This is a genomic window from Izhakiella capsodis (assembly GCF_900115045.1).
GTDB lineage: Bacteria > Pseudomonadota > Gammaproteobacteria > Enterobacterales > Enterobacteriaceae > Izhakiella > Izhakiella capsodis.
Genome location: NZ_FOVC01000012.1, coordinates 1 through 57,671, shown reverse-complemented (window position 1 = coordinate 57,671; position 57,671 = coordinate 1). Strand labels below are relative to the sequence as shown.

The following is a 57,671-nucleotide window of genomic DNA, read 5'->3' as shown; positions in this document are numbered from 1 at the left end:
AACATCGCCAGCGTGCCAACGGCCGACAGCAGCTTCATTAACAACGGCGCAAAAGCCAGCAGCATGCCACCCACGCCCTGCATCAGCGCACTGGTGCGCTGATTAAGCCACAGTCCTAAATCGTCAAGCTTAACGATGGCTGCCACGATGCCATACACGCCGACGGTCACCGCTAGCGCAATCAGCGACAGCACAACAACCTGATTGAGCAGCGGTGCGTCTGAAACCACGCCCAGTGTTATGGCAACGATCTCAGCTGAAAGGATAAAATCGGTGCGCACCGCCCCTTTTATCTTGCGTTTTTCATAAGCCTTAGCGTCCTGTGTGGCCTCCTTTGCCAGTCGCTGCTGGCGCTGGTGCGCCGTTTCAGCCTGGCTGGCATGTAACAAGCTGTGCAGCACTTTTTCTGCCCCCTCATAACAGAGATAAGCACCGCCGAGCATCAGCAGCGGCGTGATCCCCCAGGGTGCGAAGGCACTGATCAGCAGCGCCAGCGGCACCAGAATAACCTTATTCCAAAATGACCCTTTAAATACGCCCCAGACTACGGGTAGCTCACGGTTGGCTTTAACGCCGGTAACCTGCTGGGCATTCAGTGACAGATCGTCACCCAATACTCCGGCAGTTTTTTTTGCAGCGACTTTGCCCATCAGTGAAATATCATCAAGTAAAGTAGCAATGTCATCGAGTAATGTCAGTAAGCTGCTTGCGGCCACAAATTATCCTTTTTAGTTGTCATTCTGATGGCAACAGGGGCAAAACCCGACGCCAACGGCGGTTATATCGGCAATACCGTCACATTCCCACTCCACCCTTACCGGCAGATCCGCGCCGGCCTCATGATGAATGTATTTACTGACCGGGCTTTCCGTCATGCCGCCAATCTCTTCTGTTGCAATCAGTTGATCCCCAACGTAAATACGGACCGTCGCCGTGGTTTTAATCATGCGATCCTGATGCAGTTTATAGAGACGTTTAACCGTGAGTTTTACGCTGCTCATCGCCCTACCCAGAGTTATTGTATTAAGCACGCATGCTGTAAGGACTGCGCTATACTACCTGGCTAATCCTGGGCCTTATTGCTAAGATGAATACCGCCAGGATCGATCTCGCTATTACGCCCTGCGGCGCATAACCACTCTTCAAGACGCATCAGTAACGCCCGATCGCTTAGCTTTTGCCGTCCGCGCAATGCGCATTCCCAGACGACCAACACCCGCCAGCCAAGTTTGCTTAACGCCAGATGATCACGCCGATCGCGCATGACATTGGCATCAATTTTTTTCAGCCAGAATTCGCGACGTGTCGCGGGCACTCTGAACAGCGGGCATGGATGTTTATGCCAGAAACAGCCGTTGGTAAAGATAACGGCTTCGAACTGCGACAGTACAAAGTCAGGACGGCCCGGAAGAGAAGCATCCTGCACGCTAAAATCAATACCCAGCTCGCCAAGCAAGACGGCAATGCGCCGCTCTATCGCCGTATCGCGGGTGCCAATGGCGCGCATATTTTTACTGCGTATCTCAGCCGAATGCACATCCGCCATCACTGTCTCCCGTTCGTTTATTCAATTTTACGGCGCTGGCTGACTGCCTGTTCGATCCAGGGCAGCAACATCTCTGCTACTGCGCTAAATACCGGCACCACGACTGAATTACCAAATTGGCGATAGGCCTGGGTATCTGAAACCGGGATGCGAAAAACCTCGCCGCCCGGCTGCTCAAACCCCATCAGGCGGGCACATTCACGTGGTGTCAGCCGACGAGGACGCCGCTGCAGGTTTGCCGCATGATTAAAATCCTGCTCGCCCAATGCTTTATCCCAGCCCCGATCAATTAATATTTCCGACCCGTCTTTGTAATAACGTGCCGACAGCGTACGTACTACAACGGTTTCAGTCTGCGGGTCCACCAGGCCATATCCGAAGCCATTGCCCTTTGCCTGATGCTTACGAGCATAATTATAGAGGTACTTCCACAAGGTCGGCGTCAAAATGTATTTTTCATCCGGCGCGCTATCGAGCAGCTCGCAAAGCAGGGGGCGGCGTTCAGGATAGCTGGCGTTAATATTTTTCAGACTAAACGGCGGCAGTTGCAGGTCCCGCCGCATGCCGACCAGTACGATACGCTCGCGGTGCTGCGGCAAAAAGTGTTTAGCATCAATAATTTTTGGATCGGCACTGCCCAGCGATTGTGCATCAGCTACGTCATAGCCGAGCTCGTCGAGGGTTGACATAATGATACGGAATGTCTTGCCCTTATCGTGACTTTTGAGATTTTTTACGTTCTCCAGCACAAAAATTGCCGGTTTTTTTGCAGCGATAATGCGCGCAACGTCGAAAAATAATGTTCCTTGCGCCTCGCATTCAAAACCATGCGCGCGCCCCAGGGCATTCTTCTTTGAAACGCCAGCCAGAGAAAATGGCTGACAAGGAAAACCGGCCAGCAACACGTCATGATCCGGGATCTGACGATCTATGTGCGCATAGGCCTGTTGCTCATCAATCTCAGTATTACCGGAGAGGGTGATGTCGCGGATATCCTGATTAAACTGATGCTGTTTTTCATCACAATACCAGTTGGCCTTATAGGTACGTATCGCGTGTTTATTCCATTCACTGGTAAACACGCATTGCCCGCCGATCGACTCGAAACCACAACGAATCCCCCCGATACCGGCGAACAGATCGATAAAACGAAAACGATAGTCAGGATGGCAGGCCGGAGGCGAAGGCAACATGGCACTCAGCCGCGCGACTTCAGCCTCAGTCAGTAAACGGGAGGGTTTGCCCTTCAGCCAGCGATTGAGTGTTTCACGCGTCCAATCTTCATGAGCCAGCAGACTGAGCTGACTGGCAATGGTTTTCTGATCGTAAATTTCCAGTACGCGGGAGAGTAGCGCCAGATCCTCAGCGCGTTTGTGAAGCATCTGCTCACGCCCCTGACCGGCACGCGCGGTGTTCTGCGGATCGAATTGATTCATCATTTATCCTGACGGTAAAAACGAGCGACAGTTTATCACCAGACTGACCCGGTTCCAGATCCCTGATACTTGTTGTCGGCAAAAAGTGCATTACAATACTGGCTTAATCCCACTCTCAGGTGTCTGATTATGACAACCCATCGCGAAATACTGACGCTGCCCGCAGGCGCCGACAAGCTACTGCTCCATACCTGCTGCGCCCCTTGTTCTGGCGAAGTAATGGAGGCGTTGCTGGCGTCAGGCATTGATTACACCCTCTATTTCTATAACCCCAACATTCATCCGCAAAAAGAGTACCTGCTGCGCAAAGAAGAAAATATTCGCTTTGCCTCGCAGCATGGGGTGCCCTTTGTTGACGCCGATTATGACACTGATAACTGGTTTGAACGCGCGCGTGGCATGGAGCACGAGCCAGAGCGTGGCGTGCGCTGTACCATGTGCTTTGATATGCGTTTCGAACGTACCGCACTCTACGCTTATGAACACGGTTTTTCAGTTATCAGCAGTTCACTCGGCATTTCGCGCTGGAAAAATATGCAACAGATCAATGATTGCGGTGCCCGTGCCGTTGCGCCCTATGCGGACATGATCTACTGGGATTATAACTGGCGCAAAAAGGGTGGCTCGGCGCGAATGATTGAGATCAGCAGGCGCGAACGCTTTTATCAACAGGAATACTGTGGTTGCGTCTATTCACTACGCGATACTAACCTGCACCGTAAAGCCAAGGGACGAGCACTGATTTCCCTTGGCGTGCAGTACTATGGTGATGAGGAAAACTGATTTGTTGATGATGATTGGATGCCGGGTGAGCCCCGGCGGTTAACAGAACCCATGGGGAACGCTATCCGTCGTCTGATAATGTGCCTCTGAGTGTTATTTTTATTTTTAATCTCCACCTTCGACAATCAATGCAGCCATACAAATTAGCAGAGCAGCGTCGAAGGCTCTGACACGCTATCCGCAGACAACCGGTTAATATCACTCATCCAGCGCGAAACGTTGCATCACTGCCTTGTCGATACCACAATAATTGCCGTGCAATTCGGCACTGAGTTACGCCATCCAGATTACCAGGAAACGGGCGCTGCAGGTGGCCATACGCCGTCCCTCCTCGGTCTGCATCGTCCCCGGTAAACCTAACAGCTTGGTCTGGAAATGGTCCAGCGCCCATTCAAAATCGTTGAGAGTCCGCTCAGTGGCAAAGGGATCCTCTGAATCGAACAGCACACTGCCGAGCAAGCCAGACACGTAAAAAGTACGCGCCAGATCATTGGCGCCAAGCGACTCAAGCCGATCAGCATCCTGCACGATTTTAGCTTCAAGAGTTTCAGACCGGATGTCGGCGCTAAAGCTGTGCGCCAGCACGCAGTGACCGACCGATTCAATTTTGTCTGATGGGAAATCCGGAAAATGCGCAGGCAGTTCACATCGCGTCCGTTCGGCTGCGTAACACGACGCAAGGTAACGTTGTGGGTAATTTTTTCGCCAAATTCACCCGATCGTGAAAATAGCAGCCTGCCAGTACCACTGGTTCATGGCAGGTATATTTGCATAATCCGCCTCACCGTTTGCCAGACGCGGCGAAGATGATCAATATCGTGCGCGTAATCCTCTTTCTGCCCGCAGACTTTAAACCACGTTTCAAAACGTTGCTGCCAGCCAATCCAAGACATGGGCGTCCTCCCGTTAAGCAGAGAAAGAAATATTAACGCGTGACAGTACGATCTCAGAGATCTCGCGCCCAACGTTAAAACGATTCACGCCTGGCTGGCTCATCCGGTTATGTATCGGGCATTTCCCAGTGTACTTCGTACATGAATCATCGCTGAACGCGTGCTAAATCGTAATAAATATCTCGTTTTCATTCTTCTGTCTTTCATCAATTCATGGCTATCGCATTACTTAACAGTCTGAAACGGTAGCAGTTATCACAATCAATTGAATTATAAGATTTTAAATGAGTTATAGCCGTAAGCGCTGGAAGGTTAATCATCAGGTATCAGGGATAACGTTAAAAAACAGGAAAGCCGTAGGAGGGGATCGAGCACTAAAAAAATATAGCGTCTGGTTATTTCCCAGTCGATTGAATAAAAAGGTATTTTTTGCTGTTGACAGCCTCCTCGACTGCCATTAGTATCTCCCGCAGTAAACGATTCCTCTGTAGTTCAGTCGGTAGAACGGCGGACTGTTAATCCGTATGTCACTGGTTCGAGTCCAGTCAGAGGAGCCAAACTCAGGTCAATGGAGTTCCATCAAACTCCATTACCGCTCAGCAAGCCCTTGATATTCACGCATTTACCCTCATATATATTCTACCTAACTCAATTCGATTCTACCCAAATCAAGTCATTGATGGGGGCCACTTATGGGGCTCTTCCAGTTCAATGATTTTTGAGGCCCCCATATGTCTCTGAACGCCAGACAGGTCGAGACCTGCAAACCCAAAGAGAAGGAATACAAACTCTCTGACGAGCGCGGTCTGTATCTTCTCGTTAAACCTAATGGTTCGCGCTACTGGCGGATGAAATACCGTTTCGGTGGCAAAGAGAAAATGCTCGCTCTGGGTGTCTACCCCGATGTTTCTCTGGCTGATGCTCGTAGTCGGCGGGATGAAGCCAGGAAGGTGTTAGCTGAAGGCTCTGACCCGGCTGAAAAGAAAAGACTGAACAAGCTGACACGTAAAATCTCCAGCGAAAATACTTTCCATGCCCTTGCTCTTGAATGTCATCAGCATAAAACCCGTACCTGGGCAAAGGCCACGTCGGAGTGGGTGATGGAAGGGCTAGTAAAAGATATTTTCCCCACCATTGGTAAACGCCCTATCACTGACATTCTCCCCCTCGAAATGCTTGATGTATTTCGGTGTATCGAAAAACGTGGAGCATTGGTGAAATTGGGTAAACTACGTCGATATTGCAGTCAGGTATTTATCTAGGCCATTGCCACTGGTCGGGCAACATCTAACCCCGTAGCTAACCTAGCCAGTATCCTCTCAACACCCAAACCGGAACACTTCCCCCATCTTGCGCAATCTGATCTCCCTGATTTCATTTGTAAACTACAAGAATACGGCAGTCCGGTTACCCGATCAGCAACATTACTTCTGTTGTTAACCGGGGTTCGCACCATTGAATTAAGAGGCGCTGAATGGCCGGAGTTTGATTTTGATAATGCGCTCTGGACTATTCCAAAAGAGCGTATGAAAAAACGTCGTCAACATCTTGTGCCGTTATCTCAACAGGTTATTGCCATTTTACGTGAGCTTCAGATCCTAACCGGACAGTTTTCTTTAGTCTTTCCTGGAAGGAATGACGTTAATAAACCGATTAGTGAGGCGACTATTAATAAGGTCCTGAAAATTCTTGGTTATAAAGGCAAGGCAACGGGCCACGGCTTTCGGCACACAATGAGTACTATTTTGCATGAGCAGGGTTTTAATACTGCGTGGATAGAGATGCAATTGGCCCATGTGGATAAATATAGTATTCGCGGTACATACAACCACGCTCAGTATCTGGAGAATCGCAGCGAAATGATGCAATGGTACGCTGACCACATTGATAGCTTGTTAAGTTACAGTGGACAATAAAGTGACATAATTCCTGGACGCCCAGCCCTCAAGGCCGGGCGTCTTTCCTCCAGTATCAAATACCCCAAATTATTCACTTCTGAAAGTGAATACCCGCCCGCACACGTTTAACAAAGCTCTATTTTATTATTTTTGAAAAAGGCATGTACGATATGCCGCCAACCGCCTATGACGCTAAAGGAGCGTGAAAGTGTTTGTATCATCTGAAGACAAACTGGCAATGGCAAGTTACCCACATCGCTCTGACTGGATATCCAGGGAAAGATCACGAAGTTATTATCTAAAAAATATAGTTAAAGAGTATTTAAAGTCAAGCATGCAATTAAAGTCAGAACAAAATTCGAGTGCATATTAACCCAGAGAAAGATTACGAAACCCCGCAGCCCGCAAGGACTGACGCCAAGTACTTCCTGTCCATCGCTGCTCTGCGCATCTTTCTACTCAGTCCTGCCTTAAAATCTTTATTCTGCGATAAGATATTTACTGCTATATGTCTTATCCCTGAAAATAATTCCGTAGCATCTCCTCTTCTTATTCGATAATTATCTTCATTCATCGCTACATCTAAACGCCAGTGCAATTTATTCTCCACACCCCAATGTTTTCGTATCGCTGAAGCAAATTTCTCTGCTGATATATTTGATGAACTAATATAATAACGGACAGACATTTTAGGTTCTTTCTTATTTCCTGTTATTTCTGAGCGGAAGTTAACAACCATTCCTATCTTTTTTAAATCTTTCCTGGCAAAGGTGAAATAAATCAGTTCATCCGGGATATCGCTGACAATATGCAATCGGGTTTCCTGTCTTCCATGACTTTTTTCTTCCGTCACAAAACTTTCAAACTCTGGATCATTTATACATTTAACCGGAAAAGTCTCTTTCAGTGCTCGATATAATTTACCTTGATTTCCTTTTACCACCAGCAAATAATCACCTTCCTGCTGGCAGATCTTTTCATCGAAATTTTTTTGGCATACCATCGCATCTGTTATGATAATTTTACCTTTTAAATCAAGCATGTTTAACAACTCAGGCATCGCTGTTATTTCATTGCTTTTCTCTGCCGTTTTTAACTGTCCCAGAACAACACCGCTCATCGTCGAAAATACGCTGACGACATGTATCGCTCCGCGTCGTCTACTTTTATCATAAGATCTACGCAGCGTTTTTCCATCGTTCGCAGTAACGTCTTCATCGACTGTATGACATTCTTTCATCCAGTTAATAAAATATTCATGGAATTTATTCGGACTTATATTACTCACGACTCTGGCTATCGTGTCATGTACGGGAGTACCATTTTCAAAATCACCATAGAGTTTTAAAAAAATGACCAGAACCCTCAATATCTTCCCATCCCTCTGCACCTGATGTGGCCGCACAAATAGTGATAAGAAGAAGATCTGATAATTTATATTCTATTTTCCAAGACTGTCAACAATCAGGGATAATAGTAATATGTTTCATTAAATCTTCAAGATTCATTACGCCAATTCCATTTATTTTTAAATTAAGAAGACTTGAACATATTTAATTAAATAAGATACCCTTATAAACCACTATTTTAATAATACACTTTCCGTAATCTTTCTCTGGACATTGATGAACTCCTGTCTGAGGATGCCCCTGCTAGCAACTATAGCCAACAGGTTTTGTGATGTGGTCACATGTTAACTCAGGATTGAACCGCGTGGGTAGTGATCGGTGCGATAGGTCACACTTTTGCACTTCCTCAGACATCAGTAAGCCGCAATATGATGGTTTTACAATCACTTATTTATCAGTTGTTGATAAAGTTCAATATAGCTTTCCGCCATTCGTTCCGAAGTGAACAACGCCAGGAATCGTTTAGTGGCATTCTCGCCATATCGCTGTGCCAACTCAGGATCTTGCCACAGCGTCGTCATCGCCGCACACAGTGCTTGCGGATCGGACGGCGGCACCACAACGCCAGTTTCCCGGTCAATGTTGATGTAGGTCGTTCCTGTACCAATTTCACTCGATATCAGTGGCTTACCATACATTGCACCTTCGAGCAGGGTAATACCAAAAGCTTCAGAACGCAGATGTGACGGGAATACCACGCTATAGCAAAGCTCGAGCAACGCCGCTTTATCTGCGTCCTCAAGTGCACCCAGGAAATAAATATTTTTCAACCCCAGATCCTGCGCTTGCTGCTTGAGTTCTGCTTCAATAGGGCCAGCGCCAATAATGACCAACGGAAAATCGGTGTGCTGGATGGCCTCCAGCAAAATATGCAGCCCTTTGTAATAACGAAATGCCCCGACAAACAGGAAGAACCGATCGCCGACTTGCTGACGCCAGCGTTCAAGGTGAGCTTCATCAGCAACCGGATAAGACTTTTTATCCAGCCCATAAGGAATGACTTTCACTTTAGGCAGGTATTTTTGCAGTATCGGACTAGTTTTCACATAGTTTGGCGAAGCCGCGACAATGCAATCGACCGAGCTCAAAAACTTGTTCATTAACGGCGAGTATATTTTCAACGCGAGCTTTTGCTTAACAATATCAGAATGATAGCTTACTACCGTTGGTTTTTTTACACCGGAAATAAAGTGTACTAAATCCATAAATGGATAAGGAAAATGATAATGAATAATGTCCGCCTGAGCTGCAAGGGCTTTAAATTTGCTTATTGCACTGACTGAGAACGGCGTGGATGCCACCTCAAAGTTGGTTGCTGCGTAATAGGCTGGATGTATTCCCACATGAGCATTGTCAATGTCACCGCGGGTGCTCAATGATAAGGTCGTCGACTCAATCTGATGGCATATACCGGCTTCACTTAATTGAAAAATGACCTGTTCTATGCCACCAAAAGAATCTGGATAATATGTTTTATAAAAATGCAGAACTTTCAACATGAAAAATATCAAACCTGCTGATAGGCGAGAATGGTTTCTTGCGTACAACGTTGCCAAGAAAACTGTTTTGCCCGTATTAAACCCTTTATCTTGGCCTCTTCGCGCCAGATCTCGTCTTCTATGCTTTTTTGAATCAGCTCAGTGAGCGTTTCAACATCCTTCGCCGCACACATCAAGGCACTATCGCCGACCACTTCGGGTAGTGAGGCGCTGTCCGAGCATACAACCGGCACCTCGGACGCCATAGCTTCCAGCACCGGTAGCCCGAACCCTTCATACAGCGACGGGAACAGGAAACTGCGAGCACCGGCAAACAGGAAAGGCAAATCGGCTGATTTAGTATACCCAAGATAACGTAGCCACCCTGCCTTCTCGCCACTTTCAAAACGTTGATGCAATTCTTCGCTTCTCCAACCCTTAAACCCGCTGATAACCAGCGGGACATCAAGACGCAAAGCCAAAGGTAAACGTTCGTAGGCATCCAGAAGCGTTTCTATATTTTTGCGCGGTTCGATAGAACCAGTGAATAAACAGTACTGGTTCGTTTTTAGTCCGAGAGGGGCTAAAACACGTGAGATCTCTCCAGGTTTACGGGGATAAAACTCCCCACTACTGGCCAACTGAGCAGCATAAACACGGCTTAACGGAAGGCCGAAGTATTCGGCTAACTCGTGACGTGTAAATTCAGAGTCCGTGATTAAAATCTTTGCTCGCTTAATCGTCAACAACAATTCTTTTTGCATGAAACGAACGCGTTCTGGCGGATGGCACTGCGGTAAAGTGAATACCGAATTATCGTGGAAAGTCACCACGCAGCGCTCAACATTGGGCGGCAAATAAAAATTTGGACCATGATAGATCGCATCAGAGTGTTTTCTTAACGTATACGTTTTTAACCAGGGAGCGGTCAAGCGATAGAGTTCTGAAGCCCCGCGACTTTTCTGTATCTGGCGACGCAGTCCCTGAGTTGATGAAACCGTTTCTTTTGCAGTAGGGATCTGCTGACTTAGATGGCGCCCTTTAAGAAATAAAAGCTCATATATCTCTGAGCTTTCTTTCAAGCAGTTGGCTAACTCATAGGTATATCGGCCAATACCGGTTAAAGGATATCTGATCGGGTCGGTGCCCAGTATAACTTTCATTCTCAGTCTCAGTTTTCCAACATCCAGCGTAGTGTCTCCTCCAGAGGGGGTGTATCCCATTCACCGATAATAGTTCGCAATTTAGATGCATCCCCACACAGGCTTTTTACTTCATTCGGGCGAACGAAAGCAGGATTCACTCGTATCTCTAAGGAGTGTCCGGAAATTTTTTCACACAGCGCAACAGCTTCACGTAAGGAATATGTTCTACCGGAGCAAACGTTAATAGTTTCCCCAACAGGGCGGGCCTGGAGCAATGCAACATAGGCTTTAATTAAAGCGCGAACATCGGTGAAATCACGCCAAACGTCGATATTTCCCAATTCGATGATTGCAGCCTTCTCTTTGTAGTGCTTCACAATCTTCGGCAATAAGAAATTCTCAGTTTGGCCAACGCCAGTATAATTAAAGGGTCTGGTGATAAATATCGGTAATTTATCCACCCATAATTTGGCCATGTACTCCATAGCCAACTTACTGACTGCATAATCATTGGCCGGATTTGCTGGTGTGCATTCGTCCAGTTTACCTTCAACGCTGTTACCATAAATGTTGGCGCTACTGGACATCAAAACAGCATCCAGCGGTCTACCGCAGTCATAAAGCGCCTGCAGTAAATTACGCGTTCCTATAACGTTGACGTCATAAAATGCACTTGCATCACCGTGTCCAACAAAGGCGATAGCAGCCAGATGAACCACAACATCAGGTTTAACCTGTGCAATCGCCTCCGCCAGCTCCTCTGCATTCAGCAGGTTAACCTGCAGATGATCCTCTTGAGTTGAGGGCAATGACCCCAATCCAAACACTCGATATCCGGCAGCGGATAATTCCGCTGCCACATAGCGCCCGGTAAACCCATTAATGCCCGTGATTAAGGCACGTTTGCCGGCGCCAGACATCAGAATGAGAACCCGTTCTGATTACGACGAATGTCTTGTTCAACCATCATCTGGCATAACTGTTCCAGCGTGGTTTTTGGCTCCCAACCTAAAATTTCTTTAGCGCGTTCAGGGTTACCGATCAACAGTTCAACCTCGGAAGGGCGATAGAATTTAGGATTAACGCGAACCAATGTTTTACCTGTGGCAACATCGATACCCACTTCTTGCTCATCCTTACCTTCAAAGCGCAGAGTAAAGCCCGCAGCCTTAAAGGCCATGGAGACGAAGTCACGTACGGTTTCTGTACGGTTGGTAGCCAGCACGAAAGTGTCAGGTTGCTCTGCCTGGAGCATCCGCCACATCCCTTCCACATATTCCTTGGCAAAGCCCCAGTCACGTTTCGCGTCCATGTTACCCAGTTCAAGCACATCCAGTTGGCCCAATTTGATTTTGGCAACCGAGTCTGTAATTTTACGGGTAACAAACTCACGGCCACGCAAAGGTGACTCGTGGTTGAACAAAATACCGCTGGAAGCGAAAATACCGTAGCTTTCACGATAGTTAATTGTCATCCAGTGAGCATACAACTTAGCTACGCCGTAAGGGCTACGTGGGTAAAATGGAGTATCTTCTTTTTGCGGTACCGCTTGCACCAAGCCAAACATTTCAGAGGTTGAAGCCTGATAGAAACGAATCTTTGGATTAACAATACGGATCGCTTCCAGCAGGTTTACCGGCCCAAGGCCAGTGATCTCAGCAGTGGTAATCGGCTGCTCGAAAGAAACACCAACAAAACTCTGCGCTGCCAGATTATACACTTCAGTCGCGCCGGTTTGCTGCAGCAGACGAATGCTGGCGGAAAGATCGGTCAAATCGTATTCAACCAAATTCAGATTTGGGTGCTTGTCAATGCCCAACTCTTCGATACGCCAGAAATTGACAGAACTGGTACGACGATAGGTTCCATGAACCTCATAGCCTTTTTCTAACAAAAGCTCTGCAAGATAAGCACCGTCCTGGCCAGTGATGCCAGTAATGACTGCAATTTTCATAATCATTGAATTCCTAGGATCAAACGGTGATATAACTCTTCAGATTGTAACGCTGAACGGTTTGAGGATAAATCTTTGACTCGAGCTTTAGCACCCTCAGAAAGCGTTTTGTAGAACACTTCATTGTTACAAAGGTCTGCCATTTTCTCAGCCAAATCCTGTTCTGAACCATCCTTGAAGATAAGACCGCACTGTTCATTCAATACCACTTCAGGTATTGCACCAGCGCTACTACCAATGACAGGTTTACCATGCACAAAAGCTTCAAGAGGTACCAGCCCAAAAGACTCATATCGTGAAGGGAAAACCACTACATCACAAAAAGCATACAATTTTTCGCGATCCCAGTCAGATACTTCGCCCAAGAGAACAACATTAGACCGTTTGCCAGCTAAGTGCTTATCTAGCAGATCATTAACTCCAATACCATCATGACCAGCAAGTACAAACATCACATCGTCAGCTTTTCCGGGGTACTGTTGATTAAACTGAGCAATTGCTTTGATAAAAACATCAATTCCTTTACGTTTTTCCAACCTGCCCAAGAACAGATAAATCATTTTTCCGTTTTCTTTGGCAGTGATCAATTCGGGAAAATGGCTAATGTCACTATAACCACGTGACACATCATAACTAGGCCAATAGGCAATACCAGCATTGATAATATTAAAACGCTCATCTGCGTCAATACTGTATCGTTTAATGAATGTATTTTGGATAGATTGACTGATAGGTACAACAGCATCCGCGGCTCTCACCATAGAACGTTCAAACTCAACGAGTAAATCTTTATCAACGGCTGGCATATTCCAGCCATTCGTCTCATCTGCAACAATTAATGGTGTGACCAAACGAACAACTAAAGGTATGTGTAATTCTTTCTTTATTTGTTGGAAGGCGTAACATTCTGCATCCCACAAGCAAGTATCAACTACAGAAATCGGAAGTTCGTCATTCAGTGCATCAATCGTAATTGCAACTTTTACTGCCCAGGATAGATTGACATTGGCAATAACTGAGTTTGTATAATTTTCAGTAACTTCAGGCTTTGATAGGCTTATTAGACGGAAATTACCACGTTCGAGCCTGTCTTCATTTCCTTGAGTTATTACCGTAACATCATGCCCTTGCAATAAAAGCTCACTTGCCAGATGGTAATAGAGTGTTCCGATCCCACCTGACTTAGTAAATGGTGGAAACTCTTTGGTGACGAGAACTACATGTAGTTTGTTAAACTTTTCGCCGGAGGTAGTGACTTCAAACGGAACCCATTTCGTATTATTTGAAGTTAATTTGATTAACTTACGGGGATGACTTGCTGCAGCAATACCAGCATCAAAACCATCCCAAACACTTTTAACAAGTTTTTTAAAGTCTTCTGGAGAGAGCTCCTCTGACCGTGCCCCGCTCTCAAGATATGCTATACGTTCTTTTTCAACTATTTTTCTAGTCTGAGCGATAATGAAATCTTTATCACCTTGATTGAAGCGTAAAGCGAAATATACTGTATTTTTGACAATGGAGTACCAATTGTACTTGTACTTACTTACTCGATTGTCACTCTGTGCGAACTCATGCCGTAAGTAAGCATCTGAACAATGATGAATTTTATAACCATTTTCAATAAGTCTAAAGCACACATCCGTCTCATCGAGAAAATAGTCATACTCTTCATCAAAGGCTCCTGCAGACAATAAATAATCTCGACGGAATGAAGAGTTGGTACCGAGCAGGGTTCTATGATAATCACTTTTAAAGTATAATTCCTTATCCGGATTTGTGACACCAGAACCGAAACTATCCACTAAAATATCAATAGCCTGAAACTGCAACGTTCCAGCATAATATGTTGGGCCACCCACGCCGGCAACAAAATTATGAGATGAATTATAATAATTAAGGATGCGGTCACACCAATTGTAGAATGGCATAGCATCATCATCAATGAATGCAATAACATCACCAGTCGCTAGATTACTGCCTATATTCCGTGAAACTGAAAGATTGCGAACCGGATTGTCTGCATAAATAATCTTATCACGCCATCGCTCGATAACCTTTGATGTGTTGTCGGTTGATGGACCATTAACAACAACAACTTCGAAGTTTTTGTTGTAGCTTCTCGTTAAGTAATCCAAGCAGCGGTCGAGGTAATCTGCACGGTTAAATGTACAAATAACAAAGCTGACTGATTTGAAGCGTTCAGCTCCACCAATGATTTTATTTAGGAATTCCGACGCAACTTTCAGCCAAGCGGTGTAACCGCACGAGTAAAGAACCTTTCTTTGGTATTCTAATAATGATATGACAAAATCATTATTATTGAGGATACTTTCGAACTTATCAAATAGCTCTTCATCATCTTTAAAAATACCAGAAGAACCACATAAAGTTTCAGAAACTGCTGCAGCATCTAAAGCCAATACAGGAATATTATATAATGCAGCTTCAAGTAATGGAACGCCAAAACCTTCATGTTCACTGAAGCACATAAAACACATTGCGCTTTGATAATATTCATCCAGTACTGACTGATTTACTTTCCCAGTAATGCATACATGGTTCTGCAGACCCAGCTCATCGATAATACGTACGATCCGTTTATAAAAAGAAGAAGATGAGTCATACCCGCCCACAAGGACTAACTTTCCAATATTAGGGAATTTAATCCGCAGCTTACCATAAGCTTCTACAAGCCTATCCTGTCGTTTATTCTCGCAAATTCGACCAACGAAAAGAATGTTTTTCTCTTTATTATTAGCGTTAGAAAACTTCTTCTCATCGATATCATCAATAATAATTGGAAGTTTAAATGTTTTAGCAGCGTCATAACCTAACTCCACGATCTCCTTAATATTATAATTACTTACGCCAGTGACAAAATCAAACTGATTGACAATATTCTTCAACTGTTCACGCCCGCGCTTACAATATTTATAAAGCTGGCTATTTTTATCAAAAAAATAATGCGGCGTAATATTGTGATATAACATCACCCTTAAACAATTTTGTTTAATAACAGCATCAGCGCAAGATTCAGAGAATCCAGAGAAATGATAAATGACAATATCTTCTTCATTAGCATTCAGTGAGCTAATGTGATTAGTGACATCCCCTCTTTCAGGATGAAAATGTGAGACATAAATCTGAGATTCGATACCGAATACATCTTTCAATGCGGCATTAATGTTTACAACATGATTAGAACATGCGTCATAGATATCAAGTGATTCGATAACTTGAATCACTTTGCCGTTAAAATGCTTAAACATTGCTTACCTCTTATATTTTCTATATAGTTTCGTGGCAACATCCAATAATTTTGGGTTCTTAGTTAACAATTTAATTGCAACAAACCGAGTCTTCCCCAAAATCTTAACTTTATTTTCAGGATGAAGCGAAAGCAAACTAATAAATATAAAGGGGCGTGTACGGAAACGATCAATGATCTGATACCCTTTAATGTTCTCTCGTTTCTCTTTCATTATTAATGCAACAACTAAATCACGATAATCTTCTTTACATAAAGAAATAAGGTCCTTTATATGATAGTGTTCTGAAGACGCGCGAAATCGCAAATTTTTCGGGATCACAGACAAGTACGAGTTTTGAGATGTGAGTCTTACTTCTCTTTCTCGAAGTATCTCTTGCTTTATTTTAGCATTAATTTCGTCAAGCATATTGATGCTCATAATTTTATCCTAGCATGTCAATTACACTTTTCGTGCAATCAACTCCATTTCGCGACACAGTCCATTTTTTCGGTTATCTTCAACAACAGAGGCACTATCAAAACCTGCTTCGATAAGAAGTTGGGTCAGGCTGTCTATCGTAAACATAGTATAATGAAAATCACCTTCATAATCCTGTGCACCATAAGTTACTTTACGTAAGTCTTCAAAACTCATTTCACCGGCAACATAATCTTTAATCATACTATGTGCATCAGGTACGACGATATGCAACTGCCCACCTTCACTGATTTTATTAAACCAATGTGGAAATATAATTCTTTTAAGCTCTAGTTCAGTAAAATGTTCAGCTAAATGTGCGCAGTAAATCTCCTCTAACTCACCATCCATAAATGGTAATTCACTTGCGGAAGAAATCACATCAACACCAGGAATCTCCCTTGCATCAACATTAATGTAGCCTTCGATTTGAACATGTCCGCAACCGACGTTAATACGCCGTATTCCGGAGTCGTATTTATCACTATGCAAAACTTTGCTTTCAATGTTTACGGCTTCTGTTTTATCTTTGAATGAACCTGTTTTCACCCGAAGTTCAAACATCAGTTCTTCGCGAACAAACTCAAGTCGGTCGGCAACATTATGGACAGCATTATCTATTTGGAGAATACCTTCTTTTTGCTCAGCCAAATCACTCCGTAAAACAACCAAATCATTAGGTGATTCAACAACCGGTTCAACTCCTTGTAGCTCCTTTAATCCTTTAACTTCTTCTCCCAACGACTCAATTTTGCCATTTAAATCATTCAAGGTCTCAAGTACAGCTTGGTTATGAGATGTTGAGTCATTAAGATGTTTAGTCAAACGCTTAAAGTATTCTAAAATCAAAACTATTTCTCCAAGTTAACTATTTGGCAATCAGCATCTAGCCATGCACTACCAACAAATATTCTCTCTGGCGCAACGACATGGAATGTACCCAGACCATCAACCCAGTGATAACATTCTTCGTAATGGTCGCGTTCTTTATGTAACGCAGCTGAGACAGAAAATTCACCAACGCCAATATTCATATTCAGAATAAACTTAATCAGCTTAGGTCCTAAGCTGGAAATATCCGCTTTCAATGCCAGTGTATTAATGCCAAAAATAACATTACCCAATCTGTCACGAATATGGAAACCAAGAGTTAATCCAGAACTGATTTCTTTATTATCTATTTCAAAACACAATTCATATTTATTAGAAACAGTTAGTGTTTCAACTTTATTACCTTTACTATCCAAAACATAAAATCCATTTACAACTGCACGAAGGTCTCCTGATACCATTTTCCCTTCATGCAATTTAACATCCATAGTATCCGACGTTTTTGATAGTTTTGCATTATACAAATTCATAACGTCGGTAGGTACCGTATCCGCAACGACCCTACCCTTTTCAAGAAGAATTGCTCTACTGCATAGGTTTGCAATAGCTGCTTGGTCATGCGATACGATTAATAAAGTTGTACCGCGTGATTTATATTCTTTGATGCGAGCAAAACATTTAGCCTGAAAATACGCATCACCAACAGAAAGGGCTTCATCAACAATCAATACTTCTGGTCGCAGTGCTGTCGCAACACTGAAAGCAAGACGAACTTGCATCCCACTAGAATAAGTACGTACAGGTTGATCTATATACTGACCTATCTCAGCAAACTCTTCAATAAATGGCATGAGCTCTCTAATTTGCTCAAGCGACATGCCGAGTAACTGCCCTGACATGAAAACATTGTCTCGACCAGTAAAATCAGGATGAAAACCCATCCCTAATTCTAGCAGAGCGGCAACACGTCCGTTTATTTTTACACGACCTCGTGTTGCTGCTGTGGTGCCAGTAATAATCTTAAGTAACGTACTCTTGCCCGCACCATTTACCCCAATGATACCAACAGCTTCGCCAGGGTTCACGGTGAAATTGATATCGTCCAAAATAGTGGTAACACTATGCCGACAACTATTAAATGGAGAAAACCATTCAATAAGACGGTCATAACGACTATTGTATTTTTTATAGGATTTACAAATACCCTTTACAATTATACTACTCATTATAATTCATCTACCATGTCACCGGAATGCTTCCGGAATAAGTGAAGGGCAACAATAAGCAGTATCACGGATAATGCTCCAATCAAGTAGAGATTGCTCCAATCAGGCCATTGTTTTCTCACAAAAATATTCTGATAGCCCACAATAAGGCCTGTCATAGGATTCAGCATTAACCATTTACTGGCCCATTTTGGTAAAATATCAATTATATAAATTATAGGAGTGAACCAAAACCAAAACTGAAGAAGTATATTCATGAATTGCGATACATCCCGGAAGAATACATTTAAAACTCCAAGAATGACCCCAAGTCCCAATGAAAAAATAATTTGAACAATTAGCAGAGGGATTATCCCAAATATATATATTCCGGGAAAATTACCGGTAAAGAGTAAAAACAGCAAGTAAAGGGAGAATATAATCAAAAAGTTAATAAATGAAGCGCCTAATGATATAACCGGAAGGCATATTCTTGGGAAGTTTATCTTCTTCAAGAAATTTGCATTATCAACAAAAACAGTTTGTAAGCGAGTAACTAACTCAGCAAAAAAACCCCAGGTTAATAATCCAGAGCAGATATAAATACTATATGCAAATGGCCCTGTATCACCAGGCATCCTTGCGCGCATGACTTCAGCAAAAATGACCGTATAGACTATGATCATTGCAAGAGGTTGTAAAACCAACCATGCTGCTCCAAGCATGCTTGTTTTATATCTTGATTGGAAGTCTCGCTTAATACTACTCCCAATAAATCCCCGATAATTAAATATCGACATTAATAAAGATTTCATTATTCCATCCTGTCTAAAAGCGTAAGTAACTCTTCTGTCTTATTCTTCATTACACTTTCATCAGCTTTTGACTCAACATTAAGCCTTATTACTGGTTCAGTATTTGATGTACGTAGATTAAAACGCCAGTTCTCGAATTCAATGCTCAGACCATCTGTAAAATCAATTTTAGTTGCTTCAGGTCCATAAATTGCATGAATCTGCTTAATTAATTTTTCAGGGTTAACGAGCCGACGGTTAATTTCTCCCGACGCCGGATAAGAACGCATACGATCACCCACCAATTGGCTCAAATCTTTCCCTCTGCTGGAAAACAAACCCGTTACAAGCAGCCATGGGATCATACCACTGTCACAATAGGCGAAATCACGGAAATAATGGTGGGCACTCATTTCGCCGCCATAAATGGCATCTTCTTTACGCATCCGTTCTTTAATGAATGCATGTCCGGTTTTTGACATTACCGGGATACCACCAGCCTGGGTAACAATATCGATTGTATTCCAGGAAAGACGCGGGTCGTGGATAATCTTGGAGCCTGGATGGGTTTGCAGGAATGCTTCGGCCAGTAGCCCGACAATATAATAGCCTTCGATAAAATTCGCTTTCTCATCAAACAGGAAGCAACGGTCGAAATCGCCGTCGAAAGCAATGCCCATATCGGCCTGATGTTCGAGTACCGCTTTTGCCGTATCGGCACGACACTCAGGTAATAGTGGGTTAGGGATGCCGTTCGGGAAATTGCCATCTGGTTGATGGTGTACTTTTATAAAGGATACAGGGACATTGTCGCGCTTAAAACGGCGTTCTATCTCATCGATAACGTGCCCTGCCGCACCATTGCCGGAGTTAATTACCAGCTTCATCGGTTTCAGTGTCGCAGTGTCAACGTAACCCAACAGATGATCAACATACTCGGTGAGAACTGAAATTTGTTGATAGCTGCCGCGTTTGCTTTCGGCAACAGAAGGAAAGGCATTTTCTTCAGCCAGTTGTTTAATTGCCGACAGGCCGGTATCTCCACTCACCGGCTGTGCATTGGCACGTACCAGTTTCATACCGTTGTAGTTCATTGGATTGTGGCTGGCGGTCACTTCTATACCACCGTCCATCTCAAGATGGAAAGTAGCAAAATAGACTTCTTCTGTTCCGCTCATTCCAATATCATAGACATCAGCAGCAGCATCCTGCAATCCATTAGCCAGCGCCAATTTAAGCGCTTCACTGGTCAGGCGCACGTCGCCACCAACAATAACACGCTTTGGTTTAAGATATTCGCCATAAGCCCGGCCGATACGATAAGCTATATCTTCGTTCAGTTCTTCACCAAGCTGACCACGAATATCATAAGCTTTAAAACAGGTTAAGCTACTCATTAAAACCTCAAAACTTAGCAACGACCGTAATGATCTTTAATCCGAATAATGTCATCATCACCTAAATAAGATCCCGCTTGCACCTCAATCAGTTCCAGAGGAATATTCCCCGGGTTCTCCAAACGATGAACCACACCAATAGGAATGAAAGTGGACTGATTTTCAGTCAGCAGGAAAGTCTTATCTCCGGTTGTCACTCTTGCCGTACCAGCAAGCACCACCCAATGCTCTGTGCGGTGATGGTGCATCTGCAAAGAAAATGCTTCGCCTGGATTTACGGTAATGCGGTTCACATTAAAGCGTTTTTCATCCACCAGAATGTCGCAAATACCCCACGGGCGGTAAACTTCACGGTGCCTTCTAAATTCTGTGCGTTTATGTTTTTTTAGATGTTCGACAACTTTTTTGACATCCTGAACCTTTGATTTATCAATCACTAAAACCGCATCTTTGGTATTAACAATTACCAGGTTCTCAACGCCCACGGCGGCAACCAATTTTTCATCAGTATTAATATAACAGTCGTGGGTATTGTGGAGGAATGTATCTCCCGTTAATGCATTACCTTCTCCGTCCTTTTCGCTAACATCCCATAATGCAGACCATGAACCTACATCACTCCAGCCAACGTCTAGCGGGATCATCACGGCATCCGTGGTCTTCTCCATCACCGCATAGTCTATTGATTCATCGGGACAACTGGAAAAAGCATCGTAATTAACGTTGATAAAGTTTTTATCACATTCAATGTCAGTCAAGGAACGGCGGCAAGCATCCAAAATATCCGGACGAAATTTTTCTAACTCTTCCAGATAACGCTTGGCACGGAACATAAACATGCCGCTGTTCCAAAAATATTCTCCAGAGTCTACATAAGTCTGCGCTGTTGCAAGATCTGGTTTTTCAACGAAGCGTTTCACACTGGATGCCACTGAGCTTTCGCCAGAGTTTTCGCCACGTTGAATGTAGCCATAGCCCGTTTCCGGCCCAGTCGGCACAATACCAAACGTAACGAGACTCTGACCAGCTGCATAAGCCATTGCCGCCTCAATCGCTTTATGAAAGGTCGTAATATCTTTGATGATATGGTCTGCAGCCAATACCAGCATGATGGGATCATGCCCTTGGGCAATGGCATTCAAGGCCGCGAGAGCGATAGCTGGTGCGGTATTGCGGCCAACGGGCTCCAGAATGATGTTATGAGACAACATGTCGATTTGTCGCAGTTGCTCAGCCACCATAAAGCGATGATTTTCGTTACAGATTACGACAGGCTCGCCAACATCTATTTCATCGAGACGTTTTAGCGTTTCCTGCAACATTGAGTGCAGGCTATGCAGACGCAAAAATTGTTTAGGATGAAGTTCGCGGGACATCGGCCAGAGGCGACTACCTGTGCCACCTGCCATAATTACCGGTAGTAACATTTTTTATCCTTATAAAACTCAGCTATATAGCACTATACATTCAATAAGTTATGAAAAAAAACAAAAAGTTAACTCACTATACTTGCTACGTCATTCCTATCACCAGCGGAAGGTGGAACTGCGTAATTCATTACCACAGCTACAGTTTCAGCACCTGCAGTTGAAACGAGCTCGCAGAGGAAATTTCAAAGATCCCCCGCCTAGTGACACGAAGAAAAAGCACGCTACCGCCCTTGGCTCAACAGCCACCAATAGACCGATATTAAAATGATTTTTTAAAACGCCCTCATTGTGCGATGAAAACTGCCTTCTACATAGCACAAAATATCATACTCTTGTCATCCTATAGACGGTAAGTGTCAAGGTAGTTGTCACCCCCGGTTAATTTAAGCCGCCTGTTTTTCCCTGTCCGGATTCAGGATAACTGCCCCTTCAGACTGCCAGTTTCTCGTTTTACCTGACCAGCGTTCAGGATGAGCCTGTCTCGCGCTCCGGTACAGTTCATCACGCTGTTTCAGAAGCACATGATCTTCTCCGTGATGTCGCTCTGACGGCGTAACATAGCGTATTACGCTGTGACGATGTTCTTCGTTATACCATCGGGTAAATTTATTCACCCACTGACGGGCATCCGACAGTGTTCTGAACCCCGATGACGGCCACTGCGGCACATACTTCAGCGTCCGGAACAGTGACTCTGCATACGCATTATCGTTACTGACCCGCGGCCTGCTGTGAGATAGCGTGATATTCAGCTCATGCAGTTTCATCTGCAGTGTCTGGGATTTCATCGCTGCGCCATTATCAGCATGTAACACCAAAGGCTGACGCCAGCAGCCTTCACGCATGACACTGCGCTGCATTAAAGCCGCAGCCTGTTCACCGCTTTCTGTTTCATGCACTTCATACCCGGTGATTTTCCGGCTATATAGATCGGTTATCATATACAGGTAATACCAGCGTCCACGTACCACCGACGGTAACCAGGTGATATCCCATGACCAGACCTGACAGGGCCCGGTGGCGGTATAGGTTGTCGGGACTGCAGCCTTCTGCTGACGTGCCTGACGTCCCCGGCGATGCACTTCACCACGGCGTCATTCATCAGCGCTGTTGCCCTGAACTGAACAGGCACGGAATGATGTTCGCGATCTCTTCCATCTGCCGCGTCTGCAACAGACCAAAACAGATTAGCCACGAAACCAAACTCATCACCCACGCATAAACGCCAGCCTTCGCCCGCTGGCGTTTTTCTTTATATAAAGGATAAAAGCATGTCAGAACTCACCATCACAGAGCCTGAAGTATTAACTGACCATACCGACGTAATTTGCTCCACCAGCATTGAATGTATCGTCACCGGACGTAATACCGCACTGGCGCAGATTGAAGCACTCATTCAGCAACTTGATGATATCTCGACGCTAACCCGGAGTATCGGTGGTAAAACCGCCCTGGACTGGGCCATGAAGCAGGATTTTCGCTGCGGCTGCTGGTTGATGGAGAAAACAGAAACGGCGATGAAAGCCATTACCCGTAATCTCGATCGCGGTATATGGCGAGACTTGATGAAGCGGTCAGGGATGCTTTCCATCATGGATGCTCAGGCGCGTGACCAGTGGTACAAAAGCCTGGAAAAGGAGGACATTCCGGCTGTCAGTGAAGCGAACATTCTCAGTACGTTTGAGCTACTGCATCAGAGCAAAGGTGAGGTATTCGAGCGCGGCGTTATAAACGTCTTCAAAAGCCTGAGCTGGAATTTCAAGACAAACTCGCCCTGCAGTTTTGGCAGGAAAATCATCGTGACGGGGCTGGTCAAATGCGACCGGTGGGGGTTTAGTCTGAACTGGGGCTGGCAGCGTGACCGCCTGGCGGACCTTGAGCACATGTTCATGATCCTTGATGAAAAGCCCGTTCCCGACAGCCGCGCGGACGTTACCCGTCGTCTCGGCGATCATATCCATGAGAACGGGCATAGCAACCGCTATGAGGATGAGATGTTTGCGATCAAGTACTTTCAGAAGGGAACTACTCATATCACGTTCAAGAGACCTGAACTGGTTGATAAGCTGAACGACATCATCGCCCGGCACTATCCGGGGGCGTTGCCAACTAAAAACTGAGGGACCTGACTATGGTATCATTTTCAAATAATGATGGTGCTCACTGCGATTTCGTAACAGGTCACTACACCTTGCCATCAAATAGCATTCAGATGGATGTGAAAGTTCCCTTTCAACCGTCAAATTTTGATGCACTGCAGAAGGGGCCCTCAATGGGGGCTCATTATTTTTCGAAACTGAATAAAATTCATAAATATCAATACACAAACAATTTCAGTTCCAATCCAGTCAGAGGAGCCAGATTAAAAAAACAAGATGCTTGTAGCGTCTGGTTTTTTTTGCTTTTTATCCACCGCTTCCCCCTTTCAACGTCTTCTCGCGTCGGTTAACAAACGATCGAAACCATCTCCCTCCTTTGCTGATAAACAGGCCGGTAATAGTCGTCCGATTGTCTGTTTAACTTCAAACAGGGAATGTCATTATGCCGCGGAGTGTTGCTGGAGTAGAAAATGCCGGGCCTCTTTGATGTGGCGGCTTACGCCCGACTGTGAGATAGAGAGCGAATTTGAGACTGCAGTGAGGTTAAAATCCCGGCGTGCGGCTTTACAGATAATTATGAGCGGCTGGAAGTTCACACGTATCTCCGCTCGCCATTAATATTTATCCCGATGTCAGGCAGTCTATTAACACAGAACAAATAATAAAAAACGTTGTATCTGTTCTAAAGAAATAAAGATTCGGTGATATTGATGTGTTATCAGATATCAGCATCTGACAGGATCCTCAGAACAGCACCCCTGCCTGCCTCTTTTCGCGTAAAGACCAGGTGAAAACCAGAAGGCACAGTAAACAAGCGTCAGATCGTGCCTGCAGGATACCTGTGAAAAATTTTTCGCGCGGACCCGAAATCAGTGGCCGCCAGCACGCTTGTTACAGCGGAGAGCAGAACCGCCGCAGACAGGCAAGTCATATATTCATCACAGTGAATTAACGCTACAAGACTGATAACCGAGGCCGACTTTGCCACTATCTGTTGCTGTCACTAACCCACCAGCATCAGCTCACAATCTTCGATAACCGGCTTACTTAGCAGCGACAGCAGAATATTCTTCACCGCCTGGGCTGAAGGAGAGAGCGGAAGGCGTGAGGAAACATTTAGCGAAAGCGGCAAATTCAGCATCGGGCTGGTAATACGCGACATCCAGACATTCCCTGAGCTGACCATCGCGCGGGAGGCAGACTCCGGCAGTACGGTCACACCCATGCCGCTTGCTACGGCAGCGCTAAGGGTCTGGATCGACTCAATCTCCCCGATGATTCGGGCGCTCAACCGTCGCAGAGAGAAAGCCTCATTCACACGTTTACGCACCGCACTGTAATCCAGTGGTAAAAACAAATTCATCCGGGCAACCTCCGCCAGATCGACATTTCGCCCCGGTCCTTCGCCGGCGCCAATCAGGTAGAGCTCCTCTTTTAGCAGCAGGGTGCTGGTTAAACCTGCCGTCGGCGAACGCTCGTAAAGCACTGCCATATCCAGCGCCCCATGAATGACCTTATCATTTAATGAAGAGCAGTTCTTTTCGTGCAGATAGACCTGCACTTCCGGCAGTTGTTCCCGTACCATTTGAAGAAATGGCATGATTAGCGATGAAGCGGCGGTACCGGGCGCCAGCCCAATTGAGACCTGGCCAGTCAGCGCATGACCCGCGTTAATCACCGCCAGCTGCGCCTGTTCACACTGACGCAGAATAATGTGCGCATGCGCATAGAGAATTTTTCCGGCTTCAGTCGGAGTTACACCCCGTTTAGTGCGGATCAGAAGCTGTTGGCTAAGCTCACTCTCCAGCGTCGCAACCTGCTGACTGAGCGCCGGTTGTGCGATGTGCAAAACCTCCGCAGCCTGGGTCAGGCTACCGATATCAACGATTTTCACGAAATACTTGAGCCGTCTTAAATTCATATTGCCTCCGTTACGCTTGCCTGAATGCCTGCAAGTGACGTGCCAGCTTTTCAAGGAGTTCATATTTTCAATAGCCGTGGTACGTTCATCAGGCCAAGAAAGCCTGTTTATGTTTAAGTCCGTCTGTTTGTTGCACCCCGATGGTGCAGAAAATGTGTACAGACCGTGCAACCTGTATGTCTCAGCCGTTGTTAAGGCTAGCAAACAGCCTCAATGCATGGGCTTATCTGCTACGCCACGATGAAACAGGCTACTTTGCGCCCAATCGTTGAATTAATCAGCAAACGCATGACGAAAGTAAAAAGGCGCTTTGACATTTGGTATCCACCCCATTACTATTCGCACGGTTCAAACGATTCCTCTGTAGTTCAGTCGGTAGAACGGCGGACTGTTAATCCGTATGTCACTGGTTCGAGTCCAGTCAGAGGAGCCAATTTAAAGAAACCAGATGTCTACTGACGTCTGGTTTTTTGCTTTCTATCAATTGGTTAACCCTTCAAGCTTGTCTACTCACATCTATTAAAAAACACTCGAAGCTACACCCTTTTGCTGGTAAAAATGCTGGTAAAGCTGGTTCGATTTTCTTTTTACCAGCAATCTGGGGAAACCGTCATGCCACTTACTGATACTAAAGTAAAAAATGCAAAGACTGCTGAAAAGGCGATTAAGCTCACTGACGGGTTCGGCCTCTATCTGCTGGTACATCCTAACGGTTCAAAATATTGGCAGTTGGGTTATCGCTTTGAAGCGAAACAAAAGGTGTTTTCCATAGGCGTCTACCCTGCCGTTTCTTTGGCAGACGCAAGGCAACGCCGCGACGAAGCCAAAAAGCTTTTAGCCTCTGGGATTGATCCCAGCGCTAAAAAACAGGCTGACAACAAAAGTGTTCAGGAAAAGCGTAACAATACCCGCGCTTTTAAAAGCGTTGCCAAAAGCTGGTTTGCAACCAAAACAACCTGGTCAGAAGATTATCAGCGCACAGTCTGGACTCGTCTTGAAACTTACCTGTTTTCTGATATCGGAAACAAGGATATCGGTGAGTTAGATACAGGTGATCTGTTGGTTCCAATCAAGAAGATTGAAACACTCGGTTATCTTGAAATCGCTATGCGGGTAAAACAGTATGCTACCGCTATACTGCGATATGCTGTTCAGCAAAAAATCATCCGCTTCAATCCTGCCTATGATCTGGAAGGTGCTGTACAGAAGCCCCAGACAGAGCATAGGCCTGCAATTGAACTGGAAGAAATACCATCACTTCTGGAACGTATTGAGGGTTATCAGGGACGTAGTAGGCTTACGTTACTGGCGATCAAACTCAATCTACTGACGTTTGTGCGTTCCAGTGAACTTCGCTTTGCTCGTTGGTCAGAGATTGATTTTAAAAGTGCTTTGTGGGTTATACCGGAACAGCGTCAAGCAATTGAGGGCATAAAGCATTCTGCTCGTGGCGCCAAAATGCGTAGGAAGCATTATGTTCCCTTGTGCAATCAGGCACTGGCAATTTTGGAAGAGCTAAAAAACCTCAGCTATGACGTGAGTGGTAATAACGGTTTTATCTTTACGGGTTGTTATGATGCCATGAAACCGATGAGTGAAAACACCATCAACAAGGCGCTACGTAAAATGGGCTATGACACCAAAACCGACTTGTGCGGTCATGGCTTCCGAACCCTTGCTTGTAGTGCTCTGATTGAATCAGGTATCTGGTCAGAAGATGTGGTTGAACTTCAAATGAGCCATATGGAAAAAAACAATGTCCGTGCCGCCTACACGCATAAAGCGAAACACCTTGAACAGCGCCGCTTAATGTTACAATGGTGGGCTGATTTTCTGGATGCAAATAAGAGTTCTATGGTTAGGCCGTTTGATTTCGCAAATGATAGATAAAAATAATATTATATTTAGTTGATAAGATTGGGGCATAGTGTACTTCCAACTGCACTATGCACAAAAAAAATTAACGCCCAACCATTTCCAGAATGGTTTCTACGTTATTTTTAAATAATCAATTTTTAAAAAACATTAATAACCCCCTATTAAAAAATGGGGGTGCGTTTGAATATAAAAAGTGCACAACGACCTTTTAGTAAAATTTTTTAAAATAATATCAATCCTATTTGCAAGTTTAATTACTACCGCACCCGGTGGGTTTGCTCAACCCTTCACAGTTAAAAACAAGTTTTCGCCTGTTCAGCGTTTTTTATCTTAATTGTTCTCTATGCTATTTTTAGTCTTATGTTTTCGTAATTTTTTACTTCGTTCGATCGCTGAAGATAATTTTTCAAAAAATCGTTGTTGTGTGTATGCTTGAGCAATCCGCTGTGCCTTAGTTCTAAATTCAGTACCTTCATGGACACTTCTACGATAATCTTGAATAAAAACCATCACATCACTCTTAAATGTTTCATTAAAAATATCTTCAAGATTAGTAGTGGCTAATTCAGGATAGCAATCACAAAGAACAATAAATAGTGATGATGCTATATCGCTAATGGTAGAATTAATTACATCTTCTGACTCATGATCTTTTTTCATTCATCTTTATTTTCCTGTAATTTCTTTGATAACACATCAAAAAAATGATTGCTCTTTTCATTTTCATTGATTCCTGACGACCTATTTTTTACGAGACCATAATTATTTAATACATCCAATTTTGTTCTGCTCTCATCACCCGTTTTTCTTGTCGTCTGTTTTTTTGCTGAATTTTTATTATTCTGCTCTTTTCTTAATAATTCATTTTGTTTGGCTCTTGCCCCGTTACTTATAAAGCAAATACGTTGTTCTTCTGTTGTCGTAGCATAAGTCATGAGAAAACCAACTAACATATCCTGATCAATATCAAGTCCCATATACTTTGCAACCTCTCCACCTAACACAATTTTCCTGTGTGTTTTCTCTTTTCTTGTCAGTGTTTTTTCTTTAGTTGACAATCGATTAAGTTCAAGTTGTGCTGACGCTATTAACTGACGTAAATTTTTTCTTTCCATATTAATCTCCTATTTACCCTTAAAATGAATGAAGGGATATATGACCTTTATTTTTATTTTCATTTTGTGGTTGAAACGACTTCATCCAGATTGTTTTTAATCTTTTTATATTGTTCTTGCGGATCAAAGAACAACCTGAAAGCGTCATAAAGGATAGTTCTTTCACCCATTGTCATATTGAACCAGCCACTTTTTATGCCTGCTGTTCTGCCTCGCGTCGAGAATGACCATAAAATCATTTCACGTTTAACAGAAAGTCCAAACAGCCCCTTAATGGCTAATTTTGCCGTAGCATAAGTCGTATCTATATCAAAATGATGGAGGAATATCCCCGTTACCACGATAACAAACTCTTGCATGATGCTTCTTTTTAATGAGGATATTGCATTACCATACTGTCCTGACACGATCTTTATACTTAATGGATCATTGATTTCTTGTAATCGACCTTCAAATTTTTTACGAATTGCTTTAAACACACTATTTATCTCACTACTTTTTAACTTAACATTTAGGATCTGATTTTCTTCATCGTAACAAATAAAAAACCATTTTGATTCAATATCACCTTCACCTGCTTCATTACTTTCTATTTCTATTGGTTTTCTCATAACATTCACCTGCGGTTAATTTAACGTTAAGCGTCTCTTCTTTCGACGCTTAAAAACAATTAACACATATTTTTCTTATTACAAATTTTACAGAACTTAAATTCCGAGTTATATTATTTATACCCGCGAGAAAAACATCCCAAGATCGATAATATCCCTTTACCCCCAAAGCTGAGCGCCTCTTCATTCGGCGCTAAAATCCAGCGAAAAACTTGACCATTGTTTTATTTTGATTCGGCGCAAGCTGAATAAAAAATAAATACAATGCCCACTTATACATTGCTTCGCAATGTGTGGGCCTGGCGGGGGCCTTAAAGTCAACACATAAGTTTTTCTTGCGAAAAACTAACATCCAAGGTCAACACCTTTAAAACCAAATTAAAACATCAGGAGTATTATTTGTAGTATGGCAATGTTTCATTTATCGTTTAGTATGCTAAAAAGATCCGCAGGCAAATCGTCCTGTTATCTTGCCGCATATAACGCAAGAGAAAGAATAGAAGACGTGAGAACAGGAGACGTGTACGATTATTCATATCGTTCCGACCTGTTCCACCACTGCATTCTTGCGCCAGAACACACACCTTTTAATATTATTAAAAACTCTGCTGTGTTGTGGAACGAAATTGAAAAAATAGAAAAACGTAAAGACGCCCAGCTCTCACGTTATTTTGATATCGCTATTCCTGTTGAACTGGATAACGATGCCAAAATCGCGTTAGTGAAAAACTACTGCAAGCGTAATTTTGTCAGTAAGGGCATGATTGCCGATATATCTTTCCATGACCTTGACGGTCATAATCCCCATGCTCACGTTATGCTGACGCTACGCGAGATAACACCACAAGGTTTCGGCAACAAGAACAGAAACTGGAATGAGCACAGTTTGATGGACGAGTGGCGTGCATCATGGTCCAGAATGTCTAACCGTGCTCTGGAACGCACTGGTTCTGCGAATCGTATTGATCATCGCAGTCTTGAAGCTCAAAAGCAGGAAGCCCTTGTCGCAGCTGAAACTGCCAAAGCAGAAGGAAAAGAACAAGAAGCTAACTTAGCAATAGCAAAAGCTATTGAGTTAAACCGCCCTTCCATGACACGCATAAATCGTAAGTCATGGCATACTGAAAGAGCTAAGGCACTACGCCTAGCAGAGCAACAAGAAGCAGAAGCCACTAAACAACGTGCTATTGATTTTAGACAATTGTTCAATAGTGATGTATCTCATTTCATCACGGTTAACCTCAACAGCTTCCGTATAGAAAGAGTTAAGCCTCAGACTGTTTCTGCTGTAACACAGCAACCAAAAAAACGTTCTCCAGAACTTATTATTCCTGAGCCAAAACGCCGCTTTAATACAATAGAACGTAAAACAGGTGATATGTCTCTTTACTATGGTATTAGGGCAAAATCCACACCACCGCCACTATTAAGACGCAAGAGGAAATTAGATCTCCGCAAGATCTATGACATTATTAGAACTTTTATGAGTGTGTTAGTTAAGCGTCCTGATCCGAAAGCAGACAAACCTGGTGGAACCACAACACCAAAACCTACCGAGCCAATGGTTACCGATCCGCTCGATGAAGTGATGATTGACCCTGTGACGAAATTGAAGATCACCCGCAGGGAATGGGAAGCTATGGGTACTGGTAGCAAACCAATACAGGTTTCCATTTCTCCGGAAGTTAACTACAAACACGAACCTGAGAAAAAGCAAGCCCCAAACCTAACAGTTAACTTCCCACCTTTACCAAAAGAAAGCAAAGCTCCCTCAAAGTCAAAAGGTTTAACGCTGCCTAAACTTTGCTTTGGTTCGGAAAAACGAAAGGATGTATAAACACGTTTGCGATAAAAGTATCAAACTGTTTAGGGATACTTAATCTGATCTTTAAACTAAACACAAGTTCCCTTATGATACGAAATTTGATATTGTTTCAATATCATATAACGGGGTCATAACGATGATGTCAGGTCTTGATGGTGGAAATTTTATCCTTAGCTCGATGGCTAAGGAAAGGGTCAAATCGGGTCTGCTTGATAGAGCAACAATACAAGGTTCAAAAGGCGAGTATACCGTCATTTTTGATTGTTCTGAGTTAGAAGGTAAGCAGTTAGTCTTATGTAGTTCCAGACAGCCTTACGAAGCAAGAATCTTCAAAAGCATAGATGGTGCGGCAGCAGAACTACTACGCATAGGTCTAAGTGAAGCTTCAATCAAAAACACTACCAAATCGAAGGCTAGATAATCAGGTTTAACATAGATATGCAAAAAGAAACAATTTTTTCAGAAATAGAAACAGCTAACAGCAAGCAGCTTGCAGTGTTAAAAGCTAACTTCCCACAGTGTTTTGATAAAAACGGGGCGTTCATTCAAGAGAAGCTACTTGAGATTGTCAAATCATCGGATGTCGAACTCTCTAAAGAGTCATACAGCTTAAACTGGCTGGGTAAGTCCTATGCCCGTCTGTTAGCTAACCTACCACCGAAGACTTTGCTCACCGAAGATAAAGACCATAACCAACGTGAAGAGAACAAGAACAGTCAGAATCTGTTGATCAAAGGGGATAACCTCGAAGTATTGAAGCACATGGTTAATGCTTATGCTGAAAAGGTGAAGATGATTTACATTGACCCGCCATATAACACTGGTTCTGATGGATTCGCCTATAACGATGATCGCAAGTTTACACCTGAACAGCTTTCGGAACTGGCAGGTATCGATCTTGATGAAGCTACACGTATACTCGATTTTACTGTAAAAGGTTCAAGCAGTCATAGCGCATGGCTAACGTTCATTTATCCTCGTCTTTATATTGCTCGTGAACTTTTACGTGAAGATGGAGTTATCTTCATATCTATAGATGACAATGAAGATAAACAGTTGGGGTTACTATGCGATGAAGTATTTGGTCAGGCTAATTTTGTTGCAAAACTTCCGACCATCATGAATCTCAAAGGAAACCATGATAACTTTGGTTTTTCAGATACGCATGAATATATATACGTCTATGCTAAAAACAAAGACATCTGTCATTTAGGACAATTCGATATAGATGAAAGTGAAGTTGAAAAAGAGTGGGATGAAGATGAATATGGCTTATTTAAAAGAGCTGATACATTAAAGCGCACTGGTCAAGATGCTTCTAGAAAATCCAGACCGAAAGGTTGGTTTCCAGTATTCATTAATTCAGAAAACAAGGTTTATGCAACAGATGATGATAAACCGCTACATGAAGATGATTACGTTCTTTATCCATTAAGCCCTACAGGTGAAGAACTTTCGTGGTCATGGGGGAAGAGGAAAATAAATGATGAGCATTATAATTTGATAGTAATAGATATAAAAGATGGTAAAAATATCTATAAAAAACAGCGGCCTGCTCTTGGTGACCTACCAACTAAAAAGCCTAAATCAATTTGGTATAAACCTGAATATAGTACGAGCAATGCAACAACTGAACTTAAAAACCTTTTAGGGGATAAACTATTTGAAGGGCCGAAGCCAGTACCTCTAATATCCGATCTAATAAAAATTGGAACAGAGAAAGATTCATTGGTTCTTGATTTTTTTGCCGGTTCCGGTACTACAGCAGAAGCTGTTGCATATTTAAATGACAAAGATTCTGGTTGCAGAAACTTTATATGTATACAAAAAGATGAAAATATAAATAAAACAAAAAACGCTTATTCTATTGGCTATAGATCTATTTTTGAAATAACAAAAAAAAGAATACAAGAAGTGTTTAATAAAATTCCAGCTGCAAGTGATAATGCATCTAATGTAGGTTTCAAAATAATTAATACAATAGAGGACTTTAGAGAAAAAGATGAATCAGAGCTTACGCTGTCTAACCATACTTTCTTTGATGATGCTGTATTGACACCTGAACAGTATGACACTCTACTGACTACATGGTGTGTATATGATGGCAGTTTGCTTACAACGCCAATTGAAGATATTGATCTTACTGGCTACAAAGCGCACTTATGCGATGGTCGCCTTTATCTGGTTACGCCAAACTTTACCAGTGAAGCTCTGAAAGCTTTACTTCAAAAGCTGGATTCAGACAAAGACTTTGCACCTAACAAAGTCGTGTTTTATGGCAGAAACTTCGAAAGTGCGAAACAGATGGAACTTAATGAAGCACTAAAAAGTTATGCTAATAAAAAATCTATTGATTTAGATTTGGTGGTAAGGAACTAATCATGTCTAAAGGGTTCACATTCGAAAAGAATTTACCTCATCAAAAGGCTGGCGTTGATGCGGTGATGAATGTCTTTGTATCTGCCATACCTCGTCATACGGATAATATTTCTATCCGTATGTTAGCTAATCCAGAACTGAGCCTTACTGAACAACAATACTACAACAACATAAAAAATGTTCAAAAGTTCAATAACATTCAGCATGGAAAAGATAATTACGATGCTAAAAGCAATGTTATTGATGTTTCTATGGAGACAGGAACAGGTAAAACCTATACCTACACAAAAACTATTTTTGACCTAAACAAATCTTTTGGCGTTAACAAATTTATCATTATTGTTCCTACTCTTTCAATCAAAGCAGGAACTGTAAAATTCTTAAAAAGTGATGCTTTAAAAGAACATTTTAGAGATGATTACGAGCGTGAATTAAAGACTTATGTTGTTGAAAGTCAGAAAAACACTGGAAAAAACACAAAATCGTATATGCCTCAAGCTATTCATGATTTTGTTGAAGCAAGCAATTTTAACAAAAAATATATACACGTCCTAGTAATCAACTCAGGGATGATTAACTCCAAGTCTTTGACTGACACTTATGATGTTGGTTTGCTTGATAATCAGTTTGATACGCCATTTTCTGCTCTTAATGCGGTTAAACCATTTATTATTATTGATGAACCTCATAAGTTCCCCACAGCTAAAAAAACATGGGAAAATATTGAGAAATTTAACGCTCAATATATTTTTCGTTATGGTGCAACCTTTAGTGAAGGCTATAAAAACTTAGTTTATCGTCTGACTGCCGTAGATGCGTTCAATGAAGATCTTGTAAAAGGCATTGATGCTTACATTGAAGATATAGTTGGTGATGGTAGTGCTAACCTCAAATTTGTTAAATCAGACGGAAAAGAAGCCACTTTTGAACTAAATGAAAATGGCAATAAAAAAACATTAAAATTAGCGAAAGATGAATCACTATCAAAAACACATAGTGCAATTCATGATTTAACACTCGATGCTCTAAACAAAAGTACAGCGGTGTTGAGTAATGGTATTGAGTTAAAAATTGGTAGCTCGATAAATCCTTACTCTTACGATCAGACACTTGCTGATAACATGATGCTTAAAGCAGTCAAAGAACACTTTAAGTTAGAAAAAGGGTATCTTACACAAAGGCCACGCATAAAGCCTCTAACTCTTTTCTTCATTGACGACATTGAGGGGTATCGTGATGGTAATGATATTGCAGGAAGCCTGAAAGCTAAGTTCGAAGAGTACGTTCTGTCAGAAGCTAATGAACTTTTAAAAACAGAAAAAGACGAATTTTATAGAAACTACCTTGAAAAAACTGTAAAGGATGTATCTTCTGTTCATGGTGGATATTTTTCAAAAGACAACAGCGATAAAGATGATAAAATCGAGCAAGAAATTAATGAAATCCTTCATGATAAAGAGCTTTTATTATCTTTAGATAATCCTCGCCGTTTTATTTTTTCTAAGTGGACATTGAGGGAAGGCTGGGATAACCCAAACGTATTCCAGATCTGTAAGCTACGTTCAAGTGGTAGTACCACATCTAAACTTCAAGAGGTAGGTCGTGGTTTGCGTCTACCTGTGAATGAATACATGTGCCGTGTGAAAGATCGCAATTTTACTCTGAACTACTATGTTGATTTTACGGAAAAAGATTTTGTTGATTCTCTTGTCAAAGAGGTCAACGATAGCTCCTTCAAAGAAACTGTTCCAAGTAAGTTTACTCAAGAGCTTAAGGATAAAATCCTATCTCAGTATCCTGATCTTTCATCCAGAACACTCATGAATGATGTTTTTGATGATGAAATCATTGATGAGAATGACAACTTTAAAGATTCTGACTCTTATACACGCTTGAAAGGTAAATACCCGGCAGCATTCCCTACTGGAGTAAAACCAAGCAAAATTAAAAAAGCTACTGATGAGAAAAAACGTACTAAAATGCGTGTTGGTAAGTTCAGTGAACTTAAAGAGTTATGGGATTTGATCAATCAGAAAGCGGTCATTGAGTATAAAATAAACAACGAAAGTGAATTCTTATCTATTTTCAAGTCATTTATGCTCGAAGAAACAGAAAGGTTTACTAAATCTGGTGTTCACACTCGGATTGATAGAATTTACATTCATAATGATACGGCAATGTCTAAAAGTATCGTCAGTAATGATGACGACTTTGCTAAACTCAATACAATGACCTATCGAGAGTTTCTTGATAACTTATCACAAACTATTTTTGCAAAGCACGATACTATGCATAAGGTATTTTGTGAGATAAAAGATACTTTCAATATCACTGACTACCTGAATATTCAGACAATTAGAAAGATTAAATCTGGCTTTAGTAAGTATTTGTTGAACAATTCATTTAACAAATTTAGTCTTAGCTACAATGTGATTTCATGTTCTATTCATCCTACAAAATTCACTAATGCTGACGGTAATCCTCTAAATGAAGTATTATCAAGCGACCTTGGTGTATTGCAGGATAATACAAAACCACCATTGGATTCTTATCTTTTTGAAGAAGTCTTTTATGACTCAGAGCTTGAAAGGCTCAACATAACAGATGGAGAGATCCAGTCTGTAGCTGTTTTTACAAAGATACCAAAGAACTCCATTAAGATTCCGGTAGCAGGCGGATACACATACTCCCCTGACTTTGCGTATGTAGTTAAAACGACAGGAGGAGATTACTTGAATTTTATCATTGAAACCAAAAATGTAGATGGTAAGGATAGTTTACGACTAGAAGAACAGCGTAAAATTGAACATGCTCAGGCATTGTTTAATCAAATAAGCAAAACAATCAAAGTTGAATTCATGACTCAGTTTGCTAATGATGAGATTTATGAGTTAATTAAAAGTACTCAACCATAGTTTTAAAGTCAAGGAGGTGAAAACCTCCTTACTAAAAGAGAATAATTTTGATTCAAAAATCATCTATAAATAACCTGCGTCAAATTATTACCTTTGCCACCACTCTTAACCAAAACATTAACCCCTTGTCTAAGCCCTGTGGCAACAAGCTGGTTATACTGCTGATCATTGACGTAGAGGTTATAGATATCACCACTTGTCATAACAATTCTCGCTCTGTATCCACCCTTGCCATCACCTTTCCATTCACCAAGCTCTGTATTAAAGTCTTCAGGCTCGGAATAAGGATCATTATCACGCGAATGGTCAAGTGGAAGCATCACTCTGGTTTTATCACCTTCATCCTTAACACCTACCGCTGATTTTGTATTGCTCCAAATACTGCTTAATGCGGTAGAGATATCATCAGTGGATTGTCCCGCCTTATGTACATTAGCCGCCTTCTGGCTTTGCTGCGTATATTTCTGATACTGTCGTACTGACATACCATCTTTACCCATAACAGGATAGATAAGCGTTACACGCCCTGTAATTGCTTGCCCCTCTTTAAGCTCATAGAGGTTTTTAGCAAATACCGAACTTGAAACAAATAAGCCGAAGCAAATAACACAAGCGTGTAAAGTTGTATTCATTTTTAATACCTTATAAAAAAGCCCTGCTTACCAGGGCTAATGAGAATCAATTGATTTGACCAGAAATTAAATCGCTAGTGCCGTTAATTCCGATGTAATGAAAATCAACATGAGTCAGGAAAGATCTTACATTATTCCGCACCATTCCATTTTCACGGTAGGGTTTCCAGTCATCAATAGCGACATATATAATTTGATAGAACGAGGTATTACCACCCGTAAATATCTTACTCCACTCACGTGCCTGAGCTTCATCAGTTGGACTCGCTTTGCAGTCTAGTAGTACATTTTCTTTAGGAACGATTACGGCATAGGCATTTGAGAAGCTTGTGATGTTAAATCCGCTGTAGCGTAGGTGACCGGATGCTTCGCAGCCCATCCCCTTCTCCACGGAGAAGGTTTTATGAGTAAAATCATACTTTTCGGGTAGATAGAACGAACCATCCACCTCTGATGGATGCTCGTTGAGATAAACTGCATCAACAGGAATACCCGCAGGTTTACTTGCCGTATCAGAGACAATATATTTGATGTACCTGACAGTTTGGTGCTTCTCTGCCTGTGCCAGTAGGCGTGGTAAATCTGACTTAACCAGGTCATTCTTTGTAAACTGATCAGCACTATTACGATACATATCAGAAAGTAATGTCATTTTTTCGTCGTCTGACAATTGCGGGTTATTCGCAACATAAGCGAGTTTAAGCTGTTCGGATGATACATAATGATAATCGCTTAAAGGCACTGTACGATAGGTTTTAGCCTTATCAGACAGTTCAGACTGCTGCTGCACGTATTCACGCCTCTGTTCACCATTAACGAACTCATCAAAAGTACTCTGCTCTTTGGTTGGTTCCACATCAACGCTTTTTGCAAATTTCATTTCTTTAGGATAAGCAATAATAAACGCACTTCCGTCATCCGCTTTACTCAGTTTTGCCGTAAACTCATCGTCGATGCCCTTACCTTCATTCAAAACAGGCAAAGCTTTATATGAAAAGACGCAAAATTTATTATCCGGGCCATCATACTCACCAGGAATAGCTGAATCGGCTTTACGCTCATGTTTAAAACTAAGAGTAATATGATTTTGTTTTACAAAATCATCGTAATTCTTAAAAAATGATTTTTGCTTATCAGTAAGACTATCCCAGACAGATTTAGCTATATTTTCTGTTGCTTTTATTTTTATCTGAGGGTTATCACAGCTAATTACATCAATGGATTGTGTTTTACCATCACATCCAGCCAGAACTAATGCAGCAGCCAGTACTGTCAGAGATAGAGAATTCTTTTTCATAATTAGCTATTCGCTTGTATGCAGACAAAGAAAGACCCACACCAGAACATCCTCTGTTTGTGGGCATAATATAGAACTAACGAGCTGTTGGCCTAATCCACGATACCTTATCTTTATTCTTCATTTTCAAATAGAGAATGGGGCCGAGTATCATCGTAAGCAAAACGATAACCATAATTGGCATTGAGTGTGTTACATACGCAATTAAAAAAGCAGTAGGGATGCCAAGAATCGTCCCCACTCCAGCTAAACCTTTTATAGTTTGCTGGCTGACATAACCTTTCACTCTTTCAGCACCACAACCACGACAGACAGAAGCGCTTTCTGGAACGACTGTACTGCAATATGGACATTCCGACATGCTATTTCCTCACCTTATCACATCTAAGTAATTGATATAATTGATCTGAGTGAACTTGATGTCATATCGTTTTTATCGATCAAATAAACTCATATTGATAGGTTTTGGCTATCTATACGGATAGAATGATCGTTACAATCAATTAACTGCCGATCAATAACCTTATATTGATAGTTAGCGCCTATCATAATGCCATTATTGATCGTTTTTACGGATCAGATTGGGTTTTACCTTGATTGTGTTAAACAGCGGTCGTTCAAAAGATGACCTACAAAAAATCTGTAGTAGATTCAAATATTCATCATCCAATAGCTTTTCTTCATTGTATTGTGCGTAAATCGTTTAATAAAAAACCCTAATGTACCAATTAAACTTTCCCAAAAAATGAAATGTACGCTTTTACGTTATCTTCTTTGTTTCGGTCATTATGTAGGATTTAACAAATGACAAACGATCACCATTGAACATATAGTCAGGATTAATAAAATAATAATTCTGGATCATTGTTTCTGCTATGAATTGCTTCTCAACCAACTCCTTCATACCCTTAAAATAGGTGGTTCTAGAAATTTTTACAGCTTTCATATCTATAATATCATATGACATTAAAATAGTGTCTGTATCCTTCTGTTCCTGCATTGCTCTGTATAGTATTTCAAAAACTTTTGTTCCAGCGGAAGACAACTCAGTAATAGCTTTAACACCATTTACATAAAGTTTTAGAAACTTTGTTTTATCTACTTCTTGATACTGAAAGAAACCCGCACCGCCTAAGTACTCACCTGTATTTTCATTTACGACCATGAGCTTATCATTTCCTGTAGAAATTCGTCTTAACCCACCCTTTGTATTATTACTCGCTGACAAGATAAATGGATTTTTAAAATATCGTTGCAATCCTCTTCTTGATTTTCTTATTTCTGTTGACATTTTTATACCTTTTATTATATTTATCTTTTTTAATTATCATATTTTATTTAATAGTCAACACTTAAAGTCCATTTATTTTAAATAAAATAATATTTAAAGTTTCTTTAACTGATATTTAAAGTATTAAAATTTTAAATAAAACCGAACTTCATATTTATAGATGAGAATGATTATTAGTTAAAGTCCCCAAATCGCGGACTTTAACTCCCGAGATCGCGAACTTGGTTTTAAGCTATATCTGGCCTGAAAGCACTTTCCTTCTTCATTATTCATATAGAGCGAAGCGATAAGTGATCTTCATTGTTTTTAGAATTTTAAAAAGATGACGATTTTCTTTTATTATAAGTAATCCTACACGGCTGTTATGCCGTGTCTTAGGGTTTCATCTTTTCTTATAGAACCATACGCAATTTTAGTTGCGTCATTGGGTTTATGATTATATTGACTTTTTCTTTATCACTAAAATCCTATAACCCTGACTTATGCTTCTTTGCCCTTTAAGGGGCAACCAGCAGGTCAGGTTGTTATAACAATTTTTACACGTTAGTTTTACAGCCCATATCGAGGACTTGCTCGATATAGTTACTATTAAAATAATTAAATCTAATAACTAATTTTTCTGTGCAGTACATTCGCTTGCTCATATACTGCTTTAAAGGTAAAAACCAAAAGATCGATAAAAAGCTGGTATCTTGTTTTTGTTGCAAGCAACAAAACCGCTATGCGCTCACGCGCACTGAGGACTAAAATAGAATGATTTTTCTGACTACATTGATTTTCTTCATCGCGTGAAGAACTTTCTTCATTTTAACGGCGGAAAATGAAGTAAATCAATGTACCAAGTGAAGAAAACCGTTTTTTAATTTAAATCAAAAGGGCGAGAGCCAGGCTTTTAGCGATTGAGCGCGTTAGCTCAATCAAGACAACTTCCTTTATCAAAGGGTTTTAATTTTACGGAATGCGAATAGAATGAGCATGTAGCAAAGAAAAACGTCTATCCATAGGAATACATTGCCTAATATCTTCCAAGCTCATACAGGCGTTGCTGGTTGCCCCTAAAGGTAAATAAGTAAATGCCCCGTGATAAGGTTTGTTACTGAATAAAAAAGAATACTTCAATTCTCAATGAACACCACAGGCACAACATAAGGTTGTGCAGGTGTTTAATAACACAATTAAGAAAAGTGGTTTTCATTAATAAACTGGCGGAACATCTAGTTTAAGTAAAATTTTTCCAGTCGGAACTCCATTGGGGCGATATTAAGATCGCACAAGTTTCCGTTGCCCTCTTAGATCTTATATTTTTTATGCTTCTTAATGAAAAAAATAGCCATATAAACAATGCATTAAAAAGTCTTTTTCTTCATGTTTGTTGATTTTTCTTCGGGTTTGTAGATCTTTCTTCGGGTTTGTTGCATTTTACTTCAATATTAATACTAAAAATGAAGAAAATTCTTCAAGATATATTTGACAATTTAAAAAACATAGTTATATATGGATTTTATAATAATACAAAAGGAAATATAATGAACAACAACGCCTATGAGAAAAATCCATTTATATTGCAAAATGGTATTGAAATCGAAACGAAAGATAAAAGAAGAACCATAGCTCGTGGAGAAAAATTTGAATCACCAGAGGGAGAACGATACGAACGTGTCATTCACTCTATACAGGAAGTTGACAAAGAGAAATTCGTTAAACTTTTCATATCTAAGATCCGTGTTCTCTTTGATCTGTCCCTGACAGGTAATAAGCTATTTTACATATTCCTTTTTTCCATTTCTGACGCAATTGGTAAAGATCAGGTTTATATGAATTTTGAAACAGCAAAAGATATAGCAAGTCAGTGTGATTTCAACTTATCCAATCCTGTTTTTTATCGTGGAATAAAAGAGCTTATAGACAAGCAGATCATAGCGCCAAGCAAATCTAAGTATATTTACTATATCAATCCTGCTGTGGTGTTTAATGGCGACAGAGCCAGATTTATCGAAGAAATAAAAATAAAAAATGGAGATAAAAATGCTAAAAAATGAAATAACCGCAATACTCAACATTCATAACGACGAAGACGGTATAGCCAACATCATAACAAAATCACTTATTCGTTATTACTCTGTTAATGGCATCAGCCATGACCAGTTCCAGGATAATTATTTGAACTACCTGAGAATGATTTTCTCCGGTCGTCGGTTCCATTTTTTGGACAAAGAAACTCTACTGTCATGTAAAGACCAGATCCTTAGCGCTGTCATGGCCGCAGTATGTGAAGACCTTACTGATGCGGTCGGGTCAGATGAGGGCTACCTGTCCTTAAAATGGCAACCAGAAGCGCTGAAAGCGGTTCTGGTAGAGCTTTTTGATAATAGGCAGATTCTAAGCATAATCAGCCGCTAATTAATAAAGTAGTTATGCTTTGCAAACTGGCTATCCGCATTGATAGTAAAGAGTAAACCAAACTTCTTGTCCATTATAAAATTTTAATTGCATCTAAATATAAAAACTCTCATCTAATTTTTGTTTCTCGCTTAACTACGCGAGGTGAGTGCTTTTCCTTGTGAGTTTTACCGAAGCCAAACATCATAACACAGACAAAGAAAGTTATAAGTATAACAGACATATGCATTAGGATCTTTATCCATTCGTCCAAAGGTAACGCAAGTGGGTGTAAAGACTTATAAGTAGAAAATGCAATCAAAATAAGCCATGAAAAGACAATAAAGGCAGCAACCCACTGATTTATTTTTGACACAGATACAGGTAGGGGGCCTGTTATGAATTTGTCAGCGTAATTTTCAAACCCTGGTCTTTCTAATAAGGTCTTATATAATGGACCAGTTATAGATGATTCTCCCAATTCTCTTGCCAATATTTGCTTCCACGACTTGAAAGAAACCATGCAAAAGTAAATACAAAGCCAGCACATGAGACTATAAGAGATAGAAAAAACTTTCCGGGGATTTTTTCAGATGCAAGTATGGAAAAATAGCCTGCAAAAGCTACGGCTATTAACGCCCAGAAATATGCCGCTCTTTTCCAATAAAGCTCAATCTCAAATTTTCTAATATCTGAAACCTGATCGAATGCAGCTTTCAGTTTTTTAGAGTCTTTATTCTTTACCTCAAATCTTAGATCGTATTCATCTTGATCCATAGTGTAAAACCTCTTTAATCACATTTTCCACTCAATTTTAACAATGCATTTCTATTTTCGGAACCATAACTTTACTACGTAAATATATTTATATCTTACATCGCTCTCCAGAAATCAAGCAACAGATCCTCAACACAAATCCCATCCTTTTCAATCTGCTCAAGGATTTTCTTCATTTTGACCTTCCGTGCAGCCTCTTCACCGATCTCTGTATAGTACTCCTCTCGCCGTTCAGCTACCACTTTTCTGAACTTAACCAAAACCTGTTCAAGCGTTTTGATATCAGTTGTGGCAGCAGCTTGCTGGATGTCTCTGTACTGATATAGGATGTGAAACTCTTCAATCATTTTAAAAAACTCTTCTATTAGACTTTGATAACAATGTTAACTTTCAAAGGCTGATTCCAGCCCTTGAATTACTAATCGTAAATAATTAATTAGCATTTGTTTTATGTACATTTGTCAGTGTGTCAAAAATTATTTTATTTTGCTGTTCATTTTTTTGGATTTTATATATTCTTGATACATACATTCCAACATATATTTTGTCTTTTCTATATCAACTTCTTCAAAAGAATAATGCATTCCTTTTAATATATCTTTACCAATTTCAATTTCTTCTCTGGTACGATATATTATTTCATTAACGAGATGCATCCTGAATTCATCTGTCATAACAATAATAGCTACTCCCTGCACCTCAGCTTCCTTTTCCTCTATAAAACTCAAAAAGCGATTCATTGCATACAAAGAGAAAAATTTGGTTGAATCTTCTTCATTACTTTCAATATTTTTAGAACTCATATTATTTTCCTTATATTTTATTATACATAATAAAAACCTCTGTTTCTGCCATAAAAAATGACAGTACATTAGTCTTCTTTTAATTTTTTACATCATGTTTATCAAAGGCTGTTTCCAGCCTCAGAACTTTTAATTAATTTCATTCTTCATCTTCAAATTTATAAGTCACAAGCATTTTCTCTCCTCTCGATATCATTTCATGAAAATAATCCATTCCTTTTTCTTTACCATAATGCTTCATAACTTCCTCATAATACTGGTTACGTATTAGCGATTTCACATCATCTCTGTTCGCATTTAAATCTGCAATGGTATACCCACGTTCTTTCTTTAGCTTTCTTAAATAATCTGAAATTAAACCAAAAGACTCTTTCAAAATTTTATTATATTCTTTTCTTCTCATATCACGCCTCTCTGTTATTATTTTTTATGAATCAATATTATTTCTTTATTTTTAATTAAATCTTCATACAATTAAACCTTTCTGCCGCCTCTTGCCCATACACTAATGTCAGGATCAGTTCTGCTCCATCACGCAATGCGTCATAGGCTCCACCCACATTATTTGCTACATCATCATTTGTATAACCTAATTCCTCATGCACTTCTTTTAAAAACTCTGCGGTAAACTCTTCAACAACCTTAGTCATTTCTTTAACCAGTTTCTTATTCATTGTATTATCCTTATGTTTTATTTAAATCTAACCAGAGCATCACCTTTGGAAATCATAATTCCAATATGATTAGAAAGACTTTCTGAAGTTTCCTCAGCGAATTCATTAAAAAAATAAGCTGCTTCCTCTTGACCATATTCCTTTATTACTTGCTCCATTGCTAATGAAGTTATTAATTGGTTAAACTGTTCCATAACTTCATTTTGATCTTCATTCTGTAATGATAATTCCTCTATAATTACCTTATGTGCTTCCTGGATTGCAGCACCCATAAAAATAAGCATTTCATAATATTTATTCTTGTTCATATTTTATTCCTCTGTTATTTTTTAAATTTAAGATCTTGTACTGTTAACTAAATTATCTATCCAACTATCAATTTCACTTTCTATAAAGGCAATCGCTCTCTCACCGATCTTTATTGGTTTAGGAAACCGTTTCTGTTTAATAAGCCGATAAATCCATGCCCTACAAAATCCTGTCCTATTAAGGACTTCGTTCATTCGTATTAATTTTTTATTCATGTTGTTTTCTCCTGTTTGTTTCGACGAGGAGAATTATCGGAGATTTGGGGGTATGAAAAAATTGATGGGATTAAGAAGGTCTTTCTGGGGAACTCAAAGAAGCTTGTTTACAGGGATAAGATTATTTCTCTTACCCCTTGACTTTCATATTATTTTCCTTCTCTCTCATTCATCTTGTACACTTCACTTACCTTCATATCCATTAAGTGTCTGTTTTTATACAAAAACATCGTGAAGAGATTATCAAATTCGTTGGTAAGTGCTTTCTTGGCAAGTGGCCTGTCTGTTTCTTTGATTTGCACCTGATCACGACAACCCTCCATGCCCCAACGGTAGAGAAGCTGTTCCAGATCCTTGTCACTGAGTTTGTAATTATTTAATTTCGCGTGATAAAGAAGGTCTAAAATAGGAATGACTCGAAAATCAACTATTTTTAGAACCATCGCTTCCCCGAAACCATAAGTAAACTGGCTTAGTTTTGGCTTGATGCCCGTTTGCTTACGCCATCGGTCTAACAGATAGCGCAATGATTCAATGATTTGATTGTCTGTTGATAGACTTAAATTGATTTCCAGATTAAATGCACTTCCTGCTTTTAAAGCAAGGTTCTTCTTCTGCACGTCAGTCATCTTCCTGGATTCAATTAGTTGCTGAGCATATATCCGTTTGTATCGCAGGATAGGTTGTTGCAACCAATACCTGTTATTTTCCTCGAAGAATTTTACAGTGTTTTCTCCGTAGTTTAGCAATCCAGTGTTTTTGATATCCTTTTCCAATTGATAAAGCTTACCAGCGGTCATAAGCCTGACATGTTGATCACTTGTATAAGACTCTACATCGTCTTCTGTTAGCCCAGAGGCTATCAAGGGCTTCCCTGAAAAGATTAACTCCCTTTCTTCAAGGTTAGCCTGGCTCACACACCATTCTGGTTCATCGCTTTCCAGCGCTTCTTCTAGTTCTTCAAATATTGCCTTTCGTTTGCGGATCTCTTGGCAAAGTTGTAATACGGTTATATCTTTTAAAACATTGTAATTTTCAGGCTTAAACCATTTTGTTAACTCAACTTTTTTAGCTGCGGTTACCATCAGTAATTCCTCTTATAAACAGGCTCTTACTATACGATAGCGGTTTCCAAAAGTTGACAGGTTTGATTTTCTGAGGTAACAATTCTTGTGATATCTACTGACGTATACTGAGATAAATAATTGAATATAATTGACTTTCCATCCATACAGATTAAATAATGTTGGTAAAAATACTGGTAAAAAATCAGTTAACTTTTACAAACCCAATAACAGAAGGAGTTACAGATGAAGTTCGAGTCCAGTCAGAGGAGCCAGATTCAGAAAAGCCCGCACAGAGAAACCTGAGCGGGCTTTTCGCTTTCTGCAAATGAAAATCTCCCAGCGGCGATGCCCCCTTCGGACTTGCTCTTAAACACCAATCAGGCTTCGCGCGACTGACCACCAGCTACCCTAATCAGACATTGCGTGCTATGACTAATCTCATTACCAGCAATGACGGATTGCCTCTCATTTTAGCCACGGTCAACATGACTCTGCGTTGAGTTATCCGCAAGGACTTTGCTGAACCTCGACATTTGGCGCTTTAGGCGACTAAAATGATTATTTATTCAGCGAATGATTAAAAAGGTGAAATCTGCCTTTGACAAGGCCACAAGCCATCGTTATTATGCGCCCCGTTCAAACGATTCCTCTGTAGTTCAGTCGGTAGAACGGCGGACTGTTAATCCGTATGTCACTGGTTCGAGTCCAGTCAGAGGAGCCAATTTAGAGAGTGTAGATGTCTAAGAACATCTACATTTTCCTTTCATATCAACTCTCTATTCCTCTTCTCTTATCTGCTAACGTCCACTGAAAAATACCAAAATACAGTCATTTTGATGGTAGATTAATAGCGTTGAATACTGACGTATGCCGTTCCGATTTTTACGCAAAGTTAGTTACTGTAGAGCAAGGTTATTATAATGCCGCCATTCATCAATGGTGACTTTTATTTCTTACCTGTTTTATATCTGAATATTTACTATTTCACAGCAACGGAGATAGTATTTAAGTATTATTATTGAGATGACACATCATGGATATAAATATAAGTAGACGGGATTAAAGCGGGATACAGACAAGCCATATTCCCCAGCCCGTTTCACCACTGCGGCGTAAGAGCCGCTGCGTCCGGCTATCAGGGGGGCCTTGTGCGCATTCCACACTGAGCGACCGTAGATTGGCGTTGACAGTGGATCATTGTTTCTCAGCCATTCAATCAATCGTGACCGGCTAATTTTCTCTATGGCTATCTGCGCTATTATTGATTCACCTTCTGTACGTCATATCCCAGCCTGCCCAAGCCCGTCGGTACGCCTGCCCTCCAGGCCCATTTGTCGGCAACGCGAACATCACGCCTTAAATCGATATTTTTTTCTATCCCACACTGCATGAGCTTTTCTTTAGGTTATCACACCGACAAGCGAGGCCTCGTGAGAAAGCCGTTGTTTTTTTAATTCACACCCATTTATTGCGCCGCTGTCGTTTACCACATCAAATCATCAGGCACTTTGAAATCAGCGTAGGGATCGTCCTCGCCCTCTTCTTGCTGGCTGAGGGTACTGTTTAATACGATGCTACCAGGATCACGCTGGGCGATTTTGTCCGCGACACTGGCCGGAATAACTGCGTACTGGCTCTCGCCTGCGTTTTCTGAAACCAGGCGCGCAATAGCGAGACGGCCATTAATTAATTGGGCCTGAGTTTGCTTATCAACAAAAATTTTTTTAATGAGGTTATTATCGGTGAAGTTAAAGCCAATTTCGCCTTTTATCGTAGTAACTCTATTCATTTCAATCAGTTGCTTTATCTGGGCTTTATATTCTTTGGACAAAGCCAACCGCTTCTGCTGCTCATTGAGCTGCTTATCACGCTCAAGCTGTGCTTTTTTATTCTCCTCCACCGCCTCCCGTGCTTCCCGCGCCTGAACGCGTGATTTTTTAGCCGTTTTTTGCACTTTGGCCATTTTTTTGCTGCTAACCAGCCCGGCTTTCAGCATCTGTTCCTGTAGGGTAAGTTTTGTCATTGTCACGTCTGGCTCCATTAATCATGCCCGCAATAATACCAGATTGCGCGGCTGGTCAGCCATGATGCCGGAAAATCAGTAACCAAATTTATCCTTTCAGAACACCGTAAACCAGATAGCGCGTTGATACACTTTTTGCCGCAGCGCCGTAATCATGCGGCTACTAATGCGTAATCGACTGACTTCAGCTAGCATGCAAGGATAATGCTCGATTGAGATGGAGATTAAAAATGGCCGGCCCACACATCGCTACGTCACCCAAGGTAAACGCCGCGCTGGATCGGCTTGAACAGTTGTATGATAGTGCAGTGAACGCATTGCGCCTGGCGATTCAGGCGTTCATCGCCTGCGGTGAACTTCCTGATGCAGCGGCGCGGGCGGCTGGATTATTCGTTTATCCTGAACTGCGTGTTCATTGGGAGGGTGGCGCGCAGCAACAGCGCCTTACCAGAGCGTTCGCTCGTTTCACCCACCCCGGGCAATATGCGATGACCGTTACGCGACCGGCGCTGATGCGCCATTACCTTGCGGAGCAGTTAACGCTGCTGGAGAGTGACTATCGGATTGCGATCGAAGTGCTGCCTTCACAGCAGGAAATCCCCTTCCCCTACGTCATAGATGGCTCCAGCCTCAATCTCGATCGCAGTATGAGCGCCGGACTGACGCGTTATTTCCCGACTACCGAGCTGTCGCTCATCGGTGATGAGAATGCCGATGGAGTATTGCATCAGGGCGAAGTGCGGAAGCTTTCTCATTTTGATGCCCTGCGTACCGACTTCTCCCTCGCCCGCCTGCGTCATTACACCGGTACTTCACCGGAACATTTTCAGTCTTATGTGCTGTTCACCAACTACACCCGCTACGTTGATGAGTTTGTCCATTGGGCCTGCGAGCAAATTAAAAAAAACAGCACTGACTGGCTGTCGCTTTCCTGCGCTGGTGACGTAATGATTACGCCGCAAACCCCGGATGCTGAAGCCGCTATTTCTGACCTGACGTGGAAAAAGCATCAGATGCCGGCGTGGCATCTGATGGCAAAAAATGGCAAGGGTATAACCCTGGTGAACATCGGCGTCGGCCCCTCCAACGCGAAAACGATTTGCGATCATCTTGCCGTCTTGCGGCCACATGTCTGGCTGATGATCGGCCATTGCGGCGGCCTGCGTGAAAGCCAGTCAATTGGCGATTATGTGCTGGCGCACGCGTATCTGCGCGACGATCACGTACTTAACAGCGTGCTACCGCCAGATATTCCGATCCCCAGCATTGCCGAGGTGCAACGCGCATTGTACGACGCAACTAAGCAAGTAAGTGGTATGCCGGGCGAACAGGTTAAACTTCGACTGCGTACCGGCACGGTAGCCACGACCGACGATCGTAACTGGGAGCTTCGCTATGCCGCTTCAGCGCTTCGTTTCAATCAAAGCCGCGCCATTGCCGTGGATATGGAAAGTGCAACCATCGCTGCCCAGGGTTATCGCTTCCGCGTGCCTTATGGCACACTACTTTGCGTATCCGATAAGCCGTTGCACGGCGAAATTAAACTGCCGGGACAAGCCAATCGCTTTTATGAGGGCGCCATTTCTGAGCATCTGCAAATAGGCATACATGCCATACAGCTGCTGCGCGCCGAAGGTGACAGCCTGCACTCACGCAAGCTGCGTACCTTTGATGAGCCGCCGCTGCGTTGAGTTCCGGCAAGGGTCATAACAACGCCTTGCCTGCCAACGATTCCAGTACCCTCAGCGGGGAGTATTCCGGATGTTTCATTCCCTGGACAGGCAACTGCCAGGTCTGTTCCAGCATAAACTGCCCCGCCATCGCTGCATGAGGCGTTTGATCAGAAAAGCAGATCCAGCTACTGCCAGGTGGAAACTGGAAACTCAACTGTAAACCCTGTTGCTGATAGTGTTCATCGCTTTTCATCTTGTCGTGCATCCGTAACATCAGCGCATCATAATGGGTACGCCGCCTTTTAGTTATGCCAGCGAGATGCTGCAACCAACTGGATAAGGGTGAATAACCGCCGAGATGTGGATAAAAGCGCCGTGCCAGCTGTGGAAAATCTTCACCTATTCGCCATTCACGACCTTCACCATGCGGGTTGATATTTGTGAAAATACGCAAAATACGCTCACCGTGCATCGGCCTGGAGGGGAAAGCATCGACGTGCAGCCTGCTGTCATCTTTGCGCCACGAGCTACTTTTACGCCATGCAGCCACCGGATGTAAACGCAGGGTATTTACCGGTGAATGCAAATACTGCTGATACTCCGGCAGCAGCGCCGTAACCAGAGTTTTACATGACTGGTAATGGCGCGACAACAGCGTCTCAATCGCCGTGCAATCCGCCTGATAAGCAACACCAGTCAACCTGCCAATCTGAGGATTGTAGCTGATGTTTTTTCTCTTAGGGTCAACCCGACTGACATCCAGCAAAACCTGTTCCCGTGCTGATAAATCAAAAGAAAGGTGTGGCAGAAACAACACTTTACCTTTTTCTAATTCCGTCACCTGACTGCCCTCGGGATCCGGCTGAGTCCAGCTATAGCAGGCTAACTCCTTAAGCGTGTTTTCCGGCGTTAAATCATAACCTTGCATTTTACATCCTTATTTGCAAAATAACTTTTGCCGACAGTGTAAAACCGTGTCAAGCCACGTGTAGTCTAACGTAAACGGTATTTTGCCAAAGTGATTATGTAACAGATACGCAAAATGTGCACACAACGTACACAATTGGAACAAATAAGACCGGCCATGGAATGAAAAAGCGCCACACTACTGCGCTATCTGATTAATAACTAATGGGGATGAATGGGATGTAACGCTGACTTGTCGTTACTTGCTCATTATAAGGAAGGGCACGCCCTTCCTTATACTTTTTAGCGCTTTTCAGGCTTTCGGCTCGCCGGGCTTCTTCAGCTTTTTCGAAATCTCTTTTCGCTCTTTGGACAGATCGGCATTTTTAATTATGTGATCATCAACGCGCTCTTCATAGTCAGCGCGCATACTGGCGATGATTTCCTGGATCGCCTCAATGCTCATTCCCGGTTTAATGTATTCACTCAGGTTATCGAGTAACAGTACACGCTTCTTGTTATCGCGTATTTTTTTCTCATTATCGAGGATCTCACGCTGAAGCTTATTTTTACGACGGAAAAGCCGCACGAACTCAAGAACATTCTGAAATGACTGTTTTGCATTTTCCATGTTGACACCTTCTTACTGTTAGCCTGTAAGCACAGGCAGCTTAAGTTTCGCCTTCAGCTAAGCAGATCCTACTTCGTTGAGGACAATTCAGACATCGATAATCGGATTAGCGTCTATTTTACCCTGAAACCGTCGGCGCCGATACGCGTGGTTTTCTCAGTTGTTTACTTACGCATTGCCAGTCTAACCAGATCGTTTATTCGCTCCAGCTGTCCGGCCATTTCTATACTAAGCCAGGCATAGCCGTAAGCCGCTACCTGTTGATGATTATTAATTTGTTGTTCACTCAGCAGCTCACGAAGTTCACGGCTACTGGCTGCCAGCGCTTCACTGGTCAACACAGTTTTATCGGTGTCTCCCTCCAGCAGGCTGCGAGACAGCGTCCGCAGACTACTTTCGATCTGTTGCTGAGTCGCGCGCAGCGTCGGGGCACTGAGCAACATCAGATGAGTTTCGCGGGAGGACCACCAGGCGTTAAGCTGTAATTCAAGGGTACAGACCATATTACGATTGAGCGTCTGTATCCCTTCAAAAACGGACTTTGGAATGCGCGATTCTTTACTGGCTGGCACTAACATTGAACGCATTTTAACAACTGATGCCATCAGGTGTTGAAGCGGATTTTTTAAATAGGGACGCTCAACCAGATAGGGTGAGAATCCGGCGTGATATATTTTTGCAGTTTCCAGTAAAATGTCAGAAAGCCCGATACGCCACTGAATGTGTGCGCGTGCCGGCCAGATGCTGGTATAAATTAACGCCAGTACCGAACCAATAATGACATCGCCGCCGCGCCAGAGCGCCCTTCCGATATCTCCCGGAGCCGCGCCGCTGACCACAGCCAGCGTAATGCCGATAAGCAAGGCCATATAAGGGTGCTTACCCAGGGTTAAAAAGCCACAGGTAAACATCACAATGGCACACCAAGCCAACATAACCGGTAAGGAAAACAACTCAAGGTAGAGAGCAATCAGTCCGGAAATGAGGCCAATTATCGTTCCAATTATACGCTGCAAAGCACGGGGAAATACGTTACCCCAGCGGGATACTGGCCCCATGACGACTACGACGGTGATAAGCGGCCAACTGCCTTCGGGAATATTCAGCAGGCGAACCAGCATGAGGGTAAGGACAAAGGCCAACGCAATCCGCACGCCGTGAACAACGCGATGATAGCGATATACCTTGAGTTTAAAGTCAGAAATGGGCTTGTCGGGTCGCAATCCTAAGCTCCGTCATCAGAAACAGCGCCCAGCATACTCTACTATTCATAAGTCATAACAACAATACGCGATTATTCTTATGTAAATCTCCTGCTTTTAAAATAATGATCATGAATTTAACATGTTAATTATTCAGTCATTACTCATCATTCACCGTTAATACACACTCTAATCATGTTTTCTTTTGCCAGGATCGATCGGGAGCGGGCCTGGGGCTACCCGATCGCCAGGGCAGAGCTTATATTTTCAGTGAAATATAATCAGAAATACGCGTGAATAAACCGGCCTCTTTAACCTGCTGCAATGCCATCAGTGGGTAACTGGCAAGCTCTTTGTTTTTATCATAAACCTGTACAGTACCAATCTGCTGATCGGCTTTGATAGGCGCCTCAAGATTCTTTTTATCAAAAACGTAGCGCGCGGTGATCTGTTTTACATCATTTTTTGGCACCGAAAGATAAATATCTTTGTCGACGCCAGCATTAACCTGCTGGGGATTACCGTACCATACTCGTTCGTGGGTAAGGGCTTTACCACCGTGAAAGAGTTGAAGAGTACTGAAGTTATTCTCTCCCCAAATCAGCAACTTACGCGCCTGCTCCTCACGTCCGAGCGAACTTTTAGCCCCCATAACGACCGCAATCAGGCGCTGATTACCGTCAACGCTCGAAGCTATAAGATTGAAGCCAGCAGTTGCAGTATGACCCGTTTTCAATCCGTCTACGTGCAGCGTTTTATCCCACAATAAACCGTTACGATTTTGCTGAGTAATACCGTTCCAGGTCAGCTGTTTTCCACTATAGAGTTTATAAAACTCAGGCTTACCATGAATGATATCACGTGAAAGCTTTGCCATATCCAGCGCGGTGGAGAACTGTCCCGGTGCATCAAGACCATGAACAGTTTCAAAATGCGTATTCATTAACCCGAGCTTTTTGACGTAATGATTCATCAGCACAACAAAGTTTTTCTGATTGCCCGCGACATAATCCGCCAGCGCGACGCACGCATCGTTACCTGAGTCAATAATCATACCACGACTCAATTTCCGAACGCTGAGCTTATCCCCCGGCTTGAGAAACATTAGTGAGGAGCCTTTAAATATAGGATTACCCGCCGCCCAGGCATCTCTCTTGACGGTCACAATGTCATTACTGCTAATCTGATGGCTTTCGATCGCCTGGTCAACGACGTAACCGGTCATCAGTTTTGTCAGACTGGCAGGGTTTCGGCGCTCATTTTCGTTGGCATGAGTCAGCACCTGACCGGTGGTCGCATCCATCAAGACCCAAGAGGCGGCGTCAATCGAGGGAGGGATAAGCGGAAAACTGATTGAGCTTTCACCTGACTGGGCGTAAGCAAAACCCGCAATAAAAAAAGAGCAACCGATCAATAAACGCGTTTTCAAGCCAATATCCTCAAACAGCGAACTAAAAACAGTGGCCGATGTTTTACGTCAATCGTTCCCATAGAGTGTTATCTAATTGCAAGTAAATGTTTTTTATTGGCATAACCCCATAACAAGCGCAGGGTGCAAAGGTATCGCTGACAGCAGGCAAACCCGCGCATTTACGAATACCGTTATGCTGGCACCCGACAATTAATGCCATTACCCTTTAAGCTCAGATAGACGATCGGCGACGCTCAGGGATTTAACCCGCCGGTCTGATTAGATAAATGTGATGCAACCGCATTTTCTGACGGAAAGGTATGGCGTCGTATCCCTGCACCAACAGATGCCTTGACTTCAGGATCACCCTTTACACGCAACGATAAGTACCGGATGAATCTCATTAATCACTCATAAACAGAAACTTTTAACAATTATGCGGGATAATGCCATGTCTCCTGATACGTCAATTTTGCCGACAATCTGCTAACACCTTATATTTCTGATCGCGTTAGCGACGGCATGGCATTTCTCAGGTAACAAGCAGAGCAATCAGTAAAAAATATCTTATTACAAACAACATGTTATCCAGCAGATCCTGCATGATAAATCACATCAGATTTTCTAATAACCAATGATAAGTAACATTTAAGGAAAATGATTGAGTTTTAGATTTACCCGCACGCCAGAATCTCTGTCGACGTTTTCAAATAGGTTCATTTACAGTATAAAACGTCGTAGCATTACGCAAAGATACTGAATAAAAACAGGCCCGAAAAGTATGCTTTTAATCCCCCTCAGTGAAAAACCGTGAAAAATCATAGGCGCATTTTATCGAAATATACCTATGCTGGTAGCTTGAGGTGATACTCAGCTATAGTCGCTGCTTGTGAAAGTGTGTATTCTCATCTTCTTTCAAAAATGGAGTCTGCGTATGTTCATGTTTCTGCCCTTCCTTATCGCCTTGTGCGCCGCATTCAGTACAATCGCTTCAAAAAGAAAATACAGTTATTTTCTTTGGCTGGGGCTGCTGATTGTGACTTTATTTTGGTTCAAACACCACGCATCAAGCATATTAACTTTGTCATTTTGAGGATACCTTCATGAAATCCGGGCTAAGCATGAGTAACAGCCATCGCCTCGCAATTTGGCTGAACATAATCGGACTTTTTGTGATCAGTTTGATACTGATAATTGCATTCTACTACCAGTTGGCTTTGTATGAATTACCCTGCCCGCTTTGTCTGTTGCAGCGGGTCGGCATGATGTTAATTGGCTTTGGTTTTTTATTTAATCTCTGCCTGGGAATTAAAAATATACATTACAGTTTTGCATTAATTGGCTGCGTGGTAACCGGGATTATCGCTGCGCGCCAAGTCTTTTTGCATATTTTGCCCGGGGATTCTGGATACGGTTCAGCGATGTTGGGTTTGCATTTTTATACGTGGGCGTTATTAGCTTCCATTTTCACTACTGTCGCTATTGCCGTGGTAATGGCTTTACCTCCAGACGAATCTGCGTCATCGTTGGTAACTAAATCGTTGACTGTCAAAGTCGTGATTACACTCTTTATCTTGTTAATAACCGCTAATTTAATATCAACAATACTCGAGTGCGGCGGTGGGCAATGTGCCGATAATCCCACCTTTTATCAACTACTAAAACTATAGCTCCTCTATGGCGATATGCCTGTATCGCCATTTTTAAAGTACAGATAATTTCAGTAAAACAGCGCTGTCAGACTAAAATGGTTAAGTTGAAAACGTCACCCAGTCAGCTCTGTGACCATGTGGCCGAAAGCATGCCTTTGGTTGTAAATGCAGGGTACGATATCGTACTAACCATTTGCGATAAAGTTCTCTGAAAAGCGCGGAGACAGCATCACGGTGTCAATTGCACTCATCTCCATTAATCCCGAACGGCTACAGGTTAATCTGTTGAGCGCTGGCGGCTAGGGTAGGTATCTGTAGCGCAAGAATCAGTTACGCCGCATAGAATCACGCCAGATCCCTGCCTATGCAGACATTGTGGTAACACCGCATAAAAGTAGGGTGGATAACGTTAAAACATCTCTATGCAGAGGTTCTGGCAGATTATCACCCGTCAGAGTTACCCAATCTGAGCCGCCTTTTTTCATTACAATGTTGCCGTCTGTATTTGCCAGTACATCCTTCACCGCTTTACGCGTAGCCGCAACATTCTCAGCGGCGCTGTCTGTTGCGCTGCTCAGTTACCTGATACCTGCCTGAGTGAGTGAAGCCACCGGAAGATTGATAATCCCGTCGACAAGATACCTGACAGTTGCGGCCGTCAGCATATTTAGCGACGAAAAACGCTCAATCAAATGCTCAGGGTACCCTTCGACAAAGCAGCCACAGTTTAAGCCTCTTAAAAAACACCCGGCAGAACGCAGGGTGTTAATAAATATTTTAAGAATTGATGGGCATATTAAATTTCAGGGAAGCTCTTCATATATATTGTTAGTATTGTGATTGTGATGGATATCGGTATTTGTTGCTAACTTCGCCCTTGGGATAGTTCCTGTATATTTTAATAATTTATCCGTTGTAGTTGCTAGTTTCGCCCTTGGGATTGTTTCTCTATAATTCAATATGTTAATAGCCGTATTGGTCGATAGTAAATTTTCTTCCTTATTACTAATTCTGTCGAGCTGCGCGATAATATGCTCATATTTATATTTTTTATAATCCAACTTAGCTATTTTCCGTGACGCTGGTGCAAGCTTTTGAAGCTTAGCTTGTACGCAATCATTTTTGATGGAAAGCATTTCCTTTGCTAACCCCATATATTTATGATCTTTCTTTGCCAATTCAAGAACTGCTTTACTACTATCACAGAATCGAAGCCGTAATTGATTAATTACCTTCATAAAATATCTCCTGCCTTAGGTTTAGAGCAGACATTTATCACCTAAAAATAAATTATTTCTACCAAAAAACGCTCAAAAATGCATGGCAGTACATTCATATAACGTATTTAAGTTTTCATTAGAACACTGGAGCTACTGTAGACGAACCCCTATGGAGTTGTTCATGTCTAAACATCTTTATCTCGATTTAGAAACCTTCTCTGAAATACCCATTAAAAACGGTACACATGCCTACGCTGAGCATGCCGAAGTTATGCTTTTTGCGTGGGCGATTGATAGTGACCCTGTACAGATATGGGACGTTACAGCGGGAACCAAAACTCCTCTGGAACTTCGACTGGCGCTCAAAAATCCTGATGTGCTGATTTACGCCCACAATAGCCATTTCGACCGCACAGTGTTGAATCACGCCATGCCAGGTGTCGCCGCCGGTGGCGCCGAGCGCTGGCGGGATACAATGGTCAGTGCGCTGGCGAAAGTGGCACATAAGCACGTACACCACTTGATGAGTCTCACCGAGACGCCCGTCAACATCTGTTATTTCTGTCGGCCCGGAATATGGTTTACCATAAAGTAAGCAAAGTTTAGTGTCGCCTTTACCATGTTCGTGTTCTGAACCCATTCAGAACAAGGTCCTGATACTCATTTCAGGATGTAGAGTGTGAAGCACCCACTCGCAATTCAATGCAAACCAGTACAAAACAGGGTTAACACAGAAGTATTGAACAACTGAATACATAAACATACATACGCAAACGCTATCAGGTTCAAACACGCATGAGCAACGAAATACAGAGCAGTTTTCTTTTCCATGACTA

General features: G+C 42.2%; 51 protein-coding genes, 3 tRNA genes and 6 pseudogenes (1 of these 60 running past the window's edge). 17 read left to right on the top strand and 43 right to left on the bottom strand.

All coding sequences use genetic code 11. The annotated features are described in order from the left end of the window. The 4 genes from BM191_RS14385 to BM191_RS14370 form a co-directional block, all read right to left on the bottom strand. A protein-coding gene (locus BM191_RS14385) for a DUF808 family protein (RefSeq protein WP_092879348.1) crosses the window boundary here: on the bottom strand, nucleotides 1-716 show its 5' portion. The gene continues 193 nt to the left of window position 1, outside the view; only the first 716 of its 909 coding nucleotides appear in the window; it begins with the start codon at nucleotides 714-716; the stop codon falls past the left edge of the window. Between the two features lie 12 nt (nucleotides 717-728). Beyond that, nucleotides 729-1,001, bottom strand: a complete 273-nt coding sequence (locus BM191_RS14380; protein ID WP_092879347.1) for a hypothetical protein — start codon at nucleotides 999-1,001, stop codon at nucleotides 729-731. A gap of 62 nt (nucleotides 1,002-1,063) precedes the next feature. Beyond that, entirely contained in the window at nucleotides 1,064-1,546 is a 483-nt protein-coding gene (locus tag BM191_RS14375; protein WP_092879345.1) for a very short patch repair endonuclease, read from the bottom strand. A 17-nt stretch (nucleotides 1,547-1,563) separates the two neighbouring features. Next, on the bottom strand, nucleotides 1,564-2,928 hold the full coding sequence (locus BM191_RS14370) for a DNA cytosine methyltransferase (protein WP_177203353.1): 1,365 nt from the start codon (nucleotides 2,926-2,928) through the stop codon (nucleotides 1,564-1,566). A 183-nt stretch (nucleotides 2,929-3,111) separates the two neighbouring features. On the opposite strand from BM191_RS14370, the gene BM191_RS14365 reads away from it, so the two are divergent. After that, the gene (locus BM191_RS14365) at nucleotides 3,112-3,765 is read left to right on the top strand and encodes an epoxyqueuosine reductase QueH (protein WP_092879341.1); all 654 of its coding nucleotides are present in this window, start codon (nucleotides 3,112-3,114) and stop codon (nucleotides 3,763-3,765) included. 198 nt (nucleotides 3,766-3,963) lie between these two features. Here BM191_RS14365 and BM191_RS14360 read toward each other — a convergent pair. Further along, a pseudogene (locus BM191_RS14360) lies at nucleotides 3,964-4,658 on the bottom strand (phosphohydrolase). Between the two features lie 481 nt (nucleotides 4,659-5,139). Between BM191_RS14360 and BM191_RS14355 the strand changes: the two are divergent. Together BM191_RS14355 and BM191_RS14350 are read left to right on the top strand one after the other, a co-directional pair. Beyond that, a tRNA-Asn gene (locus BM191_RS14355) sits at nucleotides 5,140-5,215 on the top strand. 174 nt (nucleotides 5,216-5,389) lie between these two features. Next, nucleotides 5,390-6,574, top strand: a pseudogene (locus BM191_RS14350) (tyrosine-type recombinase/integrase). A gap of 367 nt (nucleotides 6,575-6,941) precedes the next feature. Here the strand turns inward: BM191_RS14350 and BM191_RS14345 are convergent. The 13 genes and pseudogenes from BM191_RS14345 to BM191_RS14285 form a co-directional block, all read right to left on the bottom strand. Beyond that, nucleotides 6,942-8,064: pseudogene (locus BM191_RS14345) on the bottom strand (ISAs1 family transposase). Nucleotides 8,065-8,348: 284 nt separating this feature from the next. Next, nucleotides 8,349-9,464: a glycosyltransferase family 4 protein gene (locus tag BM191_RS14340; protein WP_092879340.1), complete on the bottom strand. Its 1,116-nt coding sequence runs from the start codon at nucleotides 9,462-9,464 to the stop codon at nucleotides 8,349-8,351. 8 nt (nucleotides 9,465-9,472) lie between these two features. Continuing rightward, nucleotides 9,473-10,606 carry a glycosyltransferase family 4 protein gene (locus BM191_RS14335; RefSeq protein ID WP_092879338.1) on the bottom strand — a complete coding sequence of 378 codons (1,134 nt, stop codon included), beginning with the start codon at nucleotides 10,604-10,606 and terminating at the stop codon, nucleotides 9,473-9,475. Between the two features lie 8 nt (nucleotides 10,607-10,614). Beyond that, complete coding sequence (locus tag BM191_RS14330; RefSeq protein WP_092879337.1) at nucleotides 10,615-11,508, bottom strand: GDP-mannose 4,6-dehydratase; 894 nt, start codon at nucleotides 11,506-11,508, stop codon at nucleotides 10,615-10,617. After that, on the bottom strand, nucleotides 11,508-12,542 hold the full coding sequence (gmd, locus tag BM191_RS14325) for a GDP-mannose 4,6-dehydratase (protein ID WP_092879418.1): 1,035 nt from the start codon (nucleotides 12,540-12,542) through the stop codon (nucleotides 11,508-11,510). The genes BM191_RS14330 and gmd overlap by 1 nt, the downstream gene beginning before the upstream one ends. A gap of 2 nt (nucleotides 12,543-12,544) precedes the next feature. Then, nucleotides 12,545-15,814: a glycosyltransferase gene (locus BM191_RS14320; protein WP_092879336.1), complete on the bottom strand. Its 3,270-nt coding sequence runs from the start codon at nucleotides 15,812-15,814 to the stop codon at nucleotides 12,545-12,547. A gap of 3 nt (nucleotides 15,815-15,817) precedes the next feature. Next, nucleotides 15,818-16,234, bottom strand: coding sequence for a hypothetical protein (locus BM191_RS14315; protein ID WP_092879335.1), 417 nt, complete (start codon nucleotides 16,232-16,234; stop codon nucleotides 15,818-15,820). A gap of 21 nt (nucleotides 16,235-16,255) precedes the next feature. Continuing rightward, nucleotides 16,256-17,122 (bottom strand): class I SAM-dependent methyltransferase, encoded by an 867-nt coding sequence (locus BM191_RS14310; RefSeq protein ID WP_092879334.1) that lies wholly within the window; start codon nucleotides 17,120-17,122, stop codon nucleotides 16,256-16,258. 2 nt (nucleotides 17,123-17,124) lie between these two features. Beyond that, a complete protein-coding gene (locus BM191_RS14305; RefSeq protein ID WP_092879333.1) occupies nucleotides 17,125-18,330 on the bottom strand; it encodes an ABC transporter ATP-binding protein in 1,206 nt (401 codons plus the stop codon). Further along, on the bottom strand, nucleotides 18,330-19,124 hold the full coding sequence (locus BM191_RS14300) for an ABC transporter permease (protein ID WP_092879332.1): 795 nt from the start codon (nucleotides 19,122-19,124) through the stop codon (nucleotides 18,330-18,332). Before BM191_RS14300 ends, BM191_RS14305 begins: the two co-directional genes overlap by 1 nt. Further along, nucleotides 19,124-20,500, bottom strand: coding sequence for a phosphomannomutase CpsG (gene cpsG, locus BM191_RS14295; RefSeq protein WP_092879331.1), 1,377 nt, complete (start codon nucleotides 20,498-20,500; stop codon nucleotides 19,124-19,126). The genes BM191_RS14300 and cpsG overlap by 1 nt, the downstream gene beginning before the upstream one ends. Before the next feature lie 14 nt (nucleotides 20,501-20,514). Beyond that, complete coding sequence (locus BM191_RS14290) at nucleotides 20,515-21,927, bottom strand: mannose-1-phosphate guanylyltransferase/mannose-6-phosphate isomerase (protein ID WP_092879329.1); 1,413 nt, start codon at nucleotides 21,925-21,927, stop codon at nucleotides 20,515-20,517. A 386-nt stretch (nucleotides 21,928-22,313) separates the two neighbouring features. Then, nucleotides 22,314-23,009 (bottom strand): annotated as a pseudogene (locus BM191_RS14285) (IS3 family transposase); the annotation flags it as partial. Between the two features lie 192 nt (nucleotides 23,010-23,201). Here BM191_RS14285 and BM191_RS14280 point away from each other — a divergent pair. Next, complete coding sequence (locus tag BM191_RS14280) at nucleotides 23,202-24,050, top strand: DUF4942 domain-containing protein (RefSeq protein WP_092879326.1); 849 nt, start codon at nucleotides 23,202-23,204, stop codon at nucleotides 24,048-24,050. Nucleotides 24,051-24,508: 458 nt separating this feature from the next. Here the strand turns inward: BM191_RS14280 and cbl are convergent. Then, nucleotides 24,509-24,625, bottom strand: a pseudogene (gene cbl, locus BM191_RS17285) (HTH-type transcriptional regulator Cbl); the annotation flags it as partial. 407 nt (nucleotides 24,626-25,032) lie between these two features. After that, the gene (gene nac / locus BM191_RS14270) at nucleotides 25,033-25,950 is read right to left on the bottom strand and encodes a nitrogen assimilation transcriptional regulator NAC (protein WP_092879325.1); all 918 of its coding nucleotides are present in this window, start codon (nucleotides 25,948-25,950) and stop codon (nucleotides 25,033-25,035) included. 357 nt (nucleotides 25,951-26,307) lie between these two features. Here nac and BM191_RS14265 point away from each other — a divergent pair. Continuing rightward, nucleotides 26,308-26,383 (top strand) — tRNA-Asn (locus tag BM191_RS14265). Between the two features lie 179 nt (nucleotides 26,384-26,562). Further along, nucleotides 26,563-27,840, top strand: a complete 1,278-nt coding sequence (locus BM191_RS14260; protein ID WP_092879417.1) for a tyrosine-type recombinase/integrase — start codon at nucleotides 26,563-26,565, stop codon at nucleotides 27,838-27,840. Between the two features lie 318 nt (nucleotides 27,841-28,158). Here the strand turns inward: BM191_RS14260 and BM191_RS14255 are convergent, their stop codons facing one another. From BM191_RS14255 to BM191_RS14245, 3 genes are read right to left on the bottom strand one after another with little or no spacing between them, the layout of a single operon-like run. After that, the gene (locus BM191_RS14255) at nucleotides 28,159-28,488 is read right to left on the bottom strand and encodes a hypothetical protein (protein ID WP_092879323.1); all 330 of its coding nucleotides are present in this window, start codon (nucleotides 28,486-28,488) and stop codon (nucleotides 28,159-28,161) included. After that, nucleotides 28,485-28,943: a conjugal transfer protein TraD gene (gene traD / locus BM191_RS14250; RefSeq protein WP_092879322.1), complete on the bottom strand. Its 459-nt coding sequence runs from the start codon at nucleotides 28,941-28,943 to the stop codon at nucleotides 28,485-28,487. The genes BM191_RS14255 and traD overlap by 4 nt, the downstream gene beginning before the upstream one ends. Before the next feature lie 59 nt (nucleotides 28,944-29,002). Then, nucleotides 29,003-29,554, bottom strand: coding sequence for a hypothetical protein (locus tag BM191_RS14245; RefSeq protein ID WP_092879321.1), 552 nt, complete (start codon nucleotides 29,552-29,554; stop codon nucleotides 29,003-29,005). A 406-nt stretch (nucleotides 29,555-29,960) separates the two neighbouring features. Between BM191_RS14245 and mobQ the strand changes: the two genes are divergently transcribed. The 4 genes from mobQ to BM191_RS14225 all read left to right on the top strand — a co-directional run bounded on the left by mobQ (nucleotide 29,961) and on the right by BM191_RS14225 (nucleotide 36,673). Continuing rightward, nucleotides 29,961-31,391, top strand: coding sequence for a MobQ family relaxase (gene mobQ / locus BM191_RS14240; protein WP_092879320.1), 1,431 nt, complete (start codon nucleotides 29,961-29,963; stop codon nucleotides 31,389-31,391). Between the two features lie 124 nt (nucleotides 31,392-31,515). Further along, nucleotides 31,516-31,800, top strand: a complete 285-nt coding sequence (locus BM191_RS14235; protein ID WP_092879318.1) for a hypothetical protein — start codon at nucleotides 31,516-31,518, stop codon at nucleotides 31,798-31,800. Nucleotides 31,801-31,817: 17 nt separating this feature from the next. Then, the gene (locus BM191_RS14230; RefSeq protein WP_092879316.1) at nucleotides 31,818-33,758 is read left to right on the top strand and encodes a site-specific DNA-methyltransferase; all 1,941 of its coding nucleotides are present in this window, start codon (nucleotides 31,818-31,820) and stop codon (nucleotides 33,756-33,758) included. Nucleotides 33,759-33,760: 2 nt separating this feature from the next. Next, a complete protein-coding gene (locus BM191_RS14225) occupies nucleotides 33,761-36,673 on the top strand; it encodes a type III restriction-modification system endonuclease (protein ID WP_092879314.1) in 2,913 nt (970 codons plus the stop codon). A 59-nt stretch (nucleotides 36,674-36,732) separates the two neighbouring features. On the opposite strand, the gene BM191_RS14220 is transcribed toward BM191_RS14225, so the two are convergent. From BM191_RS14220 to BM191_RS14205, 4 genes are all read right to left on the bottom strand, one after another. Then, nucleotides 36,733-37,305 (bottom strand): hypothetical protein, encoded by a 573-nt coding sequence (locus BM191_RS14220; protein ID WP_092879312.1) that lies wholly within the window; start codon nucleotides 37,303-37,305, stop codon nucleotides 36,733-36,735. Between the two features lie 46 nt (nucleotides 37,306-37,351). Further along, nucleotides 37,352-38,602: a hypothetical protein gene (locus BM191_RS14215; protein ID WP_092879310.1), complete on the bottom strand. Its 1,251-nt coding sequence runs from the start codon at nucleotides 38,600-38,602 to the stop codon at nucleotides 37,352-37,354. 76 nt (nucleotides 38,603-38,678) lie between these two features. Beyond that, complete coding sequence (locus BM191_RS14210; RefSeq protein WP_092879308.1) at nucleotides 38,679-38,963, bottom strand: hypothetical protein; 285 nt, start codon at nucleotides 38,961-38,963, stop codon at nucleotides 38,679-38,681. Nucleotides 38,964-39,362: 399 nt separating this feature from the next. Further along, nucleotides 39,363-39,893 carry a replication/maintenance protein RepL gene (locus BM191_RS14205; RefSeq protein WP_092879306.1) on the bottom strand — a complete coding sequence of 177 codons (531 nt, stop codon included), beginning with the start codon at nucleotides 39,891-39,893 and terminating at the stop codon, nucleotides 39,363-39,365. Between the two features lie 1,526 nt (nucleotides 39,894-41,419). Between BM191_RS14205 and BM191_RS14200 the strand changes: the two genes are divergently transcribed. Both BM191_RS14200 and BM191_RS14195 read left to right on the top strand, forming a co-directional pair. Next, nucleotides 41,420-41,932: a replication/maintenance protein RepL gene (locus BM191_RS14200; RefSeq protein WP_092879305.1), complete on the top strand. Its 513-nt coding sequence runs from the start codon at nucleotides 41,420-41,422 to the stop codon at nucleotides 41,930-41,932. Then, nucleotides 41,919-42,293, top strand: coding sequence for a hypothetical protein (locus BM191_RS14195; RefSeq protein ID WP_092879304.1), 375 nt, complete (start codon nucleotides 41,919-41,921; stop codon nucleotides 42,291-42,293). Before BM191_RS14200 ends, BM191_RS14195 begins: the two co-directional genes overlap by 14 nt. Before the next feature lie 109 nt (nucleotides 42,294-42,402). On the opposite strand, the gene BM191_RS17280 is transcribed toward BM191_RS14195, so the two are convergent. The 9 genes from BM191_RS17280 to BM191_RS14155 form a co-directional block, all read right to left on the bottom strand. Further along, entirely contained in the window at nucleotides 42,403-42,765 is a 363-nt protein-coding gene (locus BM191_RS17280; RefSeq protein ID WP_230479604.1) for a hypothetical protein, read from the bottom strand. Further along, on the bottom strand, nucleotides 42,735-43,049 hold the full coding sequence (locus tag BM191_RS17275) for a RipA family octameric membrane protein (RefSeq protein ID WP_230479603.1): 315 nt from the start codon (nucleotides 43,047-43,049) through the stop codon (nucleotides 42,735-42,737). The genes BM191_RS17280 and BM191_RS17275 overlap by 31 nt, the downstream gene beginning before the upstream one ends. A gap of 95 nt (nucleotides 43,050-43,144) precedes the next feature. Further along, on the bottom strand, nucleotides 43,145-43,396 hold the full coding sequence (locus BM191_RS14185) for an H-NS family histone-like protein (RefSeq protein WP_092879303.1): 252 nt from the start codon (nucleotides 43,394-43,396) through the stop codon (nucleotides 43,145-43,147). Between the two features lie 129 nt (nucleotides 43,397-43,525). After that, a complete protein-coding gene (locus BM191_RS14180; protein WP_092879302.1) occupies nucleotides 43,526-43,852 on the bottom strand; it encodes a hypothetical protein in 327 nt (108 codons plus the stop codon). A 139-nt stretch (nucleotides 43,853-43,991) separates the two neighbouring features. After that, complete coding sequence (locus tag BM191_RS14175; RefSeq protein WP_092879301.1) at nucleotides 43,992-44,255, bottom strand: hypothetical protein; 264 nt, start codon at nucleotides 44,253-44,255, stop codon at nucleotides 43,992-43,994. A 55-nt stretch (nucleotides 44,256-44,310) separates the two neighbouring features. Further along, entirely contained in the window at nucleotides 44,311-44,526 is a 216-nt protein-coding gene (locus BM191_RS14170) for a hypothetical protein (protein WP_092879300.1), read from the bottom strand. A gap of 17 nt (nucleotides 44,527-44,543) precedes the next feature. After that, entirely contained in the window at nucleotides 44,544-44,834 is a 291-nt protein-coding gene (locus BM191_RS14165) for a hypothetical protein (protein WP_092879298.1), read from the bottom strand. A 27-nt stretch (nucleotides 44,835-44,861) separates the two neighbouring features. Then, complete coding sequence (locus BM191_RS14160; protein ID WP_092879297.1) at nucleotides 44,862-45,050, bottom strand: helix-turn-helix transcriptional regulator; 189 nt, start codon at nucleotides 45,048-45,050, stop codon at nucleotides 44,862-44,864. A gap of 149 nt (nucleotides 45,051-45,199) precedes the next feature. Further along, a complete protein-coding gene (locus BM191_RS14155; RefSeq protein WP_092879296.1) occupies nucleotides 45,200-46,135 on the bottom strand; it encodes a DUF6387 family protein in 936 nt (311 codons plus the stop codon). Nucleotides 46,136-46,762: 627 nt separating this feature from the next. Here BM191_RS14155 and BM191_RS14150 point away from each other — a divergent pair. Continuing rightward, nucleotides 46,763-46,838, top strand: a tRNA-Asn gene (locus BM191_RS14150). A gap of 762 nt (nucleotides 46,839-47,600) precedes the next feature. Here the strand turns inward: BM191_RS14150 and BM191_RS14145 are convergent. Then, the gene (locus tag BM191_RS14145) at nucleotides 47,601-48,140 is read right to left on the bottom strand and encodes a DUF2058 domain-containing protein (RefSeq protein WP_092879295.1); all 540 of its coding nucleotides are present in this window, start codon (nucleotides 48,138-48,140) and stop codon (nucleotides 47,601-47,603) included. Nucleotides 48,141-48,370: 230 nt separating this feature from the next. On the opposite strand from BM191_RS14145, the gene BM191_RS14140 reads away from it, so the two are divergent. Then, nucleotides 48,371-49,831, top strand: a complete 1,461-nt coding sequence (locus tag BM191_RS14140) for an AMP nucleosidase (protein WP_092879293.1) — start codon at nucleotides 48,371-48,373, stop codon at nucleotides 49,829-49,831. 13 nt (nucleotides 49,832-49,844) lie between these two features. Here BM191_RS14140 and BM191_RS14135 read toward each other — a convergent pair whose 3' ends face one another. From BM191_RS14135 to dacD, 4 genes are all read right to left on the bottom strand, one after another. Then, the gene (locus BM191_RS14135) at nucleotides 49,845-50,741 is read right to left on the bottom strand and encodes a Kdo hydroxylase family protein (protein WP_092879291.1); all 897 of its coding nucleotides are present in this window, start codon (nucleotides 50,739-50,741) and stop codon (nucleotides 49,845-49,847) included. Between the two features lie 291 nt (nucleotides 50,742-51,032). Then, nucleotides 51,033-51,350 (bottom strand): DUF496 family protein, encoded by a 318-nt coding sequence (locus tag BM191_RS14130; protein ID WP_092879289.1) that lies wholly within the window; start codon nucleotides 51,348-51,350, stop codon nucleotides 51,033-51,035. Between the two features lie 164 nt (nucleotides 51,351-51,514). Then, complete coding sequence (locus BM191_RS14125; protein ID WP_092879287.1) at nucleotides 51,515-52,573, bottom strand: FUSC family protein; 1,059 nt, start codon at nucleotides 52,571-52,573, stop codon at nucleotides 51,515-51,517. Nucleotides 52,574-52,811: 238 nt separating this feature from the next. Beyond that, the gene (gene dacD / locus BM191_RS14120; RefSeq protein ID WP_269017642.1) at nucleotides 52,812-53,981 is read right to left on the bottom strand and encodes a serine-type D-Ala-D-Ala carboxypeptidase DacD; all 1,170 of its coding nucleotides are present in this window, start codon (nucleotides 53,979-53,981) and stop codon (nucleotides 52,812-52,814) included. 916 nt (nucleotides 53,982-54,897) lie between these two features. Here dacD and BM191_RS17270 point away from each other — a divergent pair. Continuing rightward, entirely contained in the window at nucleotides 54,898-55,056 is a 159-nt protein-coding gene (locus BM191_RS17270; RefSeq protein WP_230479602.1) for a DUF5993 family protein, read from the top strand. A 10-nt stretch (nucleotides 55,057-55,066) separates the two neighbouring features. Beyond that, entirely contained in the window at nucleotides 55,067-55,633 is a 567-nt protein-coding gene (locus tag BM191_RS14115; RefSeq protein WP_092879285.1) for a disulfide bond formation protein B, read from the top strand. Nucleotides 55,634-55,977: 344 nt separating this feature from the next. Here BM191_RS14115 and BM191_RS17590 read toward each other — a convergent pair whose 3' ends face one another. Next, on the bottom strand, nucleotides 55,978-56,193 hold the full coding sequence (locus tag BM191_RS17590; RefSeq protein ID WP_143088840.1) for a tail fiber protein: 216 nt from the start codon (nucleotides 56,191-56,193) through the stop codon (nucleotides 55,978-55,980). A 225-nt stretch (nucleotides 56,194-56,418) separates the two neighbouring features. Next, complete coding sequence (locus BM191_RS14110) at nucleotides 56,419-56,853, bottom strand: hypothetical protein (protein ID WP_092879283.1); 435 nt, start codon at nucleotides 56,851-56,853, stop codon at nucleotides 56,419-56,421. Between the two features lie 163 nt (nucleotides 56,854-57,016). Between BM191_RS14110 and BM191_RS14105 the strand changes: the two are divergent. Continuing rightward, a pseudogene (locus BM191_RS14105) lies at nucleotides 57,017-57,328 on the top strand (DNA polymerase I); the annotation flags it as partial. Nucleotides 57,329-57,671: the final 343 nt, after the last annotated feature.

Bases quoted from the DNA above. Each gene is read 5' to 3' on its own strand.
- BM191_RS14380 (WP_092879347.1), bottom strand. From the start codon at position 1,001: ATGAGCAGCGTAAAACTCACGGTTAAACGTCTCTATAAACTGCATCAG.
- BM191_RS14375 (WP_092879345.1), bottom strand. From the start codon at position 1,546: ATGGCGGATGTGCATTCGGCTGAGATACGCAGTAAAAATATGCGCGCC.
- BM191_RS14370 (WP_177203353.1), bottom strand. From the start codon at position 2,928: ATGCTTCACAAACGCGCTGAGGATCTGGCGCTACTCTCCCGCGTACTG.
- BM191_RS14365 (WP_092879341.1), top strand. From the start codon at position 3,112: ATGACAACCCATCGCGAAATACTGACGCTGCCCGCAGGCGCCGACAAG.
- BM191_RS14340 (WP_092879340.1), bottom strand. From the start codon at position 9,464: ATGTTGAAAGTTCTGCATTTTTATAAAACATATTATCCAGATTCTTTT.
- BM191_RS14335 (WP_092879338.1), bottom strand. From the start codon at position 10,606: ATGAAAGTTATACTGGGCACCGACCCGATCAGATATCCTTTAACCGGT.
- BM191_RS14330 (WP_092879337.1), bottom strand. From the start codon at position 11,508: ATGTCTGGCGCCGGCAAACGTGCCTTAATCACGGGCATTAATGGGTTT.
- gmd (WP_092879418.1), bottom strand. From the start codon at position 12,542: ATGAAAATTGCAGTCATTACTGGCATCACTGGCCAGGACGGTGCTTAT.
- BM191_RS14320 (WP_092879336.1), bottom strand. From the start codon at position 15,814: ATGTTTAAGCATTTTAACGGCAAAGTGATTCAAGTTATCGAATCACTT.
- BM191_RS14315 (WP_092879335.1), bottom strand. From the start codon at position 16,234: ATGAGCATCAATATGCTTGACGAAATTAATGCTAAAATAAAGCAAGAG.
- BM191_RS14305 (WP_092879333.1), bottom strand. From the start codon at position 18,330: ATGAGTAGTATAATTGTAAAGGGTATTTGTAAATCCTATAAAAAATAC.
- BM191_RS14300 (WP_092879332.1), bottom strand. From the start codon at position 19,124: ATGAAATCTTTATTAATGTCGATATTTAATTATCGGGGATTTATTGGG.
- cpsG (WP_092879331.1), bottom strand. From the start codon at position 20,500: ATGAGTAGCTTAACCTGTTTTAAAGCTTATGATATTCGTGGTCAGCTT.
- BM191_RS14290 (WP_092879329.1), bottom strand. From the start codon at position 21,927: ATGTTACTACCGGTAATTATGGCAGGTGGCACAGGTAGTCGCCTCTGG.
- BM191_RS14280 (WP_092879326.1), top strand. From the start codon at position 23,202: ATGTCAGAACTCACCATCACAGAGCCTGAAGTATTAACTGACCATACC.
- nac (WP_092879325.1), bottom strand. From the start codon at position 25,950: ATGAATTTAAGACGGCTCAAGTATTTCGTGAAAATCGTTGATATCGGT.
- BM191_RS14260 (WP_092879417.1), top strand. From the start codon at position 26,563: ATGCCACTTACTGATACTAAAGTAAAAAATGCAAAGACTGCTGAAAAG.
- BM191_RS14255 (WP_092879323.1), bottom strand. From the start codon at position 28,488: ATGAAAAAAGATCATGAGTCAGAAGATGTAATTAATTCTACCATTAGC.
- traD (WP_092879322.1), bottom strand. From the start codon at position 28,943: ATGGAAAGAAAAAATTTACGTCAGTTAATAGCGTCAGCACAACTTGAA.
- BM191_RS14245 (WP_092879321.1), bottom strand. From the start codon at position 29,554: ATGAGAAAACCAATAGAAATAGAAAGTAATGAAGCAGGTGAAGGTGAT.
- mobQ (WP_092879320.1), top strand. From the start codon at position 29,961: ATGGCAATGTTTCATTTATCGTTTAGTATGCTAAAAAGATCCGCAGGC.
- BM191_RS14235 (WP_092879318.1), top strand. From the start codon at position 31,516: ATGATGTCAGGTCTTGATGGTGGAAATTTTATCCTTAGCTCGATGGCT.
- BM191_RS14230 (WP_092879316.1), top strand. From the start codon at position 31,818: ATGCAAAAAGAAACAATTTTTTCAGAAATAGAAACAGCTAACAGCAAG.
- BM191_RS14225 (WP_092879314.1), top strand. From the start codon at position 33,761: ATGTCTAAAGGGTTCACATTCGAAAAGAATTTACCTCATCAAAAGGCT.
- BM191_RS14220 (WP_092879312.1), bottom strand. From the start codon at position 37,305: ATGAATACAACTTTACACGCTTGTGTTATTTGCTTCGGCTTATTTGTT.
- BM191_RS14215 (WP_092879310.1), bottom strand. From the start codon at position 38,602: ATGAAAAAGAATTCTCTATCTCTGACAGTACTGGCTGCTGCATTAGTT.
- BM191_RS14210 (WP_092879308.1), bottom strand. From the start codon at position 38,963: ATGTCGGAATGTCCATATTGCAGTACAGTCGTTCCAGAAAGCGCTTCT.
- BM191_RS14205 (WP_092879306.1), bottom strand. From the start codon at position 39,893: ATGTCAACAGAAATAAGAAAATCAAGAAGAGGATTGCAACGATATTTT.
- BM191_RS14200 (WP_092879305.1), top strand. From the start codon at position 41,420: ATGAACAACAACGCCTATGAGAAAAATCCATTTATATTGCAAAATGGT.
- BM191_RS14195 (WP_092879304.1), top strand. From the start codon at position 41,919: ATGCTAAAAAATGAAATAACCGCAATACTCAACATTCATAACGACGAA.
- BM191_RS17275 (WP_230479603.1), bottom strand. From the start codon at position 43,049: ATGGATCAAGATGAATACGATCTAAGATTTGAGGTAAAGAATAAAGAC.
- BM191_RS14185 (WP_092879303.1), bottom strand. From the start codon at position 43,396: ATGATTGAAGAGTTTCACATCCTATATCAGTACAGAGACATCCAGCAA.
- BM191_RS14180 (WP_092879302.1), bottom strand. From the start codon at position 43,852: ATGAGTTCTAAAAATATTGAAAGTAATGAAGAAGATTCAACCAAATTT.
- BM191_RS14175 (WP_092879301.1), bottom strand. From the start codon at position 44,255: ATGAGAAGAAAAGAATATAATAAAATTTTGAAAGAGTCTTTTGGTTTA.
- BM191_RS14170 (WP_092879300.1), bottom strand. From the start codon at position 44,526: ATGAATAAGAAACTGGTTAAAGAAATGACTAAGGTTGTTGAAGAGTTT.
- BM191_RS14165 (WP_092879298.1), bottom strand. From the start codon at position 44,834: ATGAACAAGAATAAATATTATGAAATGCTTATTTTTATGGGTGCTGCA.
- BM191_RS14160 (WP_092879297.1), bottom strand. From the start codon at position 45,050: ATGAATAAAAAATTAATACGAATGAACGAAGTCCTTAATAGGACAGGA.
- BM191_RS14155 (WP_092879296.1), bottom strand. From the start codon at position 46,135: ATGGTAACCGCAGCTAAAAAAGTTGAGTTAACAAAATGGTTTAAGCCT.
- BM191_RS14145 (WP_092879295.1), bottom strand. From the start codon at position 48,140: ATGACAAAACTTACCCTACAGGAACAGATGCTGAAAGCCGGGCTGGTT.
- BM191_RS14140 (WP_092879293.1), top strand. From the start codon at position 48,371: ATGGCCGGCCCACACATCGCTACGTCACCCAAGGTAAACGCCGCGCTG.
- BM191_RS14135 (WP_092879291.1), bottom strand. From the start codon at position 50,741: ATGCAAGGTTATGATTTAACGCCGGAAAACACGCTTAAGGAGTTAGCC.
- BM191_RS14130 (WP_092879289.1), bottom strand. From the start codon at position 51,350: ATGGAAAATGCAAAACAGTCATTTCAGAATGTTCTTGAGTTCGTGCGG.
- BM191_RS17270 (WP_230479602.1), top strand. From the start codon at position 54,898: ATGTTCATGTTTCTGCCCTTCCTTATCGCCTTGTGCGCCGCATTCAGT.
- BM191_RS14115 (WP_092879285.1), top strand. From the start codon at position 55,067: ATGAAATCCGGGCTAAGCATGAGTAACAGCCATCGCCTCGCAATTTGG.
- BM191_RS14110 (WP_092879283.1), bottom strand. From the start codon at position 56,853: ATGAAGGTAATTAATCAATTACGGCTTCGATTCTGTGATAGTAGTAAA.